This window comes from Dactylosporangium darangshiense (assembly GCF_039537565.1).
Classification (GTDB): Bacteria; Actinomycetota; Actinomycetes; order Mycobacteriales; family Micromonosporaceae; genus Dactylosporangium; species Dactylosporangium darangshiense.
In genome coordinates, this window is sequence record NZ_BAABAT010000060.1 from 1 (window position 1) to 53,200 (window position 53,200).

At 72.7% G+C, this 53,200-nt stretch carries 54 protein-coding genes; 28 read left to right on the forward strand and 26 right to left on the reverse strand.

What is annotated here, in order from left to right; translation table 11 throughout:
- Positions 1-715: transposase (locus ABD901_RS51700; RefSeq protein WP_345141506.1), on the reverse strand; the 715-nt coding region annotated here is incomplete at its 3' end.
- A gap of 531 nt (positions 716-1,246) precedes the next feature.
- Here ABD901_RS51700 and ABD901_RS51705 point away from each other — a divergent pair.
- Together ABD901_RS51705 and ABD901_RS51710 are read left to right on the forward strand one after the other, a co-directional pair.
- Entirely contained in the window at positions 1,247-1,612 is a 366-nt protein-coding gene (locus ABD901_RS51705) for a hypothetical protein (RefSeq protein WP_345141509.1), read from the forward strand.
- Positions 1,599-6,395 carry an NB-ARC domain-containing protein gene (locus tag ABD901_RS51710; protein WP_345141525.1) on the forward strand — a complete coding sequence of 1,599 codons (4,797 nt, stop codon included), beginning with the start codon at positions 1,599-1,601 and terminating at the stop codon, positions 6,393-6,395. Before ABD901_RS51705 ends, ABD901_RS51710 begins: the two co-directional genes overlap by 14 nt.
- Before the next feature lie 17 nt (positions 6,396-6,412).
- On the opposite strand, the gene ABD901_RS51715 is transcribed toward ABD901_RS51710, so the two are convergent.
- Positions 6,413-7,450 carry a Gfo/Idh/MocA family protein gene (locus ABD901_RS51715; protein WP_345141534.1) on the reverse strand — a complete coding sequence of 346 codons (1,038 nt, stop codon included), beginning with the start codon at positions 7,448-7,450 and terminating at the stop codon, positions 6,413-6,415.
- Positions 7,451-7,614: 164 nt separating this feature from the next.
- Between ABD901_RS51715 and ABD901_RS51720 the strand changes: the two genes are divergently transcribed.
- The 3 genes from ABD901_RS51720 to ABD901_RS51730 all read left to right on the forward strand — a co-directional run bounded on the left by ABD901_RS51720 (position 7,615) and on the right by ABD901_RS51730 (position 10,708).
- A complete protein-coding gene (locus ABD901_RS51720) occupies positions 7,615-8,889 on the forward strand; it encodes an ABC transporter substrate-binding protein (RefSeq protein WP_345141543.1) in 1,275 nt (424 codons plus the stop codon).
- 77 nt (positions 8,890-8,966) lie between these two features.
- Positions 8,967-9,851, forward strand: a complete 885-nt coding sequence (locus tag ABD901_RS51725; RefSeq protein ID WP_345141546.1) for a carbohydrate ABC transporter permease — start codon at positions 8,967-8,969, stop codon at positions 9,849-9,851.
- 8 nt (positions 9,852-9,859) lie between these two features.
- On the forward strand, positions 9,860-10,708 hold the full coding sequence (locus ABD901_RS51730; RefSeq protein WP_345141549.1) for a carbohydrate ABC transporter permease: 849 nt from the start codon (positions 9,860-9,862) through the stop codon (positions 10,706-10,708).
- 23 nt (positions 10,709-10,731) lie between these two features.
- On the opposite strand, the gene ABD901_RS51735 is transcribed toward ABD901_RS51730, so the two are convergent.
- The gene (locus ABD901_RS51735) at positions 10,732-11,517 is read right to left on the reverse strand and encodes a GntR family transcriptional regulator (protein ID WP_345141552.1); all 786 of its coding nucleotides are present in this window, start codon (positions 11,515-11,517) and stop codon (positions 10,732-10,734) included.
- 205 nt (positions 11,518-11,722) lie between these two features.
- Between ABD901_RS51735 and ABD901_RS51740 the strand changes: the two genes are divergently transcribed.
- From ABD901_RS51740 to ABD901_RS51755, 4 genes are read left to right on the forward strand one after another with little or no spacing between them, the layout of a single operon-like run.
- Positions 11,723-13,630 carry a primary-amine oxidase gene (locus ABD901_RS51740; RefSeq protein WP_345141555.1) on the forward strand — a complete coding sequence of 636 codons (1,908 nt, stop codon included), beginning with the start codon at positions 11,723-11,725 and terminating at the stop codon, positions 13,628-13,630.
- A 33-nt stretch (positions 13,631-13,663) separates the two neighbouring features.
- A complete protein-coding gene (locus ABD901_RS51745; RefSeq protein WP_345141558.1) occupies positions 13,664-14,680 on the forward strand; it encodes an SIS domain-containing protein in 1,017 nt (338 codons plus the stop codon).
- Positions 14,677-15,591: a BadF/BadG/BcrA/BcrD ATPase family protein gene (locus ABD901_RS51750; protein ID WP_345141562.1), complete on the forward strand. Its 915-nt coding sequence runs from the start codon at positions 14,677-14,679 to the stop codon at positions 15,589-15,591. The genes ABD901_RS51745 and ABD901_RS51750 overlap by 4 nt, the downstream gene beginning before the upstream one ends.
- A 23-nt stretch (positions 15,592-15,614) precedes the next feature.
- Positions 15,615-17,009: an aldehyde dehydrogenase family protein gene (locus ABD901_RS51755; protein WP_345141565.1), complete on the forward strand. Its 1,395-nt coding sequence runs from the start codon at positions 15,615-15,617 to the stop codon at positions 17,007-17,009.
- 227 nt (positions 17,010-17,236) lie between these two features.
- On the opposite strand, the gene ABD901_RS51760 is transcribed toward ABD901_RS51755, so the two are convergent.
- The 6 genes from ABD901_RS51760 to ABD901_RS51785 are packed head-to-tail and all read right to left on the reverse strand — an operon-like array spanning position 17,237 to position 22,141.
- The gene (locus ABD901_RS51760) at positions 17,237-18,247 is read right to left on the reverse strand and encodes a HEAT repeat domain-containing protein (RefSeq protein ID WP_345141567.1); all 1,011 of its coding nucleotides are present in this window, start codon (positions 18,245-18,247) and stop codon (positions 17,237-17,239) included.
- On the reverse strand, positions 18,241-18,894 hold the full coding sequence (locus ABD901_RS51765) for a HEAT repeat domain-containing protein (protein ID WP_345141570.1): 654 nt from the start codon (positions 18,892-18,894) through the stop codon (positions 18,241-18,243). Before ABD901_RS51765 ends, ABD901_RS51760 begins: the two co-directional genes overlap by 7 nt.
- Positions 18,895-18,929: 35 nt before the next feature.
- Positions 18,930-20,174: a condensation domain-containing protein gene (locus ABD901_RS51770; RefSeq protein WP_345141573.1), complete on the reverse strand. Its 1,245-nt coding sequence runs from the start codon at positions 20,172-20,174 to the stop codon at positions 18,930-18,932.
- Between the two features lie 29 nt (positions 20,175-20,203).
- A complete protein-coding gene (locus ABD901_RS51775) occupies positions 20,204-21,058 on the reverse strand; it encodes a zinc-binding dehydrogenase (RefSeq protein ID WP_345141577.1) in 855 nt (284 codons plus the stop codon).
- A gap of 40 nt (positions 21,059-21,098) precedes the next feature.
- Positions 21,099-21,683, reverse strand: coding sequence for a Crp/Fnr family transcriptional regulator (locus ABD901_RS51780; protein WP_345141580.1), 585 nt, complete (start codon positions 21,681-21,683; stop codon positions 21,099-21,101).
- The gene (locus ABD901_RS51785) at positions 21,680-22,141 is read right to left on the reverse strand and encodes a PPOX class F420-dependent oxidoreductase (RefSeq protein ID WP_345141583.1); all 462 of its coding nucleotides are present in this window, start codon (positions 22,139-22,141) and stop codon (positions 21,680-21,682) included. The genes ABD901_RS51780 and ABD901_RS51785 overlap by 4 nt, the downstream gene beginning before the upstream one ends.
- Positions 22,142-22,211: 70 nt before the next feature.
- Between ABD901_RS51785 and ABD901_RS51790 the strand changes: the two genes are divergently transcribed.
- On the forward strand, positions 22,212-23,285 hold the full coding sequence (locus ABD901_RS51790; protein ID WP_345141586.1) for a sensor histidine kinase: 1,074 nt from the start codon (positions 22,212-22,214) through the stop codon (positions 23,283-23,285).
- Entirely contained in the window at positions 23,282-23,944 is a 663-nt protein-coding gene (locus ABD901_RS51795) for a response regulator (RefSeq protein ID WP_345141587.1), read from the forward strand. Before ABD901_RS51790 ends, ABD901_RS51795 begins: the two co-directional genes overlap by 4 nt.
- A 30-nt stretch (positions 23,945-23,974) precedes the next feature.
- Here the strand turns inward: ABD901_RS51795 and ABD901_RS51800 are convergent, their stop codons facing one another.
- From ABD901_RS51800 to ABD901_RS51810, 3 genes are all read right to left on the reverse strand, one after another.
- Complete coding sequence (locus ABD901_RS51800) at positions 23,975-24,715, reverse strand: polyprenol monophosphomannose synthase (RefSeq protein WP_345141588.1); 741 nt, start codon at positions 24,713-24,715, stop codon at positions 23,975-23,977.
- 257 nt (positions 24,716-24,972) lie between these two features.
- A complete protein-coding gene (locus ABD901_RS51805; RefSeq protein WP_345141590.1) occupies positions 24,973-25,323 on the reverse strand; it encodes a DUF952 domain-containing protein in 351 nt (116 codons plus the stop codon).
- Positions 25,324-25,561: 238 nt separating this feature from the next.
- Positions 25,562-25,891 carry a winged helix-turn-helix transcriptional regulator gene (locus tag ABD901_RS51810; protein ID WP_345141593.1) on the reverse strand — a complete coding sequence of 110 codons (330 nt, stop codon included), beginning with the start codon at positions 25,889-25,891 and terminating at the stop codon, positions 25,562-25,564.
- 64 nt (positions 25,892-25,955) lie between these two features.
- Between ABD901_RS51810 and ABD901_RS51815 the strand changes: the two genes are divergently transcribed.
- Genes ABD901_RS51815 through ABD901_RS51825 form a run of 3 tightly spaced genes read left to right on the forward strand, consistent with a single transcriptional unit; the run spans position 25,956 to position 28,766 of the window.
- Positions 25,956-26,843: an LLM class flavin-dependent oxidoreductase gene (locus tag ABD901_RS51815; protein WP_345141596.1), complete on the forward strand. Its 888-nt coding sequence runs from the start codon at positions 25,956-25,958 to the stop codon at positions 26,841-26,843.
- Positions 26,840-28,111 (forward strand): FAD-binding oxidoreductase, encoded by a 1,272-nt coding sequence (locus tag ABD901_RS51820; protein WP_345141601.1) that lies wholly within the window; start codon positions 26,840-26,842, stop codon positions 28,109-28,111. The genes ABD901_RS51815 and ABD901_RS51820 overlap by 4 nt, the downstream gene beginning before the upstream one ends.
- Before the next feature lie 37 nt (positions 28,112-28,148).
- Positions 28,149-28,766: an LUD domain-containing protein gene (locus tag ABD901_RS51825; protein ID WP_345141609.1), complete on the forward strand. Its 618-nt coding sequence runs from the start codon at positions 28,149-28,151 to the stop codon at positions 28,764-28,766.
- Here the strand turns inward: ABD901_RS51825 and ABD901_RS51830 are convergent.
- Entirely contained in the window at positions 28,692-29,192 is a 501-nt protein-coding gene (locus ABD901_RS51830) for a hypothetical protein (RefSeq protein ID WP_345141612.1), read from the reverse strand. The two genes, ABD901_RS51825 and ABD901_RS51830, sit on opposite strands and share 75 nt — an antisense overlap.
- Between ABD901_RS51830 and ABD901_RS51835 the strand changes: the two genes are divergently transcribed.
- On the forward strand, positions 29,185-29,691 hold the full coding sequence (locus ABD901_RS51835; protein ID WP_345141615.1) for a hypothetical protein: 507 nt from the start codon (positions 29,185-29,187) through the stop codon (positions 29,689-29,691). The genes ABD901_RS51830 and ABD901_RS51835 overlap by 8 nt on opposite strands.
- Positions 29,692-29,881: 190 nt before the next feature.
- Here the strand turns inward: ABD901_RS51835 and ABD901_RS51840 are convergent, their stop codons facing one another.
- The 5 genes from ABD901_RS51840 to ABD901_RS51860 form a co-directional block, all read right to left on the reverse strand.
- Positions 29,882-30,295 carry an ester cyclase gene (locus ABD901_RS51840; protein ID WP_345141619.1) on the reverse strand — a complete coding sequence of 138 codons (414 nt, stop codon included), beginning with the start codon at positions 30,293-30,295 and terminating at the stop codon, positions 29,882-29,884.
- 134 nt (positions 30,296-30,429) lie between these two features.
- On the reverse strand, positions 30,430-31,464 hold the full coding sequence (locus ABD901_RS51845; RefSeq protein ID WP_345141622.1) for a medium chain dehydrogenase/reductase family protein: 1,035 nt from the start codon (positions 31,462-31,464) through the stop codon (positions 30,430-30,432).
- A gap of 78 nt (positions 31,465-31,542) precedes the next feature.
- Positions 31,543-32,085: a TetR/AcrR family transcriptional regulator gene (locus ABD901_RS51850; protein WP_345141637.1), complete on the reverse strand. Its 543-nt coding sequence runs from the start codon at positions 32,083-32,085 to the stop codon at positions 31,543-31,545.
- Positions 32,086-32,101: 16 nt separating this feature from the next.
- The gene (locus tag ABD901_RS51855; RefSeq protein ID WP_345141651.1) at positions 32,102-32,566 is read right to left on the reverse strand and encodes a pyridoxamine 5'-phosphate oxidase family protein; all 465 of its coding nucleotides are present in this window, start codon (positions 32,564-32,566) and stop codon (positions 32,102-32,104) included.
- Positions 32,563-32,931: a winged helix-turn-helix transcriptional regulator gene (locus tag ABD901_RS51860; protein WP_345141654.1), complete on the reverse strand. Its 369-nt coding sequence runs from the start codon at positions 32,929-32,931 to the stop codon at positions 32,563-32,565. Before ABD901_RS51860 ends, ABD901_RS51855 begins: the two co-directional genes overlap by 4 nt.
- A gap of 63 nt (positions 32,932-32,994) precedes the next feature.
- On the opposite strand from ABD901_RS51860, the gene ABD901_RS51865 reads away from it, so the two are divergent.
- On the forward strand, positions 32,995-33,576 hold the full coding sequence (locus tag ABD901_RS51865; RefSeq protein WP_345141656.1) for an NAD(P)-dependent oxidoreductase: 582 nt from the start codon (positions 32,995-32,997) through the stop codon (positions 33,574-33,576).
- A gap of 45 nt (positions 33,577-33,621) precedes the next feature.
- Here ABD901_RS51865 and ABD901_RS51870 read toward each other — a convergent pair whose 3' ends face one another.
- Positions 33,622-34,191 (reverse strand): hypothetical protein, encoded by a 570-nt coding sequence (locus ABD901_RS51870; RefSeq protein ID WP_345141658.1) that lies wholly within the window; start codon positions 34,189-34,191, stop codon positions 33,622-33,624.
- A gap of 117 nt (positions 34,192-34,308) precedes the next feature.
- On the reverse strand, positions 34,309-35,094 hold the full coding sequence (locus ABD901_RS51875) for a universal stress protein (protein WP_345141664.1): 786 nt from the start codon (positions 35,092-35,094) through the stop codon (positions 34,309-34,311).
- A gap of 174 nt (positions 35,095-35,268) precedes the next feature.
- On the opposite strand from ABD901_RS51875, the gene ABD901_RS51880 reads away from it, so the two are divergent.
- The gene (locus ABD901_RS51880) at positions 35,269-35,955 is read left to right on the forward strand and encodes a CBS domain-containing protein (RefSeq protein WP_345141667.1); all 687 of its coding nucleotides are present in this window, start codon (positions 35,269-35,271) and stop codon (positions 35,953-35,955) included.
- Positions 35,956-35,963: 8 nt separating this feature from the next.
- On the opposite strand, the gene ABD901_RS51885 is transcribed toward ABD901_RS51880, so the two are convergent.
- Together ABD901_RS51885 and ABD901_RS51890 are read right to left on the reverse strand one after the other, a co-directional pair.
- The gene (locus tag ABD901_RS51885; protein ID WP_345141726.1) at positions 35,964-37,187 is read right to left on the reverse strand and encodes an acetyl-CoA hydrolase/transferase family protein; all 1,224 of its coding nucleotides are present in this window, start codon (positions 37,185-37,187) and stop codon (positions 35,964-35,966) included.
- Complete coding sequence (locus tag ABD901_RS51890) at positions 37,184-38,152, reverse strand: Acg family FMN-binding oxidoreductase (RefSeq protein ID WP_345141670.1); 969 nt, start codon at positions 38,150-38,152, stop codon at positions 37,184-37,186. The genes ABD901_RS51885 and ABD901_RS51890 overlap by 4 nt, the downstream gene beginning before the upstream one ends.
- 159 nt (positions 38,153-38,311) lie before the next feature.
- Here ABD901_RS51890 and ABD901_RS51895 point away from each other — a divergent pair, with 159 nt between their 5' ends.
- From ABD901_RS51895 to ABD901_RS51935, 9 genes are all read left to right on the forward strand, one after another.
- Positions 38,312-38,719, forward strand: coding sequence for a pyridoxamine 5'-phosphate oxidase family protein (locus ABD901_RS51895; protein WP_345141682.1), 408 nt, complete (start codon positions 38,312-38,314; stop codon positions 38,717-38,719).
- A 124-nt stretch (positions 38,720-38,843) separates the two neighbouring features.
- Complete coding sequence (locus ABD901_RS51900) at positions 38,844-39,341, forward strand: flavodoxin domain-containing protein (protein ID WP_345141685.1); 498 nt, start codon at positions 38,844-38,846, stop codon at positions 39,339-39,341.
- 5 nt (positions 39,342-39,346) lie between these two features.
- Positions 39,347-41,989 (forward strand): bifunctional acetaldehyde-CoA/alcohol dehydrogenase, encoded by a 2,643-nt coding sequence (gene adhE, locus ABD901_RS51905; protein WP_345141690.1) that lies wholly within the window; start codon positions 39,347-39,349, stop codon positions 41,987-41,989.
- Positions 41,990-42,142: 153 nt separating this feature from the next.
- On the forward strand, positions 42,143-44,518 hold the full coding sequence (locus ABD901_RS51910) for a phosphoketolase family protein (RefSeq protein ID WP_345141693.1): 2,376 nt from the start codon (positions 42,143-42,145) through the stop codon (positions 44,516-44,518).
- Positions 44,518-45,489 carry an Acg family FMN-binding oxidoreductase gene (locus ABD901_RS51915; RefSeq protein ID WP_345141696.1) on the forward strand — a complete coding sequence of 324 codons (972 nt, stop codon included), beginning with the start codon at positions 44,518-44,520 and terminating at the stop codon, positions 45,487-45,489. Before ABD901_RS51910 ends, ABD901_RS51915 begins: the two co-directional genes overlap by 1 nt.
- A gap of 164 nt (positions 45,490-45,653) precedes the next feature.
- Positions 45,654-46,511 (forward strand): metallophosphoesterase, encoded by an 858-nt coding sequence (locus ABD901_RS51920; protein WP_345141699.1) that lies wholly within the window; start codon positions 45,654-45,656, stop codon positions 46,509-46,511.
- 314 nt (positions 46,512-46,825) lie between these two features.
- Complete coding sequence (locus ABD901_RS51925) at positions 46,826-47,011, forward strand: hypothetical protein (protein WP_345141702.1); 186 nt, start codon at positions 46,826-46,828, stop codon at positions 47,009-47,011.
- Positions 46,978-47,460: a LamG domain-containing protein gene (locus ABD901_RS51930; protein ID WP_345141705.1), complete on the forward strand. Its 483-nt coding sequence runs from the start codon at positions 46,978-46,980 to the stop codon at positions 47,458-47,460. The genes ABD901_RS51925 and ABD901_RS51930 overlap by 34 nt, the downstream gene beginning before the upstream one ends.
- Before the next feature lie 196 nt (positions 47,461-47,656).
- Complete coding sequence (locus tag ABD901_RS51935; RefSeq protein WP_345141728.1) at positions 47,657-48,004, forward strand: carbohydrate-binding protein; 348 nt, start codon at positions 47,657-47,659, stop codon at positions 48,002-48,004.
- Positions 48,005-48,126: 122 nt separating this feature from the next.
- On the opposite strand, the gene ABD901_RS51940 is transcribed toward ABD901_RS51935, so the two are convergent.
- A complete protein-coding gene (locus tag ABD901_RS51940; protein ID WP_345141708.1) occupies positions 48,127-48,789 on the reverse strand; it encodes an MOSC domain-containing protein in 663 nt (220 codons plus the stop codon).
- A gap of 181 nt (positions 48,790-48,970) precedes the next feature.
- On the opposite strand from ABD901_RS51940, the gene ABD901_RS51945 reads away from it, so the two are divergent.
- Together ABD901_RS51945 and ABD901_RS51950 are read left to right on the forward strand one after the other, a co-directional pair.
- Positions 48,971-49,672 carry an MBL fold metallo-hydrolase gene (locus ABD901_RS51945; protein ID WP_345141711.1) on the forward strand — a complete coding sequence of 234 codons (702 nt, stop codon included), beginning with the start codon at positions 48,971-48,973 and terminating at the stop codon, positions 49,670-49,672.
- A 38-nt stretch (positions 49,673-49,710) separates the two neighbouring features.
- Positions 49,711-50,505: a phosphotransferase gene (locus ABD901_RS51950; protein ID WP_345141714.1), complete on the forward strand. Its 795-nt coding sequence runs from the start codon at positions 49,711-49,713 to the stop codon at positions 50,503-50,505.
- Between the two features lie 14 nt (positions 50,506-50,519).
- Here ABD901_RS51950 and ABD901_RS51955 read toward each other — a convergent pair whose 3' ends face one another.
- The 3 genes from ABD901_RS51955 to ABD901_RS51965 all read right to left on the reverse strand — a co-directional run.
- Positions 50,520-50,846, reverse strand: a complete 327-nt coding sequence (locus ABD901_RS51955; RefSeq protein ID WP_345141717.1) for an HPF/RaiA family ribosome-associated protein — start codon at positions 50,844-50,846, stop codon at positions 50,520-50,522.
- Positions 50,847-50,856: 10 nt separating this feature from the next.
- Positions 50,857-51,723 (reverse strand): universal stress protein, encoded by an 867-nt coding sequence (locus ABD901_RS51960; protein ID WP_345141720.1) that lies wholly within the window; start codon positions 51,721-51,723, stop codon positions 50,857-50,859.
- Positions 51,724-51,833: 110 nt separating this feature from the next.
- Positions 51,834-53,200 (reverse strand): putative PEP-binding protein (locus tag ABD901_RS51965; RefSeq protein WP_345141723.1); only part of this gene is annotated, 1,367 nt, incomplete at its 5' end.

Consider the following 53,200-nt stretch of genomic DNA (forward strand, 5'->3'; position numbering starts at 1 on the left):
ACGGGTCGGCCGCCCGGATCGCCTGCGGGCAGTGCGTGGCGATGACCTCGTTCATCCACCGCGCGCTGTCGGAGGAGATGTGGGTCAGCTGCGCGCACCGGCGCGGTCCCAGCAGCGTGAAGAACGCCGTCAGGCCGGCCTGATCGCGGCCCTTACCCACCCACACCAGGCGACCGGTGTCGTGGTCGACCACCACCAACAGGTACTTGTGCCCCTTGCGATAGGAGATCTCGTCGATGCCAATCCGGCGCAGCCCAGCCAGCAGGTCCACCCGACCGGCGGTGTCGGCCCACACCCGAGCCACCACCGCACCCACCGTGCGCCAGGCGATGCGCATCAACTGGGTCACCGCGCTCTTCGAGCACACCGTGGCCAGCCAGGCCACCGTCTGATCGAAGGCCAGAGTGTGTCCAGCACCATGCCGCGCCCACGGCACCGCGGCCACGACCACGCCGTGCACTAGGCAGGACACCCGCGGCGCGTCCGCCTCGACGAACGCGCGGATTGTGCCCAGATCCAATGCTCGCCACCGCCGGCGACCCTCGCCCTGGTCATAGCCCGCACAGCGCCGCCGGCACACCCCGCACCGCCGCCGCTGTCCGCGCCCTGGGCGCACCGACACGACAACAACGCCCTCGTCCTCGTCGAACTCGACACGCTCAACCACCGCCTTGTCGACGCCGAGCAGCCCAGCCCATAACCTTGCACTACGCACGCCGTTCTCCCGCCACCGCAGTTCTGACCTTCGACAAGCCAGAACCTAGGCAGGACAACGGCGTGCGCTATTCACGACGCGCCGAGCCGCCCATGGAAGCGTCAGAAGCGCCTCAAATGCGCTGTCATCGGCTAGATGCGTGCACGTTGTGCGACGTCCCCGAGGTGGTGGCAAGCCATTGCCGGGTCAGGTTGTCAATGCGCCTGGGGGTAGGCCGTAGCGGCGACCGCATTTGGTCACCGCCGAGAGGCCGTGACCTTCGACTGGGGGTTTCGGGGTCCAGCGCGCATGTAGTCGGCGAGCCGTGGAAGACGACGGACTGATCGAATACGTCGTCGAACGCCGCCCTGATCTCGGACCCGTTCACCTCGGGATCATCACGCACGTCAGCTGTCCGGGCGAGCGACTTTGCCCAGGCCGGCATCCACGCGCCCAACGCGGGATCGATGCTCGGTGTTCACCTGGCCGGCGGGTGTTCGGTCGCGCGAAAGGGTGGTGGGTTTCCGGGTCGGCGGCGTTTATGCTCCGGCCGTGATTGTTGTGGTCGACGTCGATGTTGTGGCGCAGCTGGACGTGGCGTTGCGCGGTAACCCGGCGCTGGCCGGGGTGGAGGTCCGGCGGGGCCGGGCTGGGGTGGGCGCCGGCGAGCTCGGCGCCGGCGAGGTGGTGACGTTTCTGGCGACGGATGTGACGCTGCCGTTGGTGTTGAATGCGATCTACGACTTTTTCAAGGCTCGGCGCCGTTCGCGGCCGGCGGAGCGGGCGCGGGTGGTGCTGACGAGGACGGATCTGCCGGACGGCACGCGTCGGACGGAGATGACTTTGGACGGGCCGGCTGAGGCGGTGGTTGCAGCGGTCAGAGCGGCGTTGAGTGAGGCTTCGGATGTCGGCGGGTGACGCGGCCGGGGTGTCGCGGGCCGATCCGTCGGAGTCGGCGGCGGTGCTGGTCGGGGTCAGCACATATCGGTCGGATTTCCCTGCGGTACCGCAGGCGGTGGCCGGGATGCGGCGATTGGCGGAGCAGTTCGCACTGCCGCAGCTGTGGGGGTTGCGGCCGTCGCGGCTGATCGCGTTGGAGGATCCGGATCGGGCGGTGGTGCTCCAGGCGGTGGGTGATGCGGCGCGGCTGGTCCGCCCGCCTGGGTTGCTGGTCATCTATTTCGTCGGTCATGCGGAAGCCTTCGGCGAGCAGTTGTGTCTGGTACCGGTGGATGGTGACCGGTCCCGGCCGCAGCGCAGCATGGTGACGGTCGCCGATCTGGTCGACGAGGTCGCGCGCAACGGTTCGCCGGACCTGTCGGTGCTGCTCCTGCTGGACTGTTGCTTCGCTGGACACGCGGACGCAAGCGTTCCGGTCCGAGCCGTGCCGGGCGGCGGGTCGGCGGGCTGGTACCTGATCGGCGCGACCGACCGGACCAATCCGGCGCAGTCCGGGCAGGGCCGTGAGCTGACCCTGTTCACCGAGATGCTGCTTCGAGTGATCCAGGGCCTGCCGGACCGTGGCGCTTCGCTGCGCGGCTGCGATGTATTCGACGAGTTGGTGACCCTGCTGCGGGAGCATCCTCCGGTCCATAACGGTGCGCCGCCCGGATCGCTGCCCTGGCTGGTGAACCGCAGCTACCGACCGCCGCCGTTGACGCCCGTCGCCGTGGGTTCGCCAACCGTGGATGCGGTCGCAGTGGCGCGCCGGCCGCGGATGCTGCCGCCGGTACCGCCTGGCGCGATCGCTCGTCCCGGCCTGACCCGCATGCTCCTCGAGACGCTGGAACAGTCGTCGCAGGCTGACCCGATCGTGGTGACCGCGGTGCGCGGCTTCGGCGGATTCGGCAAGACAGTCCTGGTCACACAGGCCTGCCACGAGCCGGCTGTCGAGGCCCGGTTCCCCGGCGGGGTGCTGTGGACCGAACTCGGCCAGGACCTGCTCGGCCCCGCACTGGCCGCCAAGATCAACGATCTGTCCGCCCGGTTGACCGGTGTCCGACCGACGTCCTCCGATCCACTCACCGCCGGTTTCCACCTCGGCGAGGCCTTGGACCTGCGCACCGATCCGGTTCTGCTGGTCGTCGACGATGTGTGGCGTGACGAACAGGCCAGGCCTTTCCTGGTCGGTGGCGAGCGCTGCCGGCGGGTCATCACCACCCGCTTCAATCTCCCCTCGCTTGCGGCTGCCACCACGGTCTCGATCGACGTCATGGGCGGGAACGAAGCCGCGACACTGCTGAAGCAGGACGCCGGCCTGCTGCCGGCCGATGTGCTGGCCGAGCTGGCGCGGCTGAGCGGGCGCTGGCCGCTGCTGCTGGGCATCATCAATCGCACCATCGCCCGCACCACCACGGCCACCCGAACCGCGCCGGAAGCAGCCCACATGGTGCTGGATCGGCTGCGGCAAGCCGGCCCGGCCGGTCTCGACAATCCCTGGGCCGATGACACCAGCCGCCGCAACACCATGATCAGTGCCTGTATCGAGGGCAGCCTGGCGTCGCTGCGGACGTTCGTCCGTGACCGGTACCTCGAACTGGGCATCTTCGTCGAAGACACCGACATCCCCTACCGGACTCTGGCCCTGCTGTGGGCGGAGACCGGTGGCCTGGATGCCTTCCAAACGGAGCAACTCGGCCAGACGCTCATCGACGCGTCGCTGGCCACCCCCGCCCGCCGGGAACCCGGCCTACGGCTGCACGATGTCCTGCGCAGCTACCTCCGCGACATCGCTGCGGTGGATCAGGCCGCCCGAACCAACACCGCGCTGCTCGACGCCGCCGCACGCCTTCTACCCGAAACAGCAGCGCAGCGCGACCACGCACCGCGGGCGTGGTGGGCGCTCCCTCCGCAGCAGGAGTACCTCTGGCGCCACATCGTCGACCATCTCACCGCCGCCGGTCGAGGACACGAACTGGACCGCCTGCTGATGGACCTGCGTTGGACCGCCGCCCGCATCCACCGTGACGGACCGGTCCACGCCGAAGCGGACCTCATCCACTGCCACCATCCCGACGCCCCCGCCCTTGCCGACGCCATCCGCCGCAACGCGCATCTGCTCACCCCCGGCTCAACCGCACACAGCATTCACGACAGCATCGCCAGCCGCCTCGACGGCAACCCCATCCTCCAACCTCACGTCGAAGCCTTCGCCGCCACGCTCACCCACAGGCCCCGTATCGCCAACCTCTGGCCACCACCCGACCAACCCAACCCGGCCCTGCGCCGCTCCATCCACACGGGCCACCCCGCCGGGGTCGCGCACGTGCACATCGCGCCCGACGGAACCTGGCTGGCCACCACCGGCGGCAAGCTCGGTGCCGGTGACTCGGTGATGCGGATCTGGGACCTGGCCACCGGCGAGCAGACCCACCGGCTCGACACCGACCACCCGGGCGGGGTTGCGCAGGTGCATATCGCACCGGACGGGGCCTGGCTGGCCACCACCGGCGCCGGCTACAGGACTCGTGACCCGGTGGTGCGGATCTGGGACGTGGCCACCGGCGAGCAGACCCACCGGCTCGACACCGGTCACCCGAACGGGGTCGAGCAGGTGCACGTCGCGCCGGACGGGACCTGGCTGGCCACCGCCGGCGGTCGCGGTGATCCGGTGGTGCGGATCTGGGACGTGGCCACCGGTCAACAGACCTATCGGCTCGGCACCGACCACCCGGGCGGGATCGGGGAGGTGCACGTCGCGCCGGACGGGACCTGGCTGGCCACGACCGGCGCGGCTGGTGATCCGATGGTGCGTATCTGGGACGTGGCCACCGGCGAGCAGACCCACCGGCTCGACACCGGCCACCCTGCCGGGGTCGGGCACGTGCACGTCGCGCCGGACGGGACCTGGCTGGTCACGACCGGCGCGGGTGGTGATCCGGTGGTGCGGATCTTGGAGCTGGCCACTGGCCGACAGACCCACCGGATCGACACCGGCCACCACCGCGGGGTCGGGCAGGTGCATATCGCGCCGGACGAGAGCTGGCTGGCCACCATCGGCGTCGGCTACAGCGCCGATGACGCAGTGGTGCGGGTCTGGGACCTGGCCACCGGCCGGCAGACCCATCAGCTCGACACCGGCCACTCCACCGGGCTCGGGCCGGTGCACGTCGCGCCTGACGGGACTTGGCTGGCTACCAACGGCGGTAGCGGTGCTCGGGTGGTGCGGGTCTGGAATCTGTCCACCGGTCAACAGACCCATCAGCTCGACACCGGCCACCGCGACGGGGTCCGGCAGGTGTATATCGCCCCCGACGGGGCCTGGCTGGCCACCAGCGGCGGCAAACCCGGTGCCGGTGATTCGGTGGTGCGGATCTGGGACCCGGCCACCGGCCAGCAGACGCACCGGCTCGACACCGGCCACCCCACTGGGGTCGGGCAGGTGCACATGACGCCTGACGGGGCCTGGCTGGCCACCACCGGCATGAGTGGTGATCCGGTGCTGCGGATCTGGGACCTGCCTACCGGCGAGCAGGCCCGGCAGCTCGACACCAGCCATCCGGGCGTGGTCGGGCAGGTGCACATGGCACCGGACAGGACGTGGCTGGCCACTACCGGCGGCGGCTACGGTGCCGATGATCCGGTGGTGCGCATCTGGGACCTGGACACCGGCGAGCAGACCCGGCAGCTCGACACCGGCCACCGCCACGGGGTTGCAGGGGTGTATATCGCGCCGGACGGGGCCTGGCTGGCCACCACCGGCGGCAAACTCGGTGCCGATGATCCGGTGGTGCGTATCTGGGACGTGGCCACCGGCGAGCAGACCCACCGGCTCGACACCGCCCGCAGCGGCGGGGTCGCGCAGGTGCATATCGCGCCGGACGGGGCCTGGCTGGCCACCACCGACGGGGTCGGTGATCCGGTGGTGCGGATCTGGGACGTGGCCACCGGCGAGCAGACCCACCGGCTCGACACCGGCCACCGCGACGGGGTCGGGCAGGTGCGGATCGCGCCGGACGGGGCTTGGTTGTCCACCACCAGTGCCGGCTACAACACCGTCGACCAGGCGGTCCGGATCTGGGACGTGGCCACCGGCGAGCAGACCCACCGGCTCGACACCGCCCACCGCCACGGGGTTGCAGGGGTGTATATCGCGCCGGACGGGGCCTGGCTGGCCACCACCGGCGGCGGCTACAACGCCGATGACCCGGTGGTACAGATCTGGGATCCGGGCACGGGCAAGCAGACCCACCGGCTCGACACCGGCCACCGCCGCGGGGTCGCGCAGGTGAGCATCGCGCCGGACGGCACCTGGCTGGCCACCGCCGGCGGGGTCGGTGACCCGGTGCTGCGGATCTGGGACGTGGCCACCGGCCGGCAGACCCACCAACTCGACACCGACCACCACGAGGGGGTCGGGCAGGTGCACATCGCGCCGGACGGGACCTGGCTGACCACCCTGGGCGCCGAATACGACAGCATCGACCCGATAGTGCGGGTCTGGGACGCGGCCACCGGCCAGCAGACCCACCAGCTCGACAACGGCCACCACGAGCGCATCCGCGGCACGATCATCCCAAGCGACAGCCAGTCGCTGCTGGTGCTGGGCGTCACGTTTCTCAGCTACTGGAGCAAACGAGACTCACAAATGGCCGCGATCCGGCTGGACGGCGCGATTGCCGCATGGTTTCTCGGGTCAGATGATCAGCGCTTGATCCTTGGCGGATCCCGCGGCATATACGGCTACCGGATCATCAGCTGACAGCCGAGTGCCCCGTGTCAGGGCAGCTGGACCGGCTCCCAGCGGCCGGAGGTCATCGAGCGGTAGCAGGCGTCGATGACGGTATTGACCAGCCAGCCGTCTTGGAACGTCTCCAGCGGCGGTTCTCCCGCGGCGAACCGGTCGACGAAGTGCCGCATCTCCTGGGAGAAGCCGTATGCCCGGGTCTCCTCGGGCACCGGGTACACCCAGCCGGTGTCCGCGTCCGCCTTCTCGACCAGGTAGCCGGCCGGGTTGCTGATGAAGCCCCACACCGGGGTCGACGCCGTGTCGGTGACCAGGCGACCGGCGCTGCCGACGATCTCGTGGCGCAGCTGCATGCCGCCCTTCTCGACCCATGAGCTCTCGATCGACGCGAGCTGTCCGCCGGCGAACTTCAGCAGGGCGATCGAGGTGTCCTCGCCGGTGGTGCGGTCGGCGTGCGCGAGTGTCGCTCCCCAGGCGAAGACCTCGACGATCGGGTTGTCGCGGCCGAAGAAGTGCCGGGCCGACTCGATGGTGTGGCAGCCCATGTCGAGCAGTGCGCCGCCGCCGGCCGTCTCGGCGTCCCAGAAGTGCGGCGCGTGCGGGCCGGAGTGACCCTCGCGGGCGCGCATCCACAACACGTCGCCGATGCCGCCGGCCGCGACGATCTCGTGCGCCTTGGCGAGGTTGGGTGAGAAGACGGAGCTCTCCGCGTAGCCGTGCCAGACACCGGCCTCGGTGACCACCCGCAGGATTTCGGCGGCCTCCGGCCCGGTGCGGCCGAGGGGCTTGGTGCAGATGATGCCCTTCCCGGCGGCGGCCGCCACCCGTACCGCCTCCAGGTGCACCTCGTTCGGCAGGGCGATGACCACCAGGTCGACCGCGGGGTCGGCGCACAACGCGGCCATGCTCTCGTGTGGCCTGCTGTCCCGGCCCGGCCGGGCGGCGAAGGCGGCGGCCCGCTCCGGCGAGCGTGAGTAGTGCGCCACGAGGCGGGCGTTGCGGACGTCCTCAAGGGCCTCGGCGTATGTCTCGCCGATGAACCCGGAGCCGAGCAGGCCGACGCCGATCAAGGGTCCTCCAGAACGAAGTGGTATGCAGTGGATGCGGAACGATAGCATCTCAGCAAACCAAAGCTGTACCTCTTGTTACCACACTGTCTGCCTGTATATGCTCCCGCATCAGGCGCCGGCCCCGGGGGAGCCGCGCGAAGGCAACGATGACGAGAGGCAACTCCATGCGTGCACTACATGCGTCCGTTGCGCTGGTCGCGGCGGCAGTGGTCGCCCTGTCCTCGGCCTGCTCGCCGTCGGCGGGGAGCGGCTCCGGCAAGGTTGTGCTGACGCTCGGCAGCTGGCGTACCGAAGACCTCGCCATGTGGCAGGACGAGATCCTCCCCGCCTTCGAGAAGGCGCACCCGACGATCGACGTCAAGTTCAGTCCGACCAATACCAACGAATACAACGCCGCGATCCAGTCACAGGTGGACGGCGGTACCGGGCCGGACCTCATCACCTGCCGGCCGTACGACGTGAACCGTTCGTGGATCAAGAAGGGGTACTTCGAGAAGCTCGACGGCAAGCCCATGCTGGACGGCTTCGAGGCGCTCGCCCTGGACCCCTGGTCGGACGACGCCGGCAGCCACTACTGCGTGCCCACCGCCGCGGTGCTCGCCGGCTTCTACTACAACAAGGACATCTTCACCGAGCTCAACCTGAAGGTACCCACGACGCAGGACGAGTTCCTCGCGGTACTCAAGGCGATCAAGGACAACGGCAAGTACGCGCCGCTTGCAGTCGGCGCGGCCGAGTCGTGGCAGCTGGCGTACAACGGGCTCTACAGCATCGGCCCGGCGTACTGGAAGGGCGAGGACGGCCGGCAGGGCCTCATCAAGGGCACGAAGAAGGTCACCGACCCCGACTTCGTCGCCGCCTTCACCGCGTTCGACGCGTGGAAGCCGTACCTTCCCAAGGGCTTCGAGAGCCTGAAGTACGCCGACATGACCCAACTCTTCGCCCTCGGCAAGGCGGCGATCCTGCCCGACGGTTCGTGGGACATCAACCAGGTCGCGGTCGGCAACCTCCACGTCGGTGTCTTCGGCCCGCCGGCGGTGACCGCGGGGGGTGACCGGTACGTGCAGGAGATGCCGGACATGGCGATCGGCATCAACGCGGCGAGCAAGCACAAGGCCGAGGCCGAGACGTTCCTGGCCTGGACCGCGACGCCCGAGTTCCAGGCGTTGTACACCAACAAGCTGCCCGGCTTCTTCTCGATGGGCAAGCAGCCGATCACCTACACCAACGCGCTCGCGCAATCCTTCGCCGACCTGAAGAAGGGCGCGAAGCTCACCCCGCGGCTGGGGCTGGACCGGCTCAGCGCCGGCACCCCGCCGTTCGACGACGAGGTCTGGCGGGTGCTGCAGCTGATGTACACCAAGAACCTCAGCCCACAGGAGGCCACCACCCAGCTGCAGGCCGGGCTGTCCAGCTGGTACGAGCCGCAGAAGAAGTAGGCGGGACGGGGATGTGCCGGGTCGCGGCCCTGCACATCCCCGCACGACGCTGATGCAGCCCGAAAGGAACCCCGCCCGTGCGAAGGGCCCACTACCGGTACTTCCTCGCCTTCACGCTGCCCGCGCTGGCGGTCTACGTGATCTTCGCGGCTCTGCCGCTGTTGAACTCCATGTACTTCAGCCTCTTCGACACCGACACCGACGACGGGGCCGCCCGGTTCGTCGGCCTGGACAACTACCGGTACCTGTTCACCAACCCGACGACCAGCGAGCGGTTCTGGAACGCGCTCACGAACAACGTCGAGTACTTCGCGATCCACCTCGTCGTGGAGGTCCCGCTGGGGCTGCTGCTGGCCGCGCTGCTCACCTCCGGCCGGTTGCGCAGATCCACCGGGGTGTACCGCACGCTGCTGTTCATCCCCACCACGCTCTCCGTGGTGATCGTCGGGTTCATCTGGCGCCTGATCATCAACCCGCTGTGGGGTCTGGTCGACTTCCCGCTGCTCGGCGACGAGCGCACGGCGCTGCCCACGATCTCGCTGATGTCGGTGTGGCAGTACGTCGGCATCCCGATGATCTTCCTGTACTCGGCGCTGCTGGCCGTGCCCGGCGACATCCTGGAGGCGGCGCGGATCGAGGGCGCGGGCGCCTGGACGGCGTTCTGGCGCGTCAAGTTCCCGCTCATCGCGCCGCAGTTCGGACTGATCGCGATCCTCACGTACATCTGGACCTTCAACGGTTTCGACCTGGTCTTCGCGCTCAACGGCTCGGCACCCGGCCCGAACTACAGCACGGACATCCTCGGCACGCTGTTCTACCGCACCTTCTTCGGGTCGAGCGGACAGGTCGCCGATCTCGATCTCGGCGCGGCCGTCGCCAGCGTGATCTTCCTGATCATCCTCGTCATCACCGGTGCGTACTTCGGGTTGCTGCACCGCCGGCTGAAGTCCTACGAGTTGTGAGTGGTGACATGACTGCTGTAGCCAGGGCGCGCGGCTCCGAGCGCGCCGGGAGTCTGGTGGTGCACGGTCTGCTGATCGTGTTCGCGCTGCTGGCGATCGCACCGATCCTGCTGATCGTGATCAACTCGTTGAAGACGACCCCGGCGATCTTCGAGCATCCGTTCGCCCCGCCGGGGGCCGGGACCTTCAGTGCCGGCGGCTACGAGCGGGTGTTCCAGCGCGGGCACTTCGTCGCCAACTACCGCAACAGCCTGATCGTGACGGTGACCAGCACCATGCTGACGCTGGTGCTGGCGACGCTCGCCGCATTCGCGCTCACCGAGTACAAGGTGCGCTTCGCGCCGCTGGTCGGCGGATTCTTCGTCGCCGGCATCATGCTGCCGATCCGGCTCGGGACCGTGCCCATCCTCAGAACCATGATCTCGTGGGGGCTCATGGACACGCTCACCGCGCTGATCCTGGTCTACACCGCGATGAGCCTGCCGCTCGCCGTCGCGTTGCTCATGACGTACTTCCGCGCCGTGCCCGGCGACGTGAAGGAGGCCGCGCGCATGGACGGGGCCGGGGAGCTGCGCACGCTGTCGATCGTGCTGCCGATGGTCCGGCCGGGCCTTGCCGCGGTGGCGTCGGTGACCATGCTGCCGATCTGGAACGACCTGTGGTTCCCGCTCATCCTGGCGCCGAGCCAGGAGAACCAGACGGTGACGCTGGGCGTGCAGCAGTTCGTCGGGCAGTTCCTCAACGACTACCCCGCGCTGCTCGGCGCGCTGACCCTCGGCGCGCTGCCGCTCGTCGTGCTGTTCGTCGTCTTCTCCCGGCAGTTCATCCAGGGGCTCAGCCAGGGCATCGGCAAGTGAGCCGGGCCCTGGCGATGCCGGCGCTAGCGCAGTCCCCAGGACGGCCGGGCCTGGGTCCCGGCGCGCAGGAAGAAGGTCCGCAGCCGGTACCGGTCGCCGCGGTAGCGCACCACCGACGAGAACAGCGGGCGGTCGTTGGCGCTGAACACCAGCTGCCGCAGCGCCAGCACCGGCTTGCCGACGTCCAGCTGGAGCTGCTCGGCCAGGTAGGCGTCGGCCTCCTGCGCCTCGATCGTGGCGTCGGCCTTGGCCGGGTCGAGGCCAGCCGCCGTGACGTGGTCGTACAGCGAGCCGGTGCGGAAGTCCACGTCGGCGAAGCCGGGCACCAGGTCGGCGGGGATCTGGGTGAGGTCGAGCGCGGTCGGCACGTCGTTGAGCAGCCGCACCCGCTCCAGCACGAACAGCGGCGTGCCGGGCGCGATCGAGAGCTGCTCGGCCTGGTCCAGGTCGGCCGGGACCACCTCGTGGCGCAGCACCGTCGAACTGGCCGCCAGCCCCATCCGGCGCGCCGTCTCGGTGAACGACTCGAGGCTGTTGGGCCACTCCCGGGCGCTCGCACCCGGCGCCACGTACCAGCCGCGACCGTGCGAGGCGCTCAGCGCGCCCTCGTCGACCAGCGTGGTCAGTGCCTTGCGCAGGGTGACCCGGCTGATGCCCAGCCGCTCGCACAGCTCGCGCTCCGGTGGGAGCCGGCTGCCCGGTTTCAATGCGCCGGTCCCGATCTGGTCCTTGATCAGGTTCACGGCCTGGATCCACAGCGGCTCGGGATGGTCGGCGCGGATCGACGTGGGCGTCGGGGCGTCAGTCACTGTCGCATCATCGCCGACTACCGGACCTCACGCAAACCACTGAAGACCAGATAGGCCGCCGTGTCGGCGACGAATGGGTGGTTTGCGCGGATATTCAGGGCAACCTGCGATTGGGAAAGAGCTCACTCTGTACCACTGGGCAATAATTGGTATCGTGTGGTCGCTACTTGGTATTGCTCTGGCGAAGGTTAGGGGAGGAACCGCCGTGGTCGAACCGTTGAGGGCGCGGACGCTCGGTCCGCTGCGCGCCGAAGAGATCTCGGCCGCGCGCGAGGTCCTCGTGCGCAGTGGCCTGCTGACGTCCACCACACACGTGGCGTACCTGGGACTGCTCGAGCCCGACAAGCGCGGCGCGGCCGGCGGGCTGCGGCTGCTGCGCGCCCTGCTCGTCGACATGGCCGACGGTGCGTCGCACGACGTCGTGGTCTGCCCCGGCGAGGACCGGCTGGTGTCGTCCACCGTGATCGAACCGGCCCGCGACGGCCAGGTGCCCGTCGTGATGCTGGAGTTCGCGATGGTCGAGGAGATCGTGCACAAGGACCCGCGCTGGCTCGCCGCGATGCACCGCCGTGGGCTGACCGATCTGTCCGTCCTACGGGTGCAGCCGTTGTCGGCCGGTGCGGCGATGTCCGAGGCCGAGCAGGGCCGGCGCCTGCAGCGCACGTTCACGTTCCTGCAGAAGAGCCCGGCCGACCTGCCCTGGGCCCACCCGGTCGACGGCGTCGTCGCCTACGTCGACGTCATCGCCCGCGAGGTCGTCGAGGTCCTCGACGTCGCGGCGCCGGCCGTGCCGCAGGAGGACGGCAACTTCCACCTGCCGGAGTTCAACGGCCCGCTCCGCGAGGGCGTCCGGCCGATCGAGATCACCCAGCCGCACGGCCCCAGCTTCACCATCGACGCCGACAACGTCCTGGAGTGGCTCGGCTGGCGGCTGCAGGTGAGTTTCGACTCCCGCGAGGGCCTGGTCCTGCGCGACATCTCCATCGCCGACGGCGGCCGGCAGCGTCCGGTGCTCTACCGCGCCTCCATCGCCGAGATGGTGGTGCCGTACGCCGATCCCAGCCCGCAGCGGTGGTTCCAGACGTTCTTCGACGGCGGCGAATACCTGCTGGGCAACTTCGCCAACTCCCTGGAGCTCGGCTGCGACTGCGTCGGCGACATCACCTACCTGGACGTGGTCGTCGCCGACAACGACGGGCAGCCACGAAGCATCCCGCAGGCGATCTGCATTCACGAGGAGGACTACGGCGTGCTGTGGAAGCACACCAGCTCCTTCACCGGCTCCAGCGACGTGCGGCGCAACCGGCGCCTCGTCGTGTCCTTCTTCGTGACCGTCGGCAACTACGACTACGGCTTCTACTGGTACTTCTACCTCGACGGGACGATCGAGCTGGAGGTCAAGGCCACCGGCGTGGTGTTCACGTCCGGCCACCCGAACCCCGGCGGTGAGTACCCCTACGCCACCGAGGTCGCGCCGGGCCTCGGCGCGCCGCACCACCAGCACCTGTTCAGCGCGCGCCTGGACGTCACCGTCGACGGTCCGGTGAACTACGTCGAGGAGGTCGATGCGGTCGCCGTGCCCCGCGGCCCGGCGAACCCGACCGGCACCGGCATCACCCAGCGGGTGACCCGGCTGCGCCGGGAGAGCGACGCGCCCCGCATCGCGGACGGCAACCACGGCCGGGTCTGGCGGATCGGCAACCCCGGCGTGCACAACCGGCTCGGCCGCGACGTCGCCTACGTGCTGCACCCGCAGGGCCAGCCCGCGCTGCTCGCGGACGCGGAGTCCGACCTGTACCGCCGCGCCACGTTCGCCACCGGGCACCTGTGGGTCACCGCCTACGACCCCGCCGAGCAGTACCCCGCCGGCGACCTGGTCAACCAGCACCCGGGCGGCGCCGGCATCCCGGCCTGGATCGCGGCCGACCGCGCCATCGACGGCACCGACATCGTCGTGTGGCACACGTTCGGGCTGACCCACTTCCCGCGGCCGGAGGACTGGCCCGTCATGCCGGTCGACACCACCGGCTTCGTCCTCAAACCGGCCGGCTTCTTCGGCCGCAACCCGACCCTGGACATTCCCGCCTCCGGCGGGGACCACTGCCACCGCTGATCCAGCCGACCCGCACACGTTTGGGGAAAAAGGATGTCAACGCCGGAGGGCCACATCACCTTCGCCGCCGCCCGCGCCCAGCAGCTCGCCGCGCTGCAGCTCGCGGTCCGGCGACTGAGCGCCGAGGTCGCAGCGCGGCAGGCCGACGGGTGGTTCCGCGGCCCGGGACCGATCTTCGTCGCCATCGGGGCGAGCCTCGCCGCAGCCTGCGCCCCGACCTGGACCCTGCGCCGGCGCGGGATCCACGCCTGGCGGCTGAGCGCCGGCGACCACCCGCTGCCGTTCCCGGCGAGCCGCCACCCGCTGCTGGCCGTGTCCCAGAGCGGCCGCAGCGCGGAGACCCTCGCCGTGCTCTCGTCGATCGGCGAGCAGCTGCGCTATGCCGTGACCAACGCCCACCCGTCGCCGATCGCCGCGGCCGCGCCGTATCACCTCTCGCTCGGCGACCTGCCGGACAGCTACGCCTCGACGATCGGCTACACCGCGACCATCGCCGGGCTCGGCATGATCGCCGAGGCCTGGGACGACGGGCCGGCCGACCCGTCGTGGGCGCTGCTGCCGCAGCGGATGCAGGAGCTGGAGGACGACCTCGCCGGCCGGCTCGACGACCTCGCCGCCCCGTTCGCCGCCGCGCGTGCGGCCGACTTCGTCGGCGCCGGGCCGTCGCTGGGGTCGGCGGAGGCGGGCGCGCTGCTGTTCCGTGAGGTGGTCCGGCTGCCGGCGACCGCGATGAGCACTCGGCAGTACCTGCACGGGGCGATGGAGTCGGCCGGCGGCACGGCGCACGTGCTCTTCGGCGGCCAGCGTGAGACCGCGGTGGCACGCACCCTGTCCGGCGCTGGGCACCCGGTGATCCTGGTGACCGCCTACGAGGTGTCTCCTGGGCCGTTCCTGCAGGTCGTGCGGCTGCCCGCGGTACCGCCGAATCAGCGGGCGGTGTTGGAGGCGGTGGTGCTGCAGGCGCTCGTGGCCCGGACCGCCGAGCGGGCCGGCATCGACGTCGAGGAGTTCGTGTTCCACCACGACGACACGAAGGTGCCGGTCCTGTGAACGGCCCCGCCCTCGTCGGTCTGGACATCGGCGGCACCAAGACCCACGTGCGCGTGGAGACCCCGGACGGGCGTCGGCTGGCCGACGCTGTGCATCCCAGCGAGGACTGGGCCGCCGAACCCGTCGACGTGGCGGCCCAGTGGATCGCGGCCGTCGTCGAGCGGCACCGGCCGCCGGGTGCCACCGTCGCCGCGATCGGCGCCGGCGCGCAGGGCTGCGACACCGAGGCGCACTGCGTGGCCCTCGGACACGCACTGACCAGTGCCGCCGGCGTGCCGTCCGTCGTCACCAACGACGCCGCGCTGCTCGTCCCCGCCGCCGGCCTGTCCACCGGCATCGGGGTGATCGCCGGTACCGGGTCGATCGCCGTCGCCGTCGGCCGTGCGCAAGACGGTGCGGCGCTGCGCTTCGCGGGCGGCTGGGGCTGGGTCATCGGCGACGAGGGCAGCGCGCCGGCGCTCGTCCGCGAGGCGGTCCGGGCCGCCCTCACCCGGAACGACGCCGGCGGACCGCCCGACGTACTCCTGCCGGTGCTGCTCGAGGCGTTCGGGGTCGCCAGCGCGACGGGTCTCGCCCGTACGGTCAACGACAACACCGACGCCGCGCACTGGGCGTCCCGGGCGCCCGCCGTCTTCGCCGCCGCCGAGCGCGGGTCCGCCGACGCCCGTGCGGTGATCACCGCCGGCGGCGAGAGCCTCGCGGGTCTCGTCGGCGTGCTGCTCGCGGGCGGCACCACCACAACCGACGTCGTCGCCGCGGGCGGCGTCATGACCGGCCAGCCCAGCCTGTTCGCCGCGTTCCGCGACGCCGTCGGCCGCGCGCATCCCGGGCTGACCGTCCACCTGCTGCACGAACCCCCGGTGGCCGGGGCGCTCGCCCTGGCTCGCCGGGCCGCACAGCCGCTCTCCTGATCCCGCCGTCGTGAGGAGCTGTCATGTCCACTCTCATAGCCCGTGACAAGGCCACCGGTACACCGCTCGCCACCGTCCCCACCACCGCGCCCCCGGACGTCGACGCCGCGGTCGACCGCGCCGCGGCGGCGCAGCCCGGCTGGGCCGCGCTGACCTACGCCGAGCGGGCGGCCGTGCTGCGCCGCGCCGCCGACCGGCTTGCCACCCGCGCCCCCGAGTTGCGCGAGCTCATCGTCCGCGAGACCGGTTGCATCCCCGGCAAGGCCGACTACGAGATCGGCGCCGCCACGAGCGAGCTGTTCGAGGCCGCCGCCCTCGCCGCCCGCCCGGTCGGTGAGGTGCTGCCCTCCAGCCACGCCGGCCGGTTCAGCCTCGCCGAGCGGGTGCCGCTGGGCGTCGTCGCCACGATCACCCCGTGGAACTTCCCGCTGGTGCTCGGGATGCGGGTCGTCGCGCCCGCGCTCGCGCTCGGCAACGCCGTGGTCCTGAAGCCATCGCCGGAGACCCCGCTGTCCGGCGGCGTCGCCCTGGCGGAACTGCTCGCGGACGCGGGCCTGCCGGACGGGGTGTTCCAGGTCGTCCAGGGCGGCGCCGAGACGGGTGAACGGCTGGTCACCCACCCGTCGACCGCGATGATCCACTTCACCGGCTCGACCACGGTGGGCCGGGCCATCGCCGCGACGGCGGGCGGCCTGCTCAAGAAGGTCTCGCTGGAACTGGGCGGCAACAACGCGCTGGTCGTGCTCGACGACGCCGACCTCGACCAGGCGGCGATGATCGGCGCCTGGTCGAGCTTCCACTACCAGGGCCAGACCTGCATCACCGCAGGCCGGCACGTGGTCCACGCCGACATCGCCGAGGCGTACGTCGCCGAGCTCGCCCGCCGCGCGGCAGCGATCCGGGTCGGCAACCCGCACACCGACCCGGTCGGGCTCGGCCCGATGATCAACGAGCGGCAGCACGCCCGCGCCGCGGCGATGCTGCACGAGGCGGTCGCCGCAGGCGCGACGGTCGTCACCGGCGGACCGGAGGCCGCGCCGTTCTTCCGCCCGACCGTCGTCACCGGGCTCGCCGGTGCCATGCGGCTGTGGCGCGAGGAGATCTTCGCGCCGATCGCCCCGGTGCTCGTGGTCGCGGACGAGGACGAGGCGGTGCGGGTCGTCAACGACACGGAGTACGGCCTGGTGAACTCGGTGCTCACCGCGGACCTGCGGCGGGGCCTGGCCGTCGCCCGGCGCCTGCGCGGCGGCATGGTCCACGTCAACGACGCGACGCCGCAGGACGAGGCGCTGGCGCCGTTCGGCGGCATCGGCCAGTCCGGCCTCGGCGGCCGCTCCGGCGGCGACACCAACCTCGAGGAATTCACCCAGCGTCGCTGGCTGACCACGACGGATCAGCCGGTTCACTACCCGTACTGAGCGACGTCGCGCAGTATCCCGTGCTCAGCACGGCCGGGCCGCTGCGCCGCGTCGCGTCGCGTCGCGTCGCGTCGCTGAGCATGGCATGCAGCTCCGGCCAGGTGACCAGGCGACCACCGAGGCGCGACACGACGGTGCCCGCTGCGATCGCGGCGCGGGCGAACAAGCCCTCGCCGGCGATCGTGGACGAACGCATGGATAGCGCCCGGCGCGGCTCGGGGACGCCCTCATCCTCGGTCGGCGCGCACCAACTGCACGAGGGCCGAGGCGACGAGGGCCACGGGCCGGTCGTCGTCGTGGGCCAGCTGCCGCAGTGTGCTCAGTGCGATGGTCCCCGGCATCTCGGCGAGTGCCTGGGTCAGCCGCATTCGCACCGCCGAGTCCGCGGTGTGTGCGGCGAGCTCGTCCACCAGCGCCGCCATGATCCGGTCTGCCTGCCTCGCGTCCCGCGCCAGCGTTCCCAGCAGTTCGGCGGCCTCGACGTCGTTCGGGCCCTCGACCACCATGCCGAGCAGCGTCGGCACGGCGGCGGTCACGCCCCGCGCACCCAGCGCGAGGGCGGCATGCCTGCGGACCGTGGTGTCCGTGTCCCCGAGCGCGTCCGTGAGCATCGCGGTCGCCTCGTCGTCGGGCATCTCGGCGAGCGCCAGGACCGCGCGCCGCCGGACGTCGGCGTCGTCGGAGGCCAGGCCGGATGCCAGGCTCGCCACGCCGTCGCCGCCGGCCCGCGCGAGGGCCCATCGCAGGGCACCGGCGACGTTCGGATCGGATTCGGTGAGTACCGCCCTGGCCAGCAGCTCGGCGGGTACCGACGCGTGCTCGGCCGGGGCCAGGACGGCCTGCTGCCGCCGCGCGGCACTGGGCGAACCCAGCCCGTGCAGGAGCTCGACGATGCGCGCGACGTCCTGCCAGCCGGCGGGCTCGGCCGCATCGACCGTCCGGAGCCGTTCGAGGAGCTGATGCTCCCGGTCCAGTCGTTCCTCGGCCTGCCGGATGAGGTCGCCGACCAGCGCGGACGGGGTGAAGCCGGGATCGTCGAGCGTGCGTGCGATCTGGCGCAGCGACAGTCCCAGGGACCGCAGCCCCTCCACGTGGAAGATCCGCCGGATGTCTTCGGGGGTGTACTCCCGGTAGCCACCCACGGTGCGGCCCGTCGGTCGTACCAGCCCGATGGAGTCGTAATGCCTGAGCATCCGGGCGCTCACCCCCGAGCGGCGCGCCACCTCACCGATCAGCACGCAGTGGTCTCCTCCCGGTCCGGGCCGAGCGCGACGACCCGGCGCGCCGCATCGACGGCGAGGTCGAACGCGGCATCCGGATCGCGCAGGAGCCGCTCCGTGGCGCTCGCATGCGCGCGCACCGCCGGATCGTAACGTGTCATCGCCGTTCGCAGGACCGGCTCGACCACATCGCCGAGCGCGACGAGGGCGCGGCTCAGACTCAGCCGTACCTCCCGGTTACCACGGCCGAGCTGCGTGGCCAGCTCCTCGGCGAGCGCCGCCTTCTCCCCGTCGGGCACGAGCACGACGGCGGCGCGCCAGGCACTGCGCGCCACCTCGTCGTCGGCGTCGCGCAGCAATGACCGCGGGATCGCGGGCCACGCGTTGCTGTCCCCGATCTTGGACAGGGTGTGCAACGCCTGGCTACGGGCCTGTGCCCGTGCGGAACGCAGCTCCGCGAGCAGCTTCGGAACCGTGATCTGCGACGGGAGACGGGTCAGCGCCCACGTGAGCATGTCGCGCACGAAGAAGTCCGGTTCCACCGCGGACCGTGCCACGAGCACGTCGGCGAAGGCCGGCTCGGGGTTCGTACCGATCGCCAGGGCCGCCTTCAGCCGCGTTGACGAGTTTGCAGCGGCCAATGCGTCGAGCAGTGCCGAGCTCATAGGGGACCACCTCCGGTACCCCAGTCAAAGCCTTGTCACAGTGACAAGGTCAAGGTCACGAGCGATTCGATCGCACGGGCGACGGCCTCGACGTCGGCGGGGGAGAAGCGGGCCGTGTCCGCGTCGAGCGTGAGCCGGACCGCGCCCGGCACGTCGTCGGCGTGCAGGAACAGCGGCTCGGTCGGGCCGGTCGGGGGCGCGACCCACTCGACGGCGCCGGGCCGTTCGACGACACGCGCGGCGTCGAACGCGGTCGCGCCGGTGCGGCGGCGGTCGTTGAAGCACGGCGTGGAGACGCCGGGCATCGCGAGCGGGTCGTAGTAGGCGTACTTGCGGGCGGGGAGAGCGGCGCGGGCCACGGCGGCGACGGCCTCGTCGAATCCGTCGGAGCCGGCCGGGACGGTGGCGACGCACAGGCCGAGCTGGGTGATCGGGCTGACGACCGTGGACAGTCCGCCGCGGAAGCGGTTGCTGACGACCTGGCGCACGGCGATGGTGTCGCGGCCGGTCACCTCGGCCAGGGCCGTCATGTAGGCGGCTAGCAGGATCGTGGACTCGTCGACGCCGGTGCGGGCCGCCGCCTGCGGCAGGCGGGCGGCCAGCAGCGGGGACTCGAGGATGCACTTGCGGTAGCGGGGCGACGGCGAGTCGGCGGCCGCGATCGGGAGGGGATCGAGCGCCGAAGCGTGGCGGTCCCAGTGGCGCAGGGCGGCCGCGTGCTGGCGGGCGCCCGGCGCGGACGACTGCCACGCCACGATGTCCAGCGGGCGCAGGCCCTCGACCGGGGTCGGCAGGCGGCGGGTCACCTCGTCGACCATGATCGCCGCGCCCAGGCCGTCCGTCACCAGGTGGGGCATCACGGCCACCAGGCGCTCGGGGGTGCCGTCGCGGCAGACGACCGCCATGCGCATCGGCCAGTCGGCGGCCAGGTCGGGGGCGGCGGCGCGGTACGAGGCCTCCACAGAGGCCGCGACGTCGCTCGGGTCCGAACCGTCCGCCTCCACGACCTCGAGGCGGGCCACGCCCGAGGCGGCGATCGACTGCCGGGGTGCGTCCGAGCCGTCCGGCGAGAGGCGGGTGCGGAAGGACTGGTAGCGCTCCATCGTGTACCGCAGCTCGGCCATCACGTCGCGCAGCGTCGTGCCGGGCGGGACCGGGCGATGGCCGCCCATCGGCAGCCACGATCGCTCCCGCTGCATGGCCTGGTACATCGCCCGCTGGCCCCACGTCAGCTCGGCCTCGCCCGCGCCCTCCCCGGAGAAGGGGACATCGACGTCCATCGGCACAGGATCGGCATCGAGCGCGGCGCTCACAAGTCTGGCGCGAGGACCACTTTTCCGCTAATGCGCGCGGCGCCGGGGGCGCGGGCCGCGATGCGGTGGGCCTCCGCCGCCGCCGACAACGGCAGGACGGTGCCGATGCGCGGGCGCAAGGTGCCCTCGGCGTGGTGGCGGACCAGGGCGAGCAGCGACGCGCGGTCGTAGCCGACCGAGATCACCTGCGGGTCGATGCCGCGCGCGGCGGTGAACGGGCCGCCGGGTACCCAGAACTCGGGTACGACCGTCACGTATCGGCCGCCGTCGCGGACCCGGTCGAAGGCCGCCTGTGCCGCCGCGCCGCCGATGACGTCCAGCGCCGCGTCGACCGGGGACGAGTCGTCGGACACGACCGTCAGGCCGCGAGCGGCGGCCAGGCGGGCCGCGAAGCCGCCGACGGCGCCGCGCGGGCCGTTGACCAGTAGGGTGCGCACGTCGGGGCCGAGCGCGTCCAGGGACTGCAGGGCCGTCAGGCCGGCCAGCGGCAGGGCCGCGGCCTCCGTGATGTCCGCCGTCGCGGGCAACGGCACGACGAGGTCCTCGGGCAGGGACACGAACGGCGCGTACCCGCCGCGCTGCGTCGCCTTGTGCAGCGTGAAGCCGACAACCGGCTCGCCGGTGTCGGCGCGCCAGCCGGCCACGTCGTACCCGGGGATCAGGGGGAAGCGGACCGGGTCGGCCCAGCGGTAGCGGCCGGCGACCATGCCCAGGTCGGCCGGGTTCACGGCCGCGGCGCCGACGCGGATCAGGACCTCGCCGGGCCGGGGCGCGGGGACAGGTACCGACAGCTCCCGCAACGGCTCGCCGAACGCCTCGACGCCGGCGGCCCGCATCGTCACATCACTCATGACAGCGAAGCTAGGGCCGTCCGCGGAGCGCGGCCTTGACCTACATCAAGGAAGCCGCGTGACGCAGGCGACTCAGGGCCTCGGGCGTGATGCCGATGTACGCGGCGATCTGGCGCTGGGTCAGGCGGGCCGCGAGCGCGGGGCGCTCGGTGACGAACGCGCGGTAGCGGGCGGCGGCGTCGTTGCCAAGCAGGTCGCGGGTGCGGCGCTCCTCGTCCAGGAACAGGCGCTCGTTCATCGCGGCCAGCATCGCCGTCCAGGACGGGTGCCCGGCGCACAGAGCCTCGAACGCGGGGCGGGTGGCCGTCAGCAGGTCGCACTCCTCCAGGGTCTCGATGTGCTCGGCGGCGGGGGCGCGACGCAGCGCGGCGGCGTAGGCGCAGACCAGCTCGCCCTCGGCGCGGAAGGCGCGGACGCGCTCGGCGCCGCCGTCGCCGGTGAGGTAGGTGCGGGTCAGGCCGCGCACGATGAACGAGATCCGCTCGGACGGCTCGCCGGCGCGCTGCAGCAGGGTGCGTGCCGGCACGTGGTGGGAGCGGAAGATCCGGTGTGCACGGGTCAGCTCCTCGGCGGGGATCGCGGCCCAGCGCAGCAGGGCCGCGTCCAGCGCCGCGTACGGCGTCACGCCAGGCGGGCCGGGAAGCCGCCGGTGGCGACCGGGCCCCAGCGCTCGATCGTGATACGCAGCAGGGACTTGCCCTGCGCGGTCATCGCGGCGCGGTACTCGTCCCAGTCCGGGTGCTCGCCGGCGATGCAGCGGTAGTACTCCACCAGCGGCTCCAGCGCCTCCGGCAGGTCGAGAACCTCGGCGACCCCGTCGACCTGGACCCAGGCGTCGTTCCAGTCGTCGGACAGGACCAGGATGGATACGCGGGGGTCGCGCCTCAGGTTGTACACCTTGGCGCGCTCCGGATAGGTGGACACCACGATCCGGCCCTCCGTGTCGACCCCGCACGACACCGGCGAGGCCTGCGGGCGGCCGTCGGCGCGGTTGGTGACGACGATGCCGTGGTGGCGCTTGGCGAGGAAGGCCAGCAGCGCCTCGCGGTCGACCCGGTCGTTGGTCGCGATCTTTCGTGCCATGCCTCGACCGTACCCGGATCTGGCTCTCAAGAGGGAGCCGCCCCGGCGGGCGCCGGGCCAGAATGAGCGCATGCGCGAACGGGCCGTGGACCTGCTCATCGCCGCGGCCGTCACCGTCGCGTCGGTGTACCCCGTGATCTGGTTCTGGCCCTTCAACCCCGCCGTGCTGGCCCTCGCGCTGCTCGCGTCCGTGCCGCTGGTGTGGCGGCGCCGGGCGCCGGTCGTCGTGGCGCTCGCCACCGGGATCGCCACGACGTGGCTGTCCGTGATCGAGCGGTTGCCGGACATGCCGTACGGGCAGCTGGTGGCCACCTACACGTGGGCCGAGCTGGTATCGCCGGGCTGGCGGGTGGCGTGCATCGTCATGACCGCCGCCGGCGTGCTCCTCTCGCTCGTCGTGCCGGACGAGAACCCGCCCTCGTTCGGGTACGTCGGGCTCATGTTCGTCACCGCGTACGCGCTCGGCACCGGGGTGCGCGCCCGCCGCCACCGCATCGCGTTCCTGGAGGAGCGGACCAGGCGGCTCACCGAGGAGCAGGCGGCGGCCGCCGGCGCCGAGCGGGCCCGGATCGCGCGCGACATGCACGACGTGCTCGCACACTCCGTCGGGCTGATGGTCGTGCAGGCCGAGGGCGGCGCGTCGGTGGTGCGCGCCGACGCCGACCGGGCCGAGGCCGCCTTCGACGCCATCGCCGAGACCGGGCGGGAGGCCCTCGTGCAGCTGCGCCACGCGCTCGGCGTGCTGCGCGAGCAGGCGCCCGAGCCGGCCGGCGTCGAGGCGATCCCGTCGCTGGTCGAGCGGGCCCGCCGCACCGGCCTCGACGTCAGCCTCGACCGAGGGGCGGTACCACCGCTGGACCCGCAGGTCGGCGCGACCGCGTTCCGGGTCGTGCAGGAGGCGCTCACCAACGTCGTCAAGCACGCCGGCGCCCGCCGGGTCCTCGTCACGCTCGGCGCCGAGGACGGCGCGCTGCAGGTCACGGTCCGCGACGACGGGCGCGGCGGCACCGCGGTCCTCGGGCACGGCCTGTCCGGGATGCGCGAGCGGGTGCTGTCCGTCGGCGGCCGCCTCTCGACCGGCCCCCGCAGCGACGGGCCCGGCTTCGAGGTCGCCGCGACCCTGCCCGCGGAGGGCCGGGCGTGAACCTGCGCGTGGTGGTCGCCGACGACCAGGACCTCGTCCGTGGCGGGCTGTGCATGATCCTCGGCTCGCAGCCCGACATCACCGTCGTGGGCGAGGCATCGGACGGACGGCAGGCGGTGGAGAAGACCAGGACCGAAGAGCCGGATGTGGTACTCATGGATGTCCGCATGCCCGTCATGGACGGCATCGCGGCGACCCGCGAGATCTGCGCCGCGACGCCGTCGAAGGTGCTCGTGCTCACCACCTTCGACCTGGACGAGTACGTGTACGACGCCCTCCTCGCCGGCGCCAGCGGCTTCCTGCTCAAGGACATGCACCGCACCGAGCTCGTCGCCGCCGTGCGCACGGTCGCCGCCGGCTCCTCGCTGCTGGCCCCGACGGTGACCCGGCGGCTCATCGCCGACGTGCTGCGCCACCGCCGCGCCGCGGCCGCCCCGGTGCCGGACCGCCGCCTCGACGCGCTCACGCCCCGCGAGCTGGACATCCTGCGCGAGGTCGCGCGCGGGCAGTCCAACGCGGAGATCGCCGCGGCCCTGTTCGTCACCGAGCACACGGTGAAGACCCACGTGTCCAACCTGCTGACCAAGCTCGGCCTGCGCGACCGGGTCCAGGCGGTGGTCCTGGCCTACGAGTCCGGCCTGGTCCGCCCGGCGAGCTGACGTCTCCTAGGCCATCCGGCCCGGGCGCCCTTATTTGATGCGGTTGCGGCCGAAGCGCAGCTTCCACGGCACCATGGCCGACTCCAGCTGCACCTTGATGCTCATCTTCGACTTGCCAAGGGCCCGGTCGCTGAAGCGGATCGGCACCTCGACGATCTTCATGCCGCGCCGGATGGTGCGGTAGTTCATCTCGACCTGGAACGAGTAGCCGTTGCTGGCGATCGTGCCGATCTCGATGCGGCGCAGGGACTCGGCGCGCCACGCCTTGAAGCCGGCGGTCGCGTCCTTGACCCGCATGCGCAGGATCGCGCCGACGTAGAAGTTCGCCCAGGCGGAGAGGGCCTTGCGGTACAGCCCCCAGTCGCCGGCCACCGAGCCGCCGGGCACGTAACGTGACCCGAGCACCACGGCGACGTCGGGGTTGTCGAGGGCAGTGACCATGGCCGGGATCGCGGAGCTCGGGTGCGACAGGTCGGCGTCCATCTGGATGACGATGTCGGCGCCCTCGTCCAGCGCGCGCTGCATGCCGGCGATGTACGCGCGGCCGAGGCCGTCCTTCGCCGTGCGGTGCAGCACACCGAGCGCCGGCTCCGACTCGAGGGCCAGCTTGTCGGCCACGTCGCCGGTGCCGTCGGGCGAATTGTCGTCCACGACCAGAATATGCAGGTTCGGCATTGCCAGCGCTGCCAGCTCGGCGACCAGCTTCGGCAGGTTGTCCCGCTCGTTGTAGGTCGGCACGACAACCGTGATCTTCTGCAACTCGTCTCGCACTCGTCAGCCCCCTAGTGCACGCCGCGTATCTAGAGCCTTCGGGCCCGATCTTTTCGTACGAACGGACCATATCGGACCGAGGGTCACTTCGTGGACTCACCCACCGCTCAGTAGCGAAACACAGCTAGGGTACGGCGAGATTCTCCGCGATCCTGTGGAACTCCGCGACGCTGGTGACGTTGCTGTGCTTCGTGACCGTCCGCCAGCTGGTCGCCCGCCGCGGTACGCGGCAGCGACTTCCGCCCGGCGTACCACATCTACTCGCCGGGGGCCGTGAACTCGTACTTCCCGTCGGCGCCTCTCGTCAGCGCGAGGACCGAGACCACCGCATCCGGGTTCAACGGGCCGTAGATGTGCGGGAACGGCTGGTCCCAGCCCGGCACATCGTCGTACCGGAGCGGCGAGGACAGCCGTGCTTCCTCGATGACGAGCACGACCAGGCCCTCATCCGAGCCGTAGATCATGTTCGCTATCGGGGCGACGTGACCTGCCGTGCCCCCATGGATGAACCCCTGTTCCTCGAGAGTGCGGCCCTTCGTGGAGAGCCGGTACTCGCCCTCCTCCTTGGCCTTTTCCCAGTCGGATTCAAACGCGATGTGGTAGATCATGCCCCACCCTTCGAGAGACAAGCCGTCTGTTCCACGAGCTCGAGCGCGCTCGGATGCTTCGGATGACGCTCCACCAGCCGCCGTTGAAGATCGCTGGGACAGCGTACGGCCCGCCCGACTGTTGCCGGCCGCGGCCGGGTGGTTGTGCCTTGCGGTCGGCACCCGCTGTCGCTCACCCTCAACCTCACCCTGGTCCACTGTGGACGCTGCGGCCGTCCAGGCCGGAGCGTGGACCGTCTCAGGCTGGTTGACCGGCGGTCAGGCGCCGGTGGCTCCAGTCGACCAGGGGCCGCAGGACGCGCATCAGCTCGTCGCCCTCCGGCGTGAGCGCGTAGCGGATCTGCACGGGCGTGCTCGGGATGACGGTCCGCTCGACGAGCCCCTCCTGCTCGAGCTCCTTGAGGCGCTGCGCCAGCAGGCGGTCCGAGATCCCGTCGATCGCCGCGCGGTACTCCCCGAAGCGGCGCGCCCCGCGCTGCGCGGCCAGGAGCACGGCCGCCGTCCACCGACGCCCGACGAGCTCGAGCGCGTCGGAGAAGGCGCGGCAGCCGGATTCCTCGATAGTCACTTACCAAAGATTAGTCACTAATCTCGGGTTTGGCCACGGCACCGCCCCGCCGGAGCGTGGAGCCATGACCGACTACGGACAACCCATCAGCTTCGGGCTGAGCCTCGACCCGTCGGCGGACCGGCTGCGCGAGTCGCGCCGGCTCGCCCGGGCCGCGCAGGAGCACGGGCTGGAGTACCTGGCCGTGCAGGACCACCCCTACCAGCCGGGCCACCTCGACGCCTGGACGATGATCACCCACCTGGCGGCGGAGACCGAGTCGGTGACGTACCTCACCGACGTCGCCAACCTGCAGCTGCGCCCCCCGGCGATGCTGGCCAAGGCGGCCGCGTCGCTCGCCGTGCTCACCGGCGGCCGCGTGGCCCTCGGCGTCGGCGGCGGCGCCAGCACCGACGCGATCGCCGCGATGGGCGGCCCGCGCCGCTCGGCCGGGCAGACGGTCGCGTACACCGCCGAGGCCCTCCAGGTGCTGCGCGCCGCGCTGGCCGGTCGCGGCGTGCGCCTCGCCTCCGGCCAGCACGCCATCGAGGGGTACCAGGCTGGCCCGGTGCCGCCGCGGCCCGTCCCGATCTGGCTCGGCGGCCAGCGCCCGCGGATGCTCGCCGTGGCCGGCGCGCACGGCGACGGCTGGATCTCGCCGCTGAACATCTACGTGCCGCCGGCCGAGGTGCCGGCCCGGCAGGCCGTCATCGACGAGGCGGCGCGGGCCGCCGGGCGCGACCCCCGCGACGTGCGGCGCATCTACAACGTCATCGGCTCGATCGGCCCCGCGGCCGGGCACTCCCCGGGCCTGCGCGGCGACGCGAGCGCCTGGGCCGGCACGCTCACCGAGTGGGCCGTCGAGCTCGGCTTCGACACGTTCGTCTTCTGGCCCACCCACGACCCGCAGGCGCAGCTCGAACGCTTCGCCGTCGAGGTCGTCCCGGCGGTACGCGCGGCGGTGGCGCGATGAGCCTGCGCCTCGTCCGGCCGGAGGACCGGCGCTACCCTGCCCTGCGCTCCACCTACACCACCGCGGGCGCGCCGGCCGCCATCGCCCTGCCGGAGTCGGCCGCGGAGGTCGCGGCCGCGATCGCACACGGCCGCGAGCGCGGCCTCGACATCGCCGTGCGCAGCGGCGGGCACGGCCTGGCCGGCACCTCCACCAACCGCGGCGGCCTCGTCATCGACCTGTCCGCCCTGCACGACGTGGCGGTCGCCGACCCCGCCGCCCGGCTGGTCCGCGTCGGCGCCGGCGCCCGCTGGGCCGACGTCGCCGCCGCGCTGCACCCCCACGGCCTGGCGATCAGCTCGGGCGACCACGGCAACGTCGGCGTGGGCGGCATCGCCACCGGCGGCGGCGTCGGCTGGCTCGCGCGCTGGTACGGCCTGACGATCGACCACGTTCGGGCGGCCGAGGTCGTCCTGGCCGACGGCCGCATCGTGCGGGCCGACGCCGAGCACGACCCGGAGCTGCTGTGGGCCGTGCGGGGCGCCGGGGCGGGCGCCGGGATCGTCACCGCGTTCGAGATCGAGGCCGCCCGCGTCCGCGACGTCGGCGTGGCGCAGCTCCTCGTGGCCGCCGACCAGGACGGCGCTGCGCTGCGCCGGTGGGCCTCGGCCCTGCGCGAGGCGCCGCGGGAGCTTACCTCCGAGGTCATCATGCTCCACAATGGACGGTCGCCGGTCATGCGCGTCACCGCCGTCGTGGCCGGCGGCGACCCGCGCCGCGTCCGCGAGATCGTCGAGCCGCTGCGCCGGATCGGTAAGGTGCTGGACCACCGGGTCGACCGGGCGCCCTACCCCGTGCTGCTCCCGCCGTCGCACAAGCACCCCAACGTGGCCCAGCAGCCGGTGACGATCACCAACGGCCTGCTGCCCGCGATGGACGGCGACGCCGCCGAGGCCGTCATGGCCCTCGTGCGGTCCGGGCGGGCGCTGGTGCAGCTGCGCTCGCTCGGCGGCGCGATACACGACGTCGATCGCGGCGCAACCGCCTACCCGCACCGCCACCAGCACACGCTCGTGCTGGCGTCGATGTTCCCGCCGGACGGCCGGGCCGAGCTCGACGCCGCGTGGCGGGTGCTGGCCGGGCGGGTCGACGGCGCGTACGGCAACTTCGAGGGCCGCCGCGACCGCCCGGCGTTCGCGCGGGTCTATCCCGGCCCGACCGGCGAGCGGGTGGCCGCGGCCTGGCGCCGCTACGACCCCGGCGCGGTGTTCCGGCCGTACCCGATCTGACGCCTCACACTTCGCGGCGCTGCGTCGTCGGACCCGCATGACCATCACGATGTTCGCCGAGCCGGCGTCCCTGGAGAGCCTCGAGCGCGCGGCCAAGGCCCTCACCGAGCACGGGTTCGCCGCCGAGATCCTCGACGACGCGGCGGCCGCCCGGGCCCGCGTCGCCGAGCTGATCCCGGCCGGCGCCACCGTCTTCACCGGCGCCAGTGAGACCCTGCGCCTGTCCGGCATCGACGCCGACGTCAACGCCGGCTCCGCGTATGACGCCGTCCGGCCGCGGGTGCTGGCGATGGACCGGGCCGCCCAGGCCGACGAGATCCGCCGCGCGACCTCCGTCCCCGACGTCGTGCTCGGCAGCGTGGCCGCGGCCACCGAGACCGGCTCGCTCGTCGTGGCGTCGGCCAGCGGCAGCCAGCTGCCCGCGTACGCCGGCGGGGCGGCCCGGGTGATCCTGGTCGTCGGCGCCCAGAAGGTGGTGCCCGACCTGGAGACGGCGATGCGCCGCGTGCACGAGCATTCCCTGCCGCTGGAGAGCGCCCGCGCCCAGCTCGCCTACGGCCAGCCCAGCGCCGTCAACCGGCTACTGGTCCTCAACGCCGACTATCACCCCGGCCGCGTTACGGTCCTGCTGCTGCGCGAGACCATCGGGTTCTAGCCCGTCGAACGCCGGCCGCGCCGCCACCCACTGGGCGAGGGCGACGAACCAGGCGAGCAGCAGCAGCCAGAGGTACCGGTCGGGCAGCTCGATCCGGCTCTCGGCGATCTGCACGGCGGGTGGCAGCGCGGGCGGCATGAGCTGCGGGATCAGCCGGTCCGCACCGAACGCGGACAACGGCATGACCAGGTTGAGGACCAGCAGCGCGCCGGTCGTGCCCGCGGTCGTCGCGGCGCACCACGCGGCGGCCGCACCGCGCCGCCGCTCCATCGCGATGCCGATCCCGGCCACGCCCGCCCCGAGCAGGATCACCGCCAGCCCGATGTGCGGCGGGATCGGCGGCCACAGCAGCGCGATCGCGGCCCACGACCCGGCGATCGCGGCACCCCCGCCCAGCCCGACCACGAGCGCCCGCGGCGTGGCCACGGACCGGTTGTCCGGTCGCCGCCAGCGCGCCCGCGAGGCACCCGCCGAGCGCGACGCCGAGCACGACCGCCCCGCCGACCTCGTCGCCGCGCCGGTGCGCCAGGAACCACGCCGCCTCGGCCGCGAGCGTCCCGACCAGCGCATACGCCACGAGCCGCGCGAACCGGGCGGCGCGGGTGATCGCGACCGGCCCGAGCGGCCCGACGATCCCGGCCTCGGCCACGAGCGCAAGGGCGCCGAGGAGCACACCAACGCTCCACCGCCGCGCCGCCACCGCGACGATCGCGATCGGCAACAGCACGTACACGGCCCGCCGCAGCACGGCGGGCACGGCCGCGACCGCGGCGCAGGCCCGCCCGGCGAACCGCCAACGCTCCGCGCGCGGACCGATGTCATCGAGCTCGGCGAGCAGGGCCTCGCCCCACTCACGGCGCGGGGCCGGCAGCAGCCGTACCGCCGCGGCAACCAGGAGGCGGGTCATGCGCCTAACTCTATATAGATAGAGTATCGGCACCAGGTGTCTGTCGGGTGGGCTACAGTGCCGGCCCCGCCACGGACACGACGGGACCGGCACTGTGGGTTACGATGATTGACGGTGGGTTATGGCGTGGGGTTCGGATTTGGTGGGGTCGGCTAGGCTAGGCACTACAGAAAGAGGAACGGCCGCCGGCGAGGTCGTCGAGTTGGAATCACGCGAGAACGCGGAGCTGGGCGAGCAGGACATGGATGTCGGGGTTGATCCAGTAGTCGGCGATCAGCCCGCCCGCCACGCGCAGCGTGTCGGTGCCGGTGAACTCGTTCGCCGTGCCCGGCTTGGCCGCGGCCCCCGGGAAGCCGCCCGCGTAGGCCCCGCTCGCACGCCAGCGCAGCGCGACCATGTCCCCGTCGACGATCGGCCCGACCTCGATGGCGAACGTGAGCTCGGAGAACGCAGCGCGGGTCTGCGCGATCCAGGCCACGACCCCGGCCGGCCCGCCTACTGCGGAGCTATCGCCGCCGTCGAGGAGCGCGGCGTGGACCCGGATGTCCGGCGAGACGCACGCCTCGGCCGCCGCGTAGTCGCCGTTCCGCAGGTCGAGCCAGTGCTGGATGAGCGTGTTCATGGTCGGTACCTCCGATTGGTGGGTGGTCAAGGCGACGGGACGTCGATGGGTGGTCGGAGCGACGGGACGTCGGTGGGTGGTCAAGGCGACGGGACGTTGGTGGGTAGTCAGAGCGACGGGACGTCGGTGGGTGGCTAGAGCGACGGGATCAGGACGACCTTGCCGGCGACGGTGCCGGACTCGGCCAGGCGCAGCGCCGCGGCGGCGTCCCGCAGGGGGAGGCGGGCGGCGACCTGCGCGGTCAGCGAGCCGTCGGCCAGCAGTGCGAACACCTGGGTGAGGTCCTCGCGCAGCCGGGCCTGGAACGCGGCGCGGTTGCGGCGGCCGGCCCAGAGGTTGTAGAAGGTCGCGCCGCGGCCGTTGGGCAGGGCGTTCCACCACAGCAGGCGGGCGAACAGCGCCAGGACGGGCAGGCGGGCGTTGCCGGCGACGTCGCGGGTGGCGGCGGTGCCGTACGAGACGAGGGTGCCGCCGGGGGCCAGCAGGCGCCACGAGTCGACGATGCCGGGGCCGCCGACGTGGTCGAAGACGGCGTCGTAGCCGCGCGGGGAGAGGGAACGGGCCTGGGCTGCCAGGTCGGGGGAGCGGTAGGCGAGCGGCTCGGCGCCGAGGGCGCGCAGCGTGTCGTGGTGGCGCGGCGAGGCGGTGCCGACCACGCGGATGCCGTGGTGGCGGGCCAGCTGCGTGAGCGTCGAGCCGACGCCGCCGCTGGCGCCGTGGACGAGGATCGTGCCGCCGGGGCGGACCTTCGCGCGGCGGTGCAGCATCTGCCAGGCCGTCACGCCGTTCACCACGACCGTCTCGGCGGCCGCGGGGTCGACCGCCGCCGGGACCGGGACCAGGTCGGCGGCGTCGACGAGCGCTGCGGTGGCCCAGCCGCCGATCTTGGTCACGGCGGCGACCCGCGAGCCGACCAGGGAGGGGTCGGTGCCGGGGCCGACCGCCTCGACGCGGCCGACCAGGTCGTAGCCGGGGGTGAAGGGGAACGGGGGCTGGTCGTAGTACTTGCCGCGGCGCATCTGCTGCTCGGCGAAGGAGACGCCGGTGGCCTCGACGCGGACCAACGCCTGGCCGGCGGCCGGAGGCGCGAGGCGGCGGTCGCGGATCTGCAGGGCCTCGGGCTCGACGATGCCGGGGAGGACGATCTCGGTGGTGGTGAGCTGGGACATGACCAGGGCCTCCTGAGGTTGTATGTGGGCACTCACTTACAAATGAAGACATGAAAAAAGCTGAAATAAGCGGAAAAATCAGGACACGTGGCGCATGCCGGCGGTCAAGGCGTTTGCCCAGGACTCGTCCACGTTGTCCAGGCCGGCGGTCACGATCAGGTGGCAGAGCTGGCCGTACGCGACGAAGTGCTGGATCTGCTCGTCCGTCGCGCCCGCCGTGCGCAGGAAGTGGACCAGGCGCTTGTAACCCGAACGTACCGCCGCGGCCACCTCGGGCACGTCGCTCACGCTCTGGGCGTGGACCTGGAAGAGCAGGAGATCGCGGTCGGCGATCAGGTCGGCGTAGGCGTCGCCCAAGGCCTCGAGCAGCTTCGCCGGGTCGTCGCTGCCCGTCGCCTCCGCGGCGGACTCCAGCGTCGCCAGGATCCGGTCGTAGCAGGCCTCGACGGCCGCCACGAACAGGCCCTGCTTCCCCGAGAACAGGCGCAGCGCGTAGGCCTCCGAGATCCCGGCCGCCGCGGCCACGGCCGTGACCGGCGTCGCGTGGTAGCCGTTGCGGGCGAACACGGAGACGGCGCGGTCGAGAACGGTGGCCCGGCGGGCCTCGGCGGTGCTTCGCATGTAAGTCAGTACACACTTACAAACTTGCGATGTCAACCCCCGTGCGGCCGTCGCGTGGGAGGGACGGGTCGAGGACCCAGATGGCCGCGATCGTGGCGCGGTACAGGCGTAGCGTTCCGGAGTCGTCGACCGAGGACAGCTCGAACCGGCGGGCGCCCTTGGCGCTGCCGCCGTCGTTGTACCGCTGCAGCTCATCGGGCAGCGTCGCGCCGGCGACGATCTCGGCGCGGCCGGACATGTAGACGGCCTTCGCCTCGCCGACGGGGACCTGCGAGTCGTAGACCACCAGGCTCAGCGCCGGCCGCACCGCCAGGTTGCGCGAGTGCCGCGTCTCGGGGGCCGACAGCCAGTACAGCCGCGCGTAACCATCCAGCGCGTAGAACACCGGCGACACCCACGGCTCGCCGTCGGCGTCGGCGGTGCCCAGCACCACGTACCGGTTCTCGTCCAGCAGCTGCCTCGCGTAACGCTCCAGACTCATCGAGCCTCCTCGTGTGCCGCGGCCCGGGCCGCGAGTAGTTCGGGAAGGTGGGCCCGGGTCCAGGCGCGCAGGGCCGCGATGACCGGCAGCAGGCTGCGCCCCAGCGGCGTGAGCGCGTACTGCACGCGCGGCGGGTTCTCGGCGAACTCGGTGCGCTCGACCAGGCCGTCGCGGATCATCGCCCGCAGCGTCTCGGCCAGCACCTTCGCGGTCACCGCGCGCAGCGGGACCTGCAGCTGCGTGAAGCGCCGCGGGCCGCCCTCCAGGCACAGCAGCACCATGCCGGTCCACTTGTCGCCGATGCGGAACGGCAGCGCGCTCGACGGGCACATCGGGTCGAACATGTCCGGGTCCAGCTCGCCCATCGCGCCAGCCTAGCGCCCGTATCGTTGCGGTAACGGGCATGCGTGGCCGTAGCGTCGCCGGCCATGAGGATCGCCGTATTCGGCGCGGGCGGCCGGGCCGGCCGCGCCATCACCGCCGAGGCCGTGCTTCGTGGCCACGAGGTTTCCGCATTGGTACGCCGAGTGCCCGCCCACGCCGACCTGTCGTCCCCCGCGGTGACCGTCGCCCGCGCGGACGTGACGGACCCGGACGAGGTGGCCCGCGCCGTCGAAGGCTGCGCCGCCGTCGTCAGCGCCGTGACCCCCGCATCGAGCCCCGAGGAGCTGGCCCGAATGGACCCGGACCCCGGCTACTTCGGGCGCGCCGCGGCGGCCCTGCTGGCCGCGCGGCCGCCCCGGCTGGTGGTCATCGGCCTGTTCGCCACGCTCGAACGCCCCGGCGGCGGCCTGGTGCTGGACGACCCGGCCTCCTTCCCGCCGCCGCTGCGCCCGTTCGCGCTGTCCCATCTCGCCGGCGTCCGCCGCCTGCAGGCCGCCGGCGCGGGCGTCGACTGGGCGGTCCTGACCCCGACGGCGGCGCAGCTGTCGTACCCGGACCTGGCCGCGGCCGTGCTCGAGGAGATCGAGCGCCCGGCCGTGCACCGCGCGGTCGCCGCGGTCGCCTGAGGCCCGGGCCATGTGGCCCGGGCCTCAGCGAGACGGCGTCGGTGTTCAGATCAGCCAGCGGTTGCGCTGCACGAAGGGCAGCTTCGCCCAGCGGCGGCCGAGGCCCCAGGTGTGCCCGGCGTAGGCGGCGGCCAAGGCGATCATCACCAGCGCGTAGATGACGTGGTAGTCGGTCACGGGGTTGGTCGAGCCGGTCGCCGACGGCGGGAACTCGGCCAGCCACATCATCGCCATCATCAGGGTGCCCGAGACCGCCGCGATGCGCATGGCGACGCCCGAGACCAGCGCCAGGCCGATGCCGAGCAGGCCGAACATGAACAGGCCGTTGGCCCACCAGGTGCCGGCCATCGCGTGGAACGCCGACTGCAGCGGTCCGGCGTCGACCGAGGACAGGAACCCCTTGGTCGGGTTGCCCCCGTTGATCCATGCCTTCGCCGACGGGGTGGAGTACCCGAGGCCGAGGAGCTTGTCGGCGAACGCCCACAGGAACACGAACCCGGTCGCGTACCGCACGACCGCGAGCGCCTTCGCGGCGGTCCTGGTGAGCATGCTGCCCGGCGCCTCGACCCGCTCGAGGTGGTTGGCGGGGGTGTGGTGGATGTGCGAGGTGCTCATGGCTCCGGCCCTCCAGTCGGTCTTCGTCGATGCCTTCAGCTTCGTCGCCGCGGCGCGCCCGCGCCTGTGCCGAAGCTCCCGACCCGGCGGGACCCAAGACCCGCCGCCGTGCGGACGTCAGTCCCGCGCCCCGCCGTGGACGATCAGCAGCGGGCATCCGGCGTGGTACAGCAGGCGCTGCCCGACCGACCCGGCCAGCAGCGCGGCCGCGGGGCCGTGCGTGCGGCCGCCGAGCACGAGCAGCCGGGCCTCGCCGGAGGCGTCCAGCAGCGCGGCGGCCGGGTCGAGGTCGGGCGTGCGGGCGAAGGCCGGCACGGTCGGGTACCGGCGGCTCCAGCGCTCGAGGTCGTCGGTGAGCTCCGCCAGCAGGTCCGCGCGCTCCTGACCCGCAACGCCGGGCACCGCCCGAACGGCGAGCACCTCGCAGCCGCGCCGGGCGGCCTGCTCGAACGCGGCCGCCAGCAGCCGGTTGTCGGTGTGCGAGCCGTCGACGCCGACGGCGACCGGGCCCTCCCCGGCGTCGATGCGGCCCCGCACGACCACCACCCGGCCGGGCGCCCGCAGCGCCACGCGCGCGCCGGTGGCGCCGCGCAGCGCGGCGGCGAGCGCCGTGTGGCCGTGGCTGCCCACGACGACCAGCGCCGCGTCCGCGGCCAGCCCCGTCAGGACGTCGACCGGCTGGCCGCTGACGGCGCGGCCGGTGACCTGCAACCCGGGCCGGTGCGCGCGGGCGCAGTCCACGGCCGCCGCGACGGTCAGCGTCGCCCACTCACCGGGGTGGGCTGCCGCGATGACGACCTTCAGCGGGGAGCCGGTGCGGGTCGCCTCGGCCGCGGCCCAGCGCAGGGCTTCGTCGCTCGCCGGTGTGCCGTCGATGCCGACGATGACGTCGTTGCCGTTCATGACCGTCCTCCTCAGCGTTGGTGGAGTTGTCCACTCTGGACGGTTCCACGGGATCGGGTCGCCGGGCAGTGCCCAAGGGCTCGCCCGGGCAGAGCCGTTGGACCCTGCCTGGCGCCGCCGGGCCGGTCGTACGGTCGGGCCGTGACGTGAGGGCAACGAGTGAAGGAGGCCGCAATGAGCCGCTGGAACGTCGCGGACGTGATGACCATCGGTGCGGTGTCGGTCGAGCAGGACACGCCGTTCAAGGAGATCGTCGACCTGCTCGAGGCGCACGAGGTGAACGCCGTGCCGGTCGTCGACCCGCTGGGGCGGGTGGTCGGCGTGGTCTCCTCCGCCGACCTGGTGCCGAAGATCGAGTTCGCCGGCGACGACGACCGGGTCCGGCTGTTCGAGAGCCGGCACACCCGCCAGGCGCGCGGCAAGGCGCACGCGACGGCGGCGGGGGAGCTGATGAGCGCGCCGGCCGTGACGGTGCTCGGCACGACGTCCCTGGTCGCCGCGGCGCGCATCATGGAGGCGGCCGAGCTCAAGCGCCTGCCCGTCGTCGACGACCTCGGCCGGCTCGTCGGCATGGTGACGCGGCGGGACCTGCTCAAGGTGTTCCTGCGCACCGACGCCGACATCCGCCGGGAGATCCTGCAGGAGGCGTTGCACGGCCTGGTCGGCGTCGAGGCCTCGCAGCTGCGGGTCGAGGTCGACGACGGCGTGGTGACGCTGCTGGGCGAGGTCGAGCACGCCGTGGTCATCCCCTCGCTGGTCCGCCAGGTCGAGCGGGTCGACGGGGTCGTGGACGTCGTCAGCCACCTGTCGGCCGCCGTCGACGACGGGCCGCGTCCCTTCCGCCCGGCCCCGATGTTCTGAAAACCCGCTCACGAGAGCGCGAGCCCGAGCTCCCGGCCCGCGGCGCGCAGCGCGTCGCGGGCCGCGGGGTGTGCGGCCCGGTCCAGGATCTCCTGCGCCTGCTCGAGCGAGTCGCGGCCCCAGATCCTGGCCGTGCCCTGTTCGGTCACGACGTAGCTGTGCTGGAACGACGTCACCGGCCCGGACAGCAGGGGCACGACGGCCGAGACGTCCGCGCGGGGATGCCACGAGCGCAGGGCGATGATCGCGTGGCCGCCGGGGGAGTGCATCGCGCCGACGATGAAGTCGGTCTGCCCGCCGAAGCCCGAGTGGGTGCGCCCGCCGATCCGGCTGGCGTTGGCCTGGGCGAACAGGTCGACCTGCAGGGCGCCGTTGATGCTCATCAGGTCCGGGTGCCCGGCGATCGTGCCCGGGTCGTTGGTCTTCTCGGTGCGCAGCAGGCGCACGCGCGGGTTGCGGTCGACCCAGTCGTACAGCTCGGCCGACCCGAAGCAGAACGACGCCGTCACGGGCGTGTCGCGGTCGAGGGAGCCGGCCTTCTCCAGCGCCAGCGCGCCGTCGGTGAACATCTCCGACCAGACCCGCAGGCCGCGCCGGTGCAGCAGGGACTCGAGGGTGGCGTCGGGGATGGCGCCGATGCCCAGCTGCAGCGTGGCGCGCTGCGGCACCAGCGCCGCGACGCGTTCGCCGATGGCCCGCGAGGTATCGTCCGGCGGCGCCACGGTGTGGGTGGGCAGCGGCTCGTCGACCTCGAGCAGGTAGTCGACGGCTTCCAGCGGCAGCCGGCCGTCGCCATAGGTGACCGGCATCGAGGCGTTGGCCTGCGCCACGACGATGCCGCCGCGGGCCCGGACCGCCTCGACCGCCGCCGGCAGGACGTTCACCTCGACGCCGAGGCTCACGGCCCCGCCGGCCGGCGGCGAGGTGTGCAGCAGCACCACGTCGGGGGCGAGGCGCTGGCGCAGCAGGTGCGGCACGAGGGAGAGGCGGCACGGGAAGTACCGCAGCCGGGTCCCGCCGCGCATGCCCGGCCCGACGAACGGCGTCTCGTGCACGATCCCCGGCCGGTCGGGAATGCCGGCCTGTGCGTTGAGCATCACCAGCCGGAACTCGGCCAGTGCCGCGTCGGCGACCGCGAGCAGCCGCCCCGGCGCGGCGAAGTTGCCGCTGGCGACGATCCGCGGCGCGTCCGGCAGGGCGCCGAGCAGCCGGCCGAGCTGGGCTTCGGTCACCGTGCGCAAGCCGTGCTCCGCATGACGTCGCGCAGCGGGCGGCGCGGGCTCGCCGCGACCGGGTGGCCGTAGCCGATGCGCAGGATCATCTGCGGGTGCCAGTGCCCGCCCGGGGGCGAGAGCAGGCGGCGCAGGTGCGGCACCTCCAGCGCCTGCGTCATCGGCTGCGTCGCGAGGCCGTGCACCGACGCGGTGAGCAGCACGCGCTCCAGCGCCTGCCCGGCGTCCAGCCACCGGTCCGGCCCGTCGCCGCGCGAGTGCAGCACGACCAGGCGGGGATGCGCCTCGAAGCGGGCGGCGTCGCGCTCGGCGCGCTGCAGCTCGAGGCCGAAGTCGCGCACGGGCAGCGCCGCCGTCGTCGGGCGCGGGCCGAAGGCCGCCACCGGGACGCCGTCGCGCCGCTCACCGCGGTCGGTGGTCCAGGCCGCCAGTTCCCGCCGGTACCGCGGGTCGGCCCGCTGCACCGCGTCGGCCGCCTGCGTGAGTGCGAGCACCGCGCCGCCGCGCACCGGGTCCAGGATCACCAGGCGCAGGCCGTCCCCGGCGGCCGCGCGGCACAGCGCGTCGAGCACGACGGCGGGCACCGCGGTGTCGTCGAACGGCTGGCGGTTGGTGCGGCGGTGCGCGATCGCGCCGGCGAGCGCCCGCATCGACGGGCTCGGCTCCCGGCAGGCGGTCGGCACGATGCGCGCCTCGGCGCCGGACGGGCCGGGGCGTTCGAGGCGGGAGCCCCATCCCTCGGCCGCCAGCGCGACCCGCATGTTGCAGACCGCCGCGCCGATGCTGATGTGCAGGGCCCGGCCGTCGGGGTCGATCACGTCGAGGGCCCGCCGCGCATCGGCGTGCACGTCGAACCCGGCACCGTCGAAGCGGAGCCGCCAGGGCTGGGTGTTGTGGATCGACGGCGCCGCGACGGCCGCGCGCAGGGCGCCGGCGGCCGCGCGGTCGGACAACCGCTCGTTCATGCGTCCGAGCCTGGTCCGGGCCGCCGCGGCGCGGTAGGGGCGTTCGCCCCCATCGGGTGGGGACGGCCGTCGCCGCAACGTCCCGCCCGGACCGGGACCTTCGCCCCTGGTGCGGCCGCCGCGACGTGGGAAGAGTCGTGCGGTACCGAAGGAGGAGACATGGCGTCGCTACGACCGCTCGGCCGGGACCGCTGCCTGGAACTGCTGGCCTCGGTGCCGCTCGGCCGGGTCGTGTTCACGCTGCGGGCGCTGCCGGCGATCCGGCCGGTGAACCACCTCGTGGACGGCGACACCATCGTGATCCGCAGCAGCCTCGCGACCAGCCTCGCGTCCTCGGCCACCGCCGACGGCGCCGTCGTGGTCGCCTACGAGGCCGACGCGATCGACCTCGTGCGACGCACCGGCTGGACCGTGGTGGTCACCGGCGCCGCCCGGCTGGTGCTCGACGAGGAGCGGCTGGCCCGGTACGAGCGGGAGCTCGAACCCTGGGTGGACGAGCCGATGAACTGCGTGATCGGCATCGACTGCGACCTGGTGACCGGCTACGAGCTCACCCCCGCCGGGTGAGCGGTCCCGCACAGGTCGGGACCTCCGGCCCGTGCGGACGCCCCGGCGGCGGTGTCACGGTGGAGAAGCCGGCGCCCGGTCTCCCCCGAGCCGGGCGCCCGGCGCGCCAACGGGAGGTCCGGTCATGCGCATACTCGTCACCGCCGCCAGCAAACACGGCTCGACCGCGGAGATCGCCGAGCTGATCGGGGCGGTGCTGGTCGAGGAGGGGCTCGAGGCGAGCGTGCTCGCGCCGGACGAGGTCGGCGACCTGCACGGCTACGACGCGGTGGTGCTGGGCAGCGCCGTGTACGCCGGGCACTGGCTGGACCCCGCCCTGCGCCTCGCCGAGCGCAACGCCGCCGGCCTGGCCGGCCGTCCGGTCTGGCTGTTCTCCAGCGGCCCGATCGGCGATCCGCCGATCCCGGCCGAGCACGAGGTCGACGCCGGCCGGGTCGAGGCCGTCACGCGGCCGGTCGAGCACAAGGTCTTCGCCGGCGCCCTGCTGCGCACGCGGCTGGGCTTCGCCGAGCGCGCTCTCGTCACCGCGCTGCGCGCGCCGTACGGGGACTTCCGCGACTGGGCGGCGATCCGGCACTGGGCCCGCGGCATCGCCGCGGCACTGACCCGAGAAGGGATGTGATGGTGGTGACCGGGACCGTAGGCCTGGCACCCGCTGCACCCGCCGACCTCGACGACCTCGACGACCTCGACGTGACCGTCGAGGACACCGGGCCGGCGATCGACCGCCTGGTCCGCCGCGCCCTGCAGGCCCTCGACGACTACGCCGAGCTGGATCAGCAGCGCGTGGACCACATCGTCAAGAAGGCCTCCGTGGCGGCGCTGGGCAGGCACGGGCCGCTGGCCGAGCTGGCGGTCGAGGAGACCGGCCGCGGGGTGTTCGAGGACAAGGCCGTCAAGAACGTCTTCGCCTCCGAGCACGTCGCGCACAGCCTGGCCGGCCTGCGCACCGTCGGGGTCGTGGCCCGCGACGAGATCGAGGGCATCGTGGAGATCGCCGAGCCGGTCGGCGTCGTGTGCGCCGTCACCCCGGTGACCAACCCGACCTCGACGACCGTGTTCAAGGCGCTCATCGCGCTGAAGACCCGCAACCCGGTGGTGTTCGCCTTCCACCCCTCGGCCCAGCGCTGCAGCGCCGAGGCGGCCCGGGTCGTGCGCGACGCGGCCGTGGCCGCCGGCGCGCCCCGCCACTGCATCCAGTGGATCGAGCAGCCGTCGGTCGAGGCGACGCAGGCGCTCATGGCCCACCCCGGCGTGGCCGTCATCCTGGCCACCGGCGGCGCCGCGATGGTCCGCGCCGCGTACTCGGCCGGCAAGCCGGCGCTCGGCGTCGGGCCGGGCAACGTGCCCGCCTACGTCGACCGCACCGCCGACGTGGTCCGGGCCGTGCACGACATCGTGGTGTCCAAGACGTTCGACAACGGGATGATCTGCGCCTCGGAGCAGGCGGTGATCCTCGACGAGACGGTCGCCGAGGCGGCGCTGGAGCAGTTCCGGCGGCTGCACGCCCACATCGCGACGCCGGAGGAGAAGGGGCGCCTGGAGGGGCTGCTCTTCGGCGCCGGCCGGCTCAACGCCGACGTCGTCGGGCGCCCGGCCGCCTGGATCGCGCACGCCGCCGGCTTCGAGGTCGCGCCGGACACGTCCGTGCTGCTCGTGCCGGTCGCCGAGGTCGGGCCGGCGGAGCCGCTCACCCGGGAGAAGCTGTGCCCGGTGCTCGCCGTGCTGCGCGCCGGCTCGCGCGAGGAGGGGTTCGGCCTGGCCGAGCGGATGGTCGAGCTCGACGGTCTCGGCCACAGCGCAGTCATCCACGCCGCGGAGGCGGCGGTCGCCGAGTCCTACGGGCGGCGGGTCAGGGCGGTGCGGATCATCTGGAACTCGCCGGCGTCGCAGGGCGGCATCGGCGACGTGTACAACGCGTTCGTGCCCTCGCTGACCCTCGGCTGCGGCAGCTACGGGCGCAACTCGGTGTCCGGCAACGTCTCGGCGCCGCACCTGCTCAACATCAAGCGGGTCGGGCGGCGCACGAACAACCTGCAGTGGTTCAAGATCCCGCCGAAGGTGTACTTCGAGCCCAACGCGATCCGGTACCTCGGCGACATGCCCGACGTCCACCGCGTCACCGTCGTCACCGACCCGACGATGACCCGGCTCGGCTACGTCGACCGCATCCGCGGCGCGCTGCGGCGGGGCGCCAACCCGGTCACCGTGCAGATCATCGACAGCGTCGAGCCCGAGCCGAGCATGGCCACCGTCGAGCGCGGCGCCGAGCTCATGCGCTCGTTCCGGCCCGACACCATCATCGCCCTCGGCGGCGGCTCGCCCATGGACGCGGCGAAGGTGATGTGGCTGCTGTACGAGCACCCCGGCACCGAGTTCGCCGACATGCGGGAGAAGTTCTTCGACATCCGCAAGCGCGCCTTCACGTTCCCCGCGCTGGGGCGCCTGGCCCGGCTGGTGTGCATCCCGACCACGTCGGGCACCGGCGCGGAGATCACGCCGTTCGCCGTCATCACGGACACCGCGACCGGGATGAAGTACCCGCTCGCCGACTACGCGCTGACCCCGAGCGTCGCGATCGTCGACCCGGCGCTCACCGCCGACCTGCCGCCGGCCGTGACCGCCGACAGCGGCTTCGACGCGCTGACGCACGCCACGGAGGCGTACGTGTCGGTGTACGCCAGCGACTACACCGACGGCCTGGCGCTGCACGCGATCCGGCTCGTGTTCGCCAACCTGCCCGCGGCCGTGCACCGCGGCGCCGCGGACCCGCTCGCCCGGGAGAAGATGCACAACGCGGGCTCGATCGCCGGCATGGCCTTCGGCAACGCGTTCCTGGGCATCGTGCACGCGCTGGCGCACACGCTCGGCGCGACCTTCCACATCGCGCACGGGCGCACCAACGCGATCCTGCTGCCGCACGTCATCCGCCACAACGGCCGGGTGCCGGCGAAGCTCAACGCGTGGCCGAAGTACGAGCGGTACGTCGCGCCGGAGCGCTTCGCGGACATCGCCCGCATGCTCGGCCAGCCCGCCGGCACCCCGGAGGAGGGCGTGGAGTCCTACGCCCGCGCGGTGGAGCTGCTGCGCGCCGACGTCGGCATCGAGCCGTCCTTCCAGGCGGCGGGCGTCGATGAGCACGCGTTCCTCGAGGCGCTGCCGCAGCAGGCCATGAACGCCTACCTCGACCAGTGCGCACCGGCCAACCCCCGCATGCCGATGCTCGCCGACCTCCAGGAGATCATGCGCGCCGCCTACTACGGCCGATAGGCAGCGAGCCGGCGCCCGGCATGGGACCCTCGGTCCCGTGTGGTCGTGACAACCGGCCCTGCCGCGGGTGCGGGCCGGTGCACGATCCTGGAGTTGGAGCAAGAACGCCGCCGAGGCTCATGCGGTACCGAATCCGAGGGAAGGAAAACAGCGGTGACCACTGTTGCGGAACGCCAGGTCGGTCAGCTCAGCGACGAGGACGTCGCGCGCCTGGACGCCTGGTGGCGGGCCGACAACTACCTCACCATCGGACAGATCTACCTGCAGGCCAACCCGCTGCTGCGCCGCCCGCTCGAGCCGGGCGACATCAAGCCGCGCCTGCTCGGCCACTGGGGGACCAGCCCCGGGCTGTCGTTCATCTACGCCCATGTCTCCCGGCTCATCAGGCTCACCGGCCAGCAAGCGATCTACCTCGCCGGCCCGGGCCACGGCGGCCCGGCGCTCGTCGCGGCCGGTTACCTGGAGGGCACCTACAGCGAGATCTACCCTGCGGTCTCCCTCGACGAGCCGGGGATGCTGCGGCTGTTCCGGCAGTTCTCCAGCCCGGGCGGCATCCCGAGCCACGTGTCGGTGACCACGCCCGGGTCGATCCACGAGGGCGGCGAGCTCGGCTACGTGCTCGTCCACGCGTTCGGGTCGGTGATGGACAACCCCGACCTGATCAGCGTCGCCGTCGTCGGCGACGGCGAGGCCGAGACCGGGCCCCTCGAAGGTTCGTGGAAGGGGATCTCGTTCCTCAACCCGGTCCACGACGGCGCGGTGCTGCCGATCCTGCACCTCAACGGCGCCAAGATCGCCGGGCCGACGGTGCTCGGGCGCAAGGACCCGGCCGAGGTCCGCTCGCTCCTCGAAGGCCACGGCTACGAGGTGCTCGAGGTCTCCGGCGACGACCTGCCCGGCATGCACCACCGCTTCGCCGCGACCCTCGCCGACGCCTGGGGCAGGATCCGCGAGATCCAGCGCTCGGCCCGCGAAGGCGACTGGGACGGCGCCCGGCCGCGCTGGCCGATGATCATCCTACGTTCGCCGAAGGGCTGGACCGGGCCGGCCGAGGTCGACGGCGTCAAGGTAACCGGCACGTGGCGCTCGCACCAGGTACCCCTGTCCGGCGTCAAGGAGAACCCCGAGCACCTGGCGATCCTCGAGCGCTGGATGCGCTCCTACCGCCCGGAGGAGCTCTTCGACGAGCAGGGCGCACCGGTGGCGCTGATCCGCGAGCTCGCCCCCGAGGGCGACCTGCGCATGAGCGCGTCGCCGCACGCCAACGGCGGCCGGGTCACGCGGGACCTGGACCTGCCGGACTTCCGCGGGTACGCCGTCGACGTCGCCGCGCCCGGCACGCAGCGGGCCGAGTCGACGCGGCGGCTGGGTGAGCTGCTGCGCGACGTGTACCGCGACAACCCCGACCGCTTCCGCCTGTTCTGCCCCGACGAGACCAACAGCAACCGCCTCGGCGCCGTGTTCGAGGCCTCCGACCGCGCCTTCGCCGAGCGGGTCAGCGCCGAGGACGTCGCGATCTCGCGCGACGGGCGGGTCATGGAGGTGCTGTCGGAGCACAACTGCCACGGGTGGCTGGAGGGGTACAACCTCACCGGCCGGCACGGGATGTTCGCCACCTACGAGGCGTTCGCGATGGTGTCGGCGTCGCAGACGGTACAGCACGGCAAGTGGCTGCAGGAGGCGAAGCGGCTGGCGTGGCGGGCGAAGGTGCCCAGCCTCAACGTGCTGCTCACCTCGACCGCGTGGCGCAACGACCACAACGGCTTCTCGCACCAGGGCCCGGGGCTCATCCAGGTGGTGCTCACCCAGCGGGGCGACGTGGCCCGGGTGTACCTGCCGCCGGACGCCAACTGCCTGCTGTCGGTCGCCGACCACTGCCTGCGCTCCCGGTCGTACATCAACCTGATCGTCATCGACAAGCAGCCGCAGCTGCAGTACCTCGACATGGACGCGGCGGTCGAGCATTGCGCCCGCGGCGCCGGGGTCTGGTCGTGGGCCGGCACCGACGACGGCAGCACGGACCCCGACATCGTGCTGGCCTGCGCCGGCGACATCGTCACGATGGAGACCGTCGCCGCGGCGCAGATCCTGCGGGAGCGGCTGCCGAAGTTCCGGGTGCGGGTCGTCAACGTCGTGGACCTGATGACGCTGCCGCGGCGCAAGGACCACCCGCACGGGATGAGCGAGACCCTGTTCACCGAGCTGTTCACCGACACCGTCGACGTGGTGTTCGCCTTCCACGGCTACCCGGGCGCGATCCACCAGCTGGTGCACGGCCGGCCAGACGCCGACCGGTTCCGGGTGCGCGGTTTCGTGGAGGAGGGCACGACCACGACGCCGTTCGACATGACGGTTCGCAACGGCGTTTCGCGGTACCACCTGGTGATGGACGCCATCAACAACGCCAAGCGGCTGCCGCCCGGCGCCGCCGAGCTCAAGGCGTGGTGCGAGCGCAAGCTGGCCGAGCACCAGGCGTACGTGGTCGAGCACCTCGAGGACATGCCCGAGGTCCGGGACTGGAGCCTCTGATGGGCCCGTCGGTCACCGACGCGCTGGCCGCGGCGGCCGATGCCGCCCGGCTGGCGCCGTCGGTCCACAACACCCAGCCCTGGCGGTGGGTGGTCCGCGGTGACACGTTGGAGCTTTATGCGGTACCGCAACGGCAGCTGCAGGAGCAGGACCCCGACGGCCGGCTCATGATCCTCAGCTGCGGCGCGGCGCTGCACCACGCCCTCGTCGGCCTCGCCGCCGAGGGCTGGGAGCACCGCGTCGAGCGCCCGGCCGGCGAGCCGCTCGCCGTCGTGCACGCCGAGCGGCATGCGCCCGCCGACCCGCACGCGATGCAGCGCATGCAGCTGCTGCGGGTGCGGCACACCGACCGGCGCGTGGTCAGCGACGAGCCGGTGCCGCCCGACGTGCGCGACGCGCTCGCCGAGGCGGCCCGCCACGGCGGCGCCCGCCTGCACGTGCTGAACCGCGACCAGGTGCTGCAGCTCGCCGTCATGATCGAGCACTCCGGCGAGGCACAGCGCCACGACGAGCGGATGCGGGCCGAGACCGACGAGTGGGTCGGCGGGGACCGGCCGGAGGGCACCGGCCTGCCCGACGCCGTCATCCCGGCCGAGCTGCCGCTCACCACGGTCGCGGAGCGGGACTTCGGCGTCACCGGCACCCTCTCGGCCGGCGCCGGGCACGACAGCGCCGCCGCCTACGCGATCCTGTACGGCGACGGCGACGAGCCCCGCGACTGGCTCCTGGCCGGCGAGGCCCTGTCGCACCTGTGGCTGTCCGCGACCGAGCACGGCGCGGCGGTGCTGCCGCTGAGCAGCCCGGTCGAGCTGGACTTCACCCGGCAGGCGCTGCGGCGGATGCTCGGCGAGCTCGGGTACGCCTACCTGGTGCTGCGCCTCGGCACCGCCGACCCGGACCACGCCGGGCCGCCGCACACCCCGCGGCTGCCCGCCGAACAGGTCATCGAGATCGAGCCGCCCTCGGCCTGAGGCTCGTTCTCCGCGGCAGTGTGACCACAGCAGCAAGCCGGCGGCGCCGGCCGAGACGCACGACCCCGCCGGCACCGCGAGGCGGGCGTGCTCATCGGCGGCGCTGCCGGCGCCGAACAGCCGCGTCGGTGGACTGCGGGTGTCCGCTGTGCCATCGTGGGCGGATGTCGCGGTTGGTGACCTTGCCGGGGGAGGGCAGGCTGCTCGCCGTCACCGACCTGCACGGCAACCTCGCGGACTTCCGTGCCATCGCGGCCCGGTTCAGGTCCATCGTGGACAATCCGGGGCCGCGGCCGCACCTGCTGTTCTGCGGCGACCTTGTGCACGGCCCGGCCATCGGCCCGCAGGAGTGGCCCGAGCACCTCGGCGACTTCTATCCCGACGAGACGCCGCAACTGCTCGCCGAGGCCCGGCAGCTCCAGGCGGCCTACCCGCGGCAGGTCCATTTCCTGCTCGGCAACCACGAGCATGCCCACTTGGGCGGCCCGAAACTGGGCAAGTTCCATCCCGACGAGGCGGCCCACCTGGAGCGGCAGTACGCCTCGGGCGGCTTCGACCCGATCCGGCGGTGGCTGGCGGGCTGGGCGCTCGCGGCCGTCGCGCCGGTCGCGGCCATCGCCTTCACCCACGCCGCGCCGCACGCGCAGATCTCCGGGCCTCGTGACCTCGACGACCTGGCGCTGGCCGGGTACGAATCGACGCCCCTGACCGACATGGCATCGACCGGACCGCTCGGGGCGCTGCTCTGGGCTCGTACCACCTCTGCGGAGCGGGGTTTCGCGTTTCTCCGAGCCCTGCACGATGGGTGCAGGGTGGCCGTCTTCGGGCACGACATCGTGCGGGAGGGGCACCTGGTGGAGCACGAGCCGCTGCTGTGCGTCTCCAGCAGCTTCGGCTGCTACGACGGCGACAAGTTGTATCTCGAGTGGGATCTCGCCCGGCCGGCGGGCAGCGCCGCCGAGGTCGCCCGCGACGGCCTGCGGCGGCTGTACCCCGGCGCGCGGGCGGTACATCGCATCTGAACGAGCCCGCCGACGCCGGGCCGGGCGTGCGTCTTTGAGTGAGAGAGCGCTCTCACGATTATCGCCGGAATTGTGTCTTGCCGTCATGGTGACACATTCAGAGAGCGCTCTCTGACACGCTCAATTTGGCGCTCCTGTTGGCGGTCAAATTCAACAAAATGACGCGAGCGTGTGATGTTTTGACAGTTCAGAGGCGGTTAGGAAGGTTGGCTGTTCGTTCGTCTTGACAATCTACGTCGATGGAACAGATGCTGAGAGCGCTCTCATGCCGCCAAACGTGAGGCGTTCAACCATCGCTGTTTCCTGGAGTCGCCGTGCCCAAGAAACGTGTACTGCTCGTCGCCGTCGCCGTCGCCGCGGCCGTGCAGTCACTGGCCGTGGCGCTCACCGAGGCCGATGCCGCGGTCAGCGGCAGCACCATTCCGATCACCATCACCAACCCCCCGCCAACACTGAAAGGAAAGCCATGCACCAACGACACCCCGCCCTCAGACGTCTGATCACACCCCTGGCCGTCCTGGCCGTCGCCGCCGGCGCCGCGATCGCCGGCGCCCTGCACGCCGAGGCCGCCGCCCCGCCGACGCCGTCGGGCTGGAACCAGACGTTCCTCGACGACTTCAACGGCTCGGCGCTGAGCGGCGACTGGCGGCACACCGAGGGCACCAGCTACCCCGGCGGCCCGTCCAACTTCGGCACCGGCGAGGTCGAGACGAACTCCCGCAACAACGTGTCCCTGGCCAACGGCGTCATGAGCATCACCGCCCGCGGCAACGGCCTGAGCGGCTGGACCTCGGACCGGATCGAGACCAACCGGCAGGACTTCCAGCCGCCGGCCGGCGGCAAGCTGCGGGTCGAGGCCCGGCTGCGGCTGCCCGAGGCGGCCAACGGCCAGTCCAACGGCTACTGGCCGGCGTTCTGGATGCTCGCCGGCGCCTACCGCGGCAACTGATGGAACTGGCCGACCGTCGGCGAGATCGACATCATGGCGCGGCGGCGCCAACGCGCCGGCCCCCGGCACCACCCAGCCCACCACGGGCCCCACCACGACCGGCCCCACCACCAGCCCGACGGCGAGCCCGACGCCGACGAGCCCGGCCGGCAACCGCGACGCCTACTCCATCATCCAGGCGGAGTCGGCCAACCAGATCCAGGGCACGAGCGCAGCCGGCGGCGCGGTCGGCCCGGCCGGCAACGGGGACTACCTGCGCTTCGACGGCGTCAACTTCGGCAGCACCCCGGCCACCCAGTTCAAGGCCCAGGCCGCCTCCGGCGCCGCCGGCGGCGTGTCCGGCCTGGTCGAGGTCCGCATCGACAGCCCGACCGGCCCCGTACTGGGCAGCTTCGCCATCGCCAACACCGGCGGCTGGACGACGTTCCGGAACGTCCTGGCGAACATGTCCGCCGTCACGGGCACCCACACCGTCTACGTCACACTCACCAGCGGCCAGCCCGCCGACTTCGTCAGTCTCGACTGGATCACCTTCGCGCACTGACCGCCGCAGCGGGCCGATCGCGCAAACCGCGTCGCTTGGAATCGAGCGCCGCTGGAACTGAAGACGGACGTGGCCGCGGTGTACGACCGCGGCCACATCGCTCACGCTGTGCGCATCGCGGGTCACCGCCGCCGGGGAAGGCGCTCCGCGAGGGTCTCGCGCAGGTCGTCGGGCAGGCCTTCGATCTCGACGAGCTCGGGCAGCAGGTCGGGCTCGGTCATGTACGCCCGGAAGGCCTGCGCGATCGTCACACCGTGCGCCGGGCGGTCCTCCACGGTCACCGGGTCGCCGGCCCATACCTCGCCGGGCTCCAGCACGCGCAGGTAGGCGCCCGGGCGGTTCGCCCTGCTGAAGGTCTTCACCCAGCGGGGCTCGCCCATCTTGTGCTGGAACGTGACGCACGGGATGCGGCCGAACGTCGGCTGGAGGACCAGGCGTGGGCCGATCCGCCACCGCTCGCCGATGACAGCGCCGTTCACGTCGACGTCCTCGGTCGTCAGGTTCTCGCCGAAGAGGCCGTTGGGCAGGCGGCGGCTCAGGCGGGCCTGCCACCAGTCGTAGTCCTCGCGCGCGTACGCGTACACGGCCTGGTCGTCGCCGCCGTGGTGTTCGACGTCGAAGATCTGGTCGCCGACCAGGCCGCTGTGCAGTCCGGTCGTCTTGGGGCCCGGCGCACGGACCATGACCAGGTGATCGACCGGCCTCTTGTTGATGCCCGTGATGCCGACGCCCTTGGCCGGGTTGGGCTCCGGTACCGCCAGGTTGACCGAGACAATCCTGCCCACGCCCGACAACCTAGCCGTCCAGGCCGCGGCGCGCCGCGCAATATTCCGCCGGACCTCGGGACCGTGCGGGCATCGGCAGCGCTTGGACGACGAGGAGCTGGGTGAGCTCGACGGCCAGCACGGTTTCGCGCGTAGCGAATCGGTCTGTTCGCGGAGTCGCGGGCCGACATAGCCTCGGCGCGTGGAGATCGTGGTGCTGCATCCTCAGCTGGTGATGCTGGGCTTTCCGGTCGGGCAGGCCTACCTGTGGCATGGCCGGGACGGGCTGACGCTCGTGGACACGGGCGTGCCCGGGTCGGGAGAGCAGATCGAGCGGGTGATCGGCGAGCTCGGGTACCGGCGGGCGGATCTGCGGCGCGTCCTGCTGACCCACTGTCATGCGGATCACGTCGGCGCCGCGGCGGAGGTGGCGGGCTGGCATGACGTGGAGGTCGTCGCGCACCACCTCGACGCACCGGTGATCCGGGGGGAGGCCGCCGTGCCGCCGCCGGTGCTGTCGGACTGGGAACAGCGGTTGTGGGACCAGGTCCACTCGCAGATGCCCGCCGAGACGCCGGCGCCGGTGGGGGTGGATCGCGAGGTCGGCGATGGCGACGACATCGACCTGGGTGGCGGTGTGCACGCGGTGTGCGTGGCCGCGCCCGGACATACCCCCGGCAGCGTCGCCTACTACCTGCCCGAGCCGCGGGTCCTGTTCACCGGCGACACGATCGCCCGCGGCCACGACGGCACCGTCATGCTCGGGGTGTTCAACGTCGACCCGGACCGGGCGACGGCATCGTTGCGCCGGCAGGCCGAGCTCGACACCGACATCGCCTGTTTCGGACACGGCCAGCCGGTGATCGGCGACGCCGCCACCAGCCTCCGCGCCGCGGTTCGCTGACGGCGTCATCACTCGTTCAGGCGATTCGGGGGGCCGGCATGCCACTGGACACACGGGCGCGTGCCCGGCAGGCGCTGCGGGCGCACGTTCCCGAGCTGGCCGATGCCGCCCTCGGCGAGCTGGGCCGGGGACTGGACAACACGGCCTTCCTCGCCGGGGACATGGTCCTGCGGGTGGCGGAGCATGATGTGGTGCCGCGGGAGGCCGCCCTGCTCGCCATGGTCGCCCCGCGGGTGTCCCTGCCGGTGCCGGCGGTCCGCTTCGCCGATGCGGACGCCGGTGTCCTGGCCTACCCGCTGCTGCCGGGCCGGCCGATGCTGGGCCGGCCCGTACCCGCGGGCCTGGCCCGGCCGCTGGGCCGGTTCCTGCGCGAGCTGCACGCCATCGATCTGGCCGCGGTGGAGGGCCTCGCGCCGGTCGAGGACGCGCATCCGGCGGAGTGGCTCGAGGACCTCGACGGGCCGGCGGAGCTCCTGCGCGTGCTGCGGGAGAGCGTTCCGGAGCCGGGCTCGCGGCGCGTGCTCGCCCACGCCGACCTGGGCGCCGAGCACATCCTCGAGGACGGCGGCGCCGTCACGGGCGTGATCGACTGGACCGACGCCGCCGTTGCCGACCCGGCCCTGGACTTCGCGCGGCTGTACCGCGACTTCGGCCCCGAGTTCCTCGGCGAGGTCCTCGCCGTTTACGGCGATGTGCCGGACGGCTTCGGCGAGCGGGTCACCTTCTTCGCCCGGTGCGCCGCGCTGGAGGACCTCGCCTACGGCCGCGAGCCCGGGCGGATCGAGTACGCCCGGGCCGCGGAACGCAGTCTTGCCTGGTTGTTCGCGAACTGACGAGCTACGCCGTCCTAGCGGTGCGCGTGCGTGTGTTCGTTCTGGCGGTCGAGGCGGGCCTGGAGCCGGTCCTGCAGCAGGTCCAGGGCCTCGAACGGCGTGTCGGCGCACGCCTCGGCGTGCAGCATCCGGCCGTTGAGGTCGATCTCGGCGCGCGCCGTCACGGGGTGGGCGGCGGACGGGTTGGCGATCCGGTCCAGCCGGACGCGGGCGAACAGCACCGGGCGGGCGGTGTGGCCGAGCACGGCGCCGACCTTCTCGCGCGCGTACCGCTGCAGGGCCGGGTCCATGCCGGGCTGCAGCTGGACGTTGACCTCGATCTCGTCGTGTGTGCGGGACATCGTCGCCTCCTCAGCGGGCCTTGCGGTGGTGGACGATGAGCACGGGGCACTCGGCGTGGTGCATGAGCTGCTGGCCGACCGAGCCGAGCAGCAGGCCGGCGAAGCCGCCGTGCCCGCGGCTGCCGACGACCACGAGCTGTGCGGTGTGCGACACGCCGACCAGCACCTTCGCCGCGCGGCCGGCGGCGACGAGGGCCTCGACCTTGACGTCGGGGTACCGCACGAGCCAGGGCGCCAGCGACGCGTCCAGCGCGGCCCGCTCGTGCGCCTCGAGGTCGGGCGGCGGGAGGGCGGGTTGCGGCGGGGTGACGTGCGCGCGGACGACGACGAGCTCGGTGCCGCGGGCCCGGGCGGCCGCGAACGCCTGCGCGAGCGCGTCGTCGCTGGAGGCGGAGCCGTCGACGCCGACGACGACCGGGCCGTCGGTGGCCGCGGAGCGGCCGCGCACCACGACGACCGGGACGGGCGAGTGGGTGGCGACCTGCTGGCTGACCGAGCCCATGAGCAGGCCCGTGAGGCCGCCGGAGCCGCGGCTGCCGACGACGATCGTCCCGGCCCCGGCGTCGGCGAGGTCCAGCAGGGCCGCGGCGGCGAGGCCGTCGACGGCGGTGCCGAAGACGTCGATGCCGGTGCCGCGCTCGCGGACGCGGGCGACGATCTCGTCGACGGTCTGCTCGGCGGCCTGGCGGGCGAGCTCGAACTGCTCGGCCGCGACGGCGTAGTAGGCGCCGGGCCAGGCCAGCTGGTATGCGGTGAGGATCTGCAGCTGGGAGCCGGTGCGCTCGGCCTCGCCGGCGGCCCAGTCGACGGCCCAGCGGGCCTCGTCCGAGCCGTCGTAGCCGACGACGATCCGCTGCGCAGTGATGGTGGCGTTCATCCCGTCCTCCTCGGGTGGTTCCTGACCTCAGCCTCGATCGGGGACCGTCGACGCGGCAGAGGACATCGGCGCGGTCCGGGCGGGACCTAGGTCCCGCCGCGGCCGGGCGTTCAGCGGGTGTCGGAGCCGGCGGCGGTGACCGCGCAGCGGCCGGCCTCCAGGCGCGCCACGGGCACCCGGAACGGCGAGCAGGACACGTAGTCCAGGCCCACCTCATGGAAGAAGCGGATCGACGCCGGGTCGCCGCCGTGCTCGCCGCAGACGCCGATGCGCAGGCCGGGGCGGGCGGCGCGGCCCTCGTCGACGGCGATGCGGATGAGCCGGCCGACCCCGTCGCGGTCGATCGACTCGAACGGCGAGACGCCGAAGATGCCCAGCTCGAGGTACCGCGTGAAGAACGCCCCTTCGACGTCGTCGCGGGAGAACCCCCAGCCCATCTGGGTCAGGTCGTTGGTGCCGAAGGAGAAGAAGTCGGCGGCGCGGGCGATGTCGCCGGCGGTCAGCGCGGCCCGCGGCACCTCGATCATCGTGCCGATGCGGGCGACGACGCCGATCTCGCGCAGCAGCCGCTGCGCCTCGTCGCGCACCGCCTCGAGCTCCTGCACCGCCCCGACGAGCGGCACCATGATCTCGGCGTGGGCGCCGCGGACCGCGACGGCGGCCTCGGCGATCGCGCGCACCTGCATTGCGAAGAGCCCCGGGATCACCAGGCCGAGGCGCACGCCGCGCAGGCCCAGCATCGGGTTCTCCTCGTGCATGCGGTGCACGGCGTCGAGCAGCTCCCGGTCGTGCCCGGGGTCCTCGCCGCGTTCCTCCGCGCGGGCGACCTTCACCGCGAGGTCCTCCAGGGGTGGCAGGAACTCGTGCAGCGGCGGGTCGATGAGCCGCACGGTGACCGGCAGGCCGGCCATGGCGCGGAAGATCTCGGTGAAGTCGGCGCGCTGCAGGGGCAGCAGCTCGGTGAGGGCGGCGTCGCGCTGTTCGGCGGTGCGGGCCAGGATCAGCCGCTCCACGAGGGCCCGGCGTTCGCCGAGGAACATGTGCTCGGTGCGGCACAGGCCGATGCCCTGCGCGCCGAAGCGCCGCGCGCGGGCCGCGTCGCGGGCGGTGTCGGCGTTGGCCCGCACGGCGAGCCGGCGCCGCCGGTCGGCGTGGGTGAGCAGCCGGTCGACGGCCCGCAGCAGCGGATCGGACTCGGGGGCCAGGGCTCCCTCGAAGTACTGGACCACGGCGGACGGCTGGACGGGCACCTCGCCGAGGTAGACGCGTCCGGTCGTACCGTCGATGGAGATGACGTCGCCCTCGGACACCACGTGGCCGTCCACGTTGAACTGTCCCTTGTGGAGGTCGACGTCGAGCTCGTCGGCGCCGCACACGCAGGTCTTGCCCATGCCGCGGGCGACCACGGCGGCGTGCGAGGTCTTGCCGCCCCGGCTGGTCAGGATGCCCTGCGCGGCGATCATGCCCGGCAGGTCGT

What these genes read in the sequence shown, in the direction of transcription:
- ABD901_RS51710 (WP_345141525.1), top strand. Translation starts at nt 1,599, where the DNA reads ATGTCGGCGGGTGACGCGGCCGGGGTGTCGCGGGCCGATCCGTCGGAG.
- ABD901_RS51720 (WP_345141543.1), top strand. Translation starts at nt 7,615, where the DNA reads ATGCGTGCACTACATGCGTCCGTTGCGCTGGTCGCGGCGGCAGTGGTC.
- ABD901_RS51730 (WP_345141549.1), top strand. Translation starts at nt 9,860, where the DNA reads ATGACTGCTGTAGCCAGGGCGCGCGGCTCCGAGCGCGCCGGGAGTCTG.
- ABD901_RS51745 (WP_345141558.1), top strand. Translation starts at nt 13,664, where the DNA reads ATGTCAACGCCGGAGGGCCACATCACCTTCGCCGCCGCCCGCGCCCAG.
- ABD901_RS51755 (WP_345141565.1), top strand. Translation starts at nt 15,615, where the DNA reads ATGTCCACTCTCATAGCCCGTGACAAGGCCACCGGTACACCGCTCGCC.
- ABD901_RS51765 (WP_345141570.1), bottom strand. Translation starts at nt 18,894, where the DNA reads ATGAGCTCGGCACTGCTCGACGCATTGGCCGCTGCAAACTCGTCAACG.
- ABD901_RS51770 (WP_345141573.1), bottom strand. Translation starts at nt 20,174, where the DNA reads ATGGACGTCGATGTCCCCTTCTCCGGGGAGGGCGCGGGCGAGGCCGAG.
- ABD901_RS51775 (WP_345141577.1), bottom strand. Translation starts at nt 21,058, where the DNA reads ATGAGTGATGTGACGATGCGGGCCGCCGGCGTCGAGGCGTTCGGCGAG.
- ABD901_RS51785 (WP_345141583.1), bottom strand. Translation starts at nt 22,141, where the DNA reads ATGGCACGAAAGATCGCGACCAACGACCGGGTCGACCGCGAGGCGCTG.
- ABD901_RS51790 (WP_345141586.1), top strand. Translation starts at nt 22,212, where the DNA reads ATGCGCGAACGGGCCGTGGACCTGCTCATCGCCGCGGCCGTCACCGTC.
- ABD901_RS51805 (WP_345141590.1), bottom strand. Translation starts at nt 25,323, where the DNA reads ATGATCTACCACATCGCGTTTGAATCCGACTGGGAAAAGGCCAAGGAG.
- ABD901_RS51815 (WP_345141596.1), top strand. Translation starts at nt 25,956, where the DNA reads ATGACCGACTACGGACAACCCATCAGCTTCGGGCTGAGCCTCGACCCG.
- ABD901_RS51820 (WP_345141601.1), top strand. Translation starts at nt 26,840, where the DNA reads ATGAGCCTGCGCCTCGTCCGGCCGGAGGACCGGCGCTACCCTGCCCTG.
- ABD901_RS51825 (WP_345141609.1), top strand. Translation starts at nt 28,149, where the DNA reads ATGACCATCACGATGTTCGCCGAGCCGGCGTCCCTGGAGAGCCTCGAG.
- ABD901_RS51840 (WP_345141619.1), bottom strand. Translation starts at nt 30,295, where the DNA reads ATGAACACGCTCATCCAGCACTGGCTCGACCTGCGGAACGGCGACTAC.
- ABD901_RS51845 (WP_345141622.1), bottom strand. Translation starts at nt 31,464, where the DNA reads ATGTCCCAGCTCACCACCACCGAGATCGTCCTCCCCGGCATCGTCGAG.
- ABD901_RS51850 (WP_345141637.1), bottom strand. Translation starts at nt 32,085, where the DNA reads ATGCGAAGCACCGCCGAGGCCCGCCGGGCCACCGTTCTCGACCGCGCC.
- ABD901_RS51855 (WP_345141651.1), bottom strand. Translation starts at nt 32,566, where the DNA reads ATGAGTCTGGAGCGTTACGCGAGGCAGCTGCTGGACGAGAACCGGTAC.
- ABD901_RS51860 (WP_345141654.1), bottom strand. Translation starts at nt 32,931, where the DNA reads ATGGGCGAGCTGGACCCGGACATGTTCGACCCGATGTGCCCGTCGAGC.
- ABD901_RS51865 (WP_345141656.1), top strand. Translation starts at nt 32,995, where the DNA reads ATGAGGATCGCCGTATTCGGCGCGGGCGGCCGGGCCGGCCGCGCCATC.
- ABD901_RS51870 (WP_345141658.1), bottom strand. Translation starts at nt 34,191, where the DNA reads ATGAGCACCTCGCACATCCACCACACCCCCGCCAACCACCTCGAGCGG.
- ABD901_RS51875 (WP_345141664.1), bottom strand. Translation starts at nt 35,094, where the DNA reads ATGAACGGCAACGACGTCATCGTCGGCATCGACGGCACACCGGCGAGC.
- ABD901_RS51880 (WP_345141667.1), top strand. Translation starts at nt 35,269, where the DNA reads ATGAGCCGCTGGAACGTCGCGGACGTGATGACCATCGGTGCGGTGTCG.
- ABD901_RS51890 (WP_345141670.1), bottom strand. Translation starts at nt 38,152, where the DNA reads ATGAACGAGCGGTTGTCCGACCGCGCGGCCGCCGGCGCCCTGCGCGCG.
- ABD901_RS51895 (WP_345141682.1), top strand. Translation starts at nt 38,312, where the DNA reads ATGGCGTCGCTACGACCGCTCGGCCGGGACCGCTGCCTGGAACTGCTG.
- ABD901_RS51900 (WP_345141685.1), top strand. Translation starts at nt 38,844, where the DNA reads ATGCGCATACTCGTCACCGCCGCCAGCAAACACGGCTCGACCGCGGAG.
- ABD901_RS51915 (WP_345141696.1), top strand. Translation starts at nt 44,518, where the DNA reads ATGGGCCCGTCGGTCACCGACGCGCTGGCCGCGGCGGCCGATGCCGCC.
- ABD901_RS51920 (WP_345141699.1), top strand. Translation starts at nt 45,654, where the DNA reads ATGTCGCGGTTGGTGACCTTGCCGGGGGAGGGCAGGCTGCTCGCCGTC.
- ABD901_RS51930 (WP_345141705.1), top strand. Translation starts at nt 46,978, where the DNA reads ATGCACCAACGACACCCCGCCCTCAGACGTCTGATCACACCCCTGGCC.
- ABD901_RS51950 (WP_345141714.1), top strand. Translation starts at nt 49,711, where the DNA reads ATGCCACTGGACACACGGGCGCGTGCCCGGCAGGCGCTGCGGGCGCAC.
- ABD901_RS51955 (WP_345141717.1), bottom strand. Translation starts at nt 50,846, where the DNA reads ATGTCCCGCACACACGACGAGATCGAGGTCAACGTCCAGCTGCAGCCC.
- ABD901_RS51960 (WP_345141720.1), bottom strand. Translation starts at nt 51,723, where the DNA reads ATGAACGCCACCATCACTGCGCAGCGGATCGTCGTCGGCTACGACGGC.